Origin of the sequence: Rhodococcus spelaei (assembly GCF_006704125.1) — a bacterium.
Classification (GTDB): domain Bacteria; phylum Actinomycetota; class Actinomycetes; order Mycobacteriales; family Mycobacteriaceae; genus Rhodococcus_G; species Rhodococcus_G spelaei.
The window spans coordinates 172,539-230,209 of the sequence record NZ_VIGH01000009.1 but is presented as its reverse complement, the minus strand read 5'-3'; the positions used below and the strand labels follow the sequence as shown (position 1 = coordinate 230,209).

Genomic DNA, 57,671 nt, shown 5'->3' with positions numbered 1-57,671 from the left:
CAGGTTCGGTGCGCCGTCCATGCTGCGCAGCGTCTGGTACCGCCGGGTCGGGTTGGCATGGTGGTCACTGTGCCGTTGCAGGTGGTACAGGAAGATGTTCGTGCAGATGTGGTCGGAGTTCCAGCTGTGCGCGGGAGTGCAACGCTCGTAGCGGCCGGTCGCCGTCTTCTGCCGCAGCAGACCGTAGTGCTCGAGGTAGTTCACGGTCTCGAGCAGCGAGAACCCGTACACGGCCTGAATCACCAGGAACGGCAACACCTGCCAGCCGAAGCCCGCTACCAGCGCCACCCACAGCGCGACCGACATCAGCCAGGCATTCAGGACGTCGTTGCGAATGTTCCACGGCCCCTTGCCGAGTCGCTGCAGTCGTACCTTCTCCAGTTCCCACGAGGACTTCAGGCTGCCCCAGACACTGCGCGGCAGGAAGGTCCAGAAGCTCTCGCCGAAGCGTGCGCTCGCCGGATCCTCGGGGGTGGACACGCGGACGTGGTGGCCGCGGTTGTGCTCGATGTAGAAGTGCCCGTAGCAGGTCTGGGCGAGGGTGATCTTCGACAGCCACCGCTCGAGATCGTCCTTCTTGTGGCCGAGTTCGTGCGCGGTGTTGATGCCGATACCGCCCATCACGCCGATGCTCAGCGCCAGACCGACCTTCGACGCCAAGCCGAGCCCGCCGTCGATGCCGAGCCAGCTCAGGTTGTCCGACGTCCACAGGTAGCAGGCGAACACCAGGCTCGCGAGCTGGAACGGAATGTAGACGTACGTGCAGTAACGGTAGTACCTGTCGTTCTCGAGCTGCTCCATGACCTCCTCGGGCGGGTTCTGTCCGTCCGGGCCGAAGAAGACGTCCAGGATCGGGAGCAGGACGTAGACGAGGATCGGGCCGATCCACCACCACACCGGCGAGACCGCATTCCAGCCCAGTTCGTTGAATCCCCACACCAGACCCGCCGCGATGAAGACGGCGGTCGGCGGAATCAGTCCCAACAACCAGAGGTGGCGTTTCCTGTCACGCCACTGGCCGGGCGCCTGCTCCCCCGCTCCGATTCGCATGCTCACGACTGCCTCCCGTCCGACGGCCACCAACCTGTGAAGTGGACCACTAGGAACTAGACGATAGACCGCATTCTGTCGCCCGTCTATACAAATATCGCCTTTTGTAAACCAACCCGGGCGCAGTCGGATCCAAAGCGCGGGTAACCAAGGTGAGGATTACCAAAATGAATGGGTGAAGTGTGTGCCGCGGCGGGGTGCAGCATCTCGACGGACGACGAGGACTCAGCCTCGTTCCCGTTCGGAACCGGACTTACCGCCCCAGGTGCGTCGGCTCGTCCGGTCCACCCAGATGGTCGAGCGCCTCGGCTGCGAGACCGGGCGGCGGCCGCATCCGCTTGCCCACCAGCGAGTGCCGGTAGCCGTAGCCGAAGTACACGACGATGCCGATCGCCATCCAGACCACGAACCGGATCCAGGTCTCCACGGACAGGTTCAGCATCAGCCACCCGCAGGCCAGCACCGCCAGGACCGGGACCAGCGGCACCCACGGCACCCGGAACCCCCGGGGCAGGTCGGGGCGGGTGCGCCGCAGGACGATCACGCCGAGGCACACGAGCACGAAGGCGAACAGCGTGCCGATGTTCACCATCTCCTCCAGGGTGCCCATCGGGAAGAATCCGGCGAGCACGGCGGAGACGAGGCCGACGATCACGGTGATCCGCACCGGGGTGCCGTGGCGTCCGGTGTGCGCGAGCTGTCGCGGCATCAGCCCGTCCCGCGACATCGCGAACAGCACCCGGGTCTGGCCGAGGAGCATCACCATCACGACCGTCGTCAGGCCGGCCAGTGCGCCGAGGTTGATCACCCACTGCGCCCACGTGATGCCGTGGTACTCGAACGCCGTTGCAAGCGTCGAGTTCTCGGTCGCGAGCGTGGTGTACTTGACCATCCCGGTCAGCACCAGGGTGACCGCGACGTACAGCACCGTGACGATCGCGAGCGAGCCGAGAATGCCGCGCGGCAGCGCCTTCTGCGGGTTCTTCGTCTCCTCGGCGGTGGTCGCGACGACGTCGAATCCGATGAACGCGAAGAACACCAGGGACGCTGCTGCGAGCAGTCCGTACCAGCCGTACGTGCTGCCTCCCGCCCCGGTGAGGAACGAGAACAGGGACTGGTGGATGCCCTCACCGGTGCTCTTCGGCGCTGACGGCGGAATGTACGGCGAGTAGTTGTCCTTGCTGATGTAGAACGCGCCGACCACGATCACCAGGAGCACGACCGCGACCTTGATTCCCGTGACCACCTGGGACACCCGCGAGGACAACTTGGTCCCGGTCGCCAGGATCACGGTGAGCACGGCAATCAGGAGCACCGAGCCCCAGTCGAAGTCCACGCCACCGAGGGAGACGACCGTCGAACCCTCCGCCCCGATCACGTTGCCCAGGTACAGCGACCATCCCTTGGCGACCACCGAGGAGGCGAGCGCGAACTCGAGGGTCAGGTCCCAGCCGATGATCCAGGCGACGAATTCGCCGAACGTCGCATACGAGAAGGTGTACGCGCTGCCGGCGACCGGGACCGTCGACGCGAACTCTGCGTAGCACAGCGCGGCGAGTCCGCAGGCGATCGCGGCGAGGACGAAGGCGAGCGAGACGGACGGGCCGGCGACGTTGCCCGCGGTGCGCGCGGTGAGGGTGAAGATGCCGGCGCCGACGACCACGGCGACACCGAACACCGTCAGGTCCCACGCGGTGAGGTCCTTGCGCAGTTTGCTCTCGGGCTCGTCGGTGTCGGCGATGGACTGCTCCACCGATTTCGTCCGGAAGATTCCGGTGCGTGCCATCGCTGCCTCCTCATGCGGGGTCTTCCGTCGAGCCTATTGCGCCGTCACGGTGTGGGCACCCGGTACAGATCGGGTTCGAGGTAGATGATCCGCGCTGCGGGCACGGCAGCCCGAACCCGAACCTCGGCCTCGTCGATCGCGGCGGCGATGGCCGCGATGTCGGAGCCGGGCGCCACCGCGACCTTGGCGGCCACCAGCAGTTCCTCCGGACCCAGGTACTGGGTCTTGCAGTGGATGACGCGGTCGATTGCCACACCGTCGACCAGCGCCTGGAGAATCCGCTCCTCCTCGTCCTCTGTCGCGCCCTCGCCGATGAGCAGACTCTTCATCTCGACGATGAGGATGACGGCGATGATGCCGAGCAGGACGCCGATGCACAGCGTTCCGATGCCGTCCCACACGGGGTTACCGGTAATCGTGGTCAGGCCGACGCCGCACAGCGCCAGCACGAGGCCGACCAGAGCCCCGGTGTCCTCGAGCAGCACCACCGGCAGTTCGGGACTGCGCGAGGTACGGATGAACCGCCACCAACTCGCGTCGCCCTTCAAGGGGCGGGACTCCTTCGCCGCCGTCAGGAAGCTGTAGCCCTCCAGGCCGATCGCGATCACCAGGATCACCACGGCCACCATCGGCGAGGAGAGGTCCTCGGGGTGCTGGATCTTGTGGATGCCCTCGTAGATGGCAAACATCGAGCCGAGGGTGAACAGGACGAGCGCAACGACGAACGAGTAGAAGTAGCGGTTGCGGCCGTACCCGAACGGATGCAAGCGGGTGGCCTTGCGGTTCGCCCTGGCCTGACCGAACAGGAGCAGACCCTGATTCGAGGTGTCGGCGACCGAGTGCACCGACTCGGCGAGCATCGACGACGACCCGGTGATCAGGAAGCCCGCGAACTTCGCGACCGCGATCCCGGCGTTCGCGGTCAACGCCGCGACGATCGCCTTCTTGCCCCCATTGGCTGACACTGCTGTTCTCCTCGTCGTCTCGGGTTGTCCGTGTCGCTCAGCCGACCGCGGCGCTGAACAGTTGCGCGGTCGCCGAGCGGGCCGCCGCCGTCACCGCGGGGTCCGCGGCGGCGATCCAGGCCGCGTCGCCGCGTTCGAGTGCCAGGGTGGCGTCGCCGCTGCGAAGTGTGACAGATCCGGCAGTGCACAGCAGGATCCGTGGTCCAGCGAGTTCGAAATCGACGCTCACCGGGTGCGACTGCCCGCCGTCGGACAGGTCGATCCGGGACAACGAGAACTCCGGTGCGGGAGTGTCGTAGACGAGTACCGGCGACCCGGACAGTGCGGCGGGCATCCGGACGGGCCCGGTCAGCGGTTCGAAGTCCAGTACCCGCAACAGTTCCGGGACGTCGACGTGCTTGGGTGTCAGGCCGCCGCGCAGCACGTTGTCGGAGTTGGCCATCACCTCGACCGCGAGGCCGTGCAAGTAGGCGTGCAGGTTTCCGGCGGCCAGGTACAGGCCCTCGCCCGGTTCCAGGGTCACCCGGTTGAGCAGCAGCGAGGCCAGCACCCCGGCGTCACCCGGGTAGGACTCGCCGAGGCCCAGCACGGTCTGGACCTCGCGGGCGTACCTGCGCTCGGTGGCCGGGCCCGACAGGTAACGCACGCACCCCTCGAGGATCTGCGGCAGCAACGCACTCAGCGCGGGCGGCGGCAGCGTGATCCAGGTGGTGAACAGCGCCCGCAGCCCGGACGAATCGGCTTGCCCGGCAAGCAGTCCGATGTAGTTGTCCAAGGCAGGGACGTCAAGTGCCCGAAGCAGTTCGACCGTACGGTGCGGATCGCGGAAGCCGGCCAGCACCTCGAACCTGGTGAGCGCCACGACCAGTTCGGGCTTGTGGCTGTCGTCGCGGTAGTTGCGCACCGGCGAGTCCAGCGGGATCCCGGCGGCCTCCTCCCGTGCGAAGCCCTCCTTCGCCTGCTCGGCGCTCGGATGCGCCTGCAGCGAGAGCGCCTCCTCCGCCGCGAGCAGCTTGAGCAGGAACGGCAACCGGTCACCGAATCCGGCCCGCGCCCGCTCACCGAGCTGGCCCGCCGGGTCCGCGGTGATCGCATCCAACAGCGACACCGACCGGTCGCCGATCAGAAGCCTCGCCGGGTCTGCCGGGTGGGCGCCGAGCCACAGTTCGGCTTCGGGGTGGTTCGACGGCACGGGACGACCGCACAGTTCGGCGATCGCCGTGCGGGAACCCCAGGCATAGGTGCGCAGCGCGCCCTGCAGCAGCTGCACTAGCTGCCACCGATCAGGTGCAGGTACGCGGCCGCCATCTCCAGGCGCACCGCCGTCACCGCCAACTGCTCGACCTCGGTGCGCTCCCTGCTCTGCGGGCCCCTCATCTCGCCGTCCCCCATCTCGATCGAATCCTCGTCCCCCATCGTCACCAGGTCCGCGTCCGGCAACACCGCGATGCGGCGCGCCGTCAGCTGCCGGGACGCCGCGGTCGCCAGCACGAGGACCCGCACCGGCGCGCTCGGCGCGGGACCGTCGAGTTCCTCGTCGTGGAAGATCGGGTCGTAGTCCCCGCCGGACGCGCCACCGCCGCGGGCGATCCGATCGCTCGCGGCCACCACCTCACCCAGGTCGGCTGCCGCGGCCACCACACCCGCGGTGCGCAACAGAACCTCCGCGCCGTGCCGGGCGAGCGCCGTCGTGGACGGCCCGTCGCCGGCCAGCACCACGCGACGCCCGCGCATCCGCACGGCGAGCGACTTGGCCGGATTGTGGAACACCTCGTTGTCGGGACGGTCGCGCACCGCCTCGGCGTCGAGTTCGTCCGCGAGCTCCGCCAGATCCGGGAAAAGACCTGCGGTCCGGCCCGATTCGAGCGTCGCGACGACCGCGAGCCCCGCCGCGAGATAACGCAGGAAGCCGTTCCGGTCGGGCACCCGAACGCGCGGCGGCAGCGCCATCGCGCGGCCCGCGCCGACCGCGCGCAACGGTCCCTCGTCGGGCGCCACCAGGACGACCTCCGCGCCCCGGCGCATCGCGGAGTCCGCGGCGTCGAGCAGTCGGTTGTCGCCGGCGTCGTCACCAGCGACGACCACCACGTCCAGCGGACCGACCCACGGCGGCACCGCAGGCAGGTGCAGGATCGGGATCCCCACCTTCGGCCCGGCCGTCGCGATGAGCACGGTCGCGGCGCGACCGGCCCTGCCGCCGCCGGTCACCATGACCACACTGCGCGGCCGCATGTCCTTGATCCGGTCGAGCGCGCCCTCGGTGACGGCCGCTGCAGTGGCCCGGACCTGCGCCCCGCCCAGCGCTGCCGAGCGCATCACGCCCTCGGAATCGGCGGCGGCGACGCTCGCGGCGTCATCGAGATCCAGAAGGGGTGACGGAGCCGTCATGGCAACCTTCCTTTCACTCGATTCCTCAACACTGTGCGCCCCCTCAGGCGCGCACCACTGCCAGTATCTCAGCAACGAGCCCATCGACCTCGTCGGTGGTCCGGGCCTCCACGTTCAGTCGCAGCAGCGGCTCGGTGTTCGACGCCCGCAGGTTGAACCAGGCGCCGTCGGCCAGGTTCACGGTCACGCCGTCGAGCCGGTCCACCGACTGCGACCGGTCCGCGAACGCATCCAGTACGGCCGCCGTCCGCTCGGCGGCGTCGGCGACGGTCGAGTTGATCTCGCCGGACGCCGCGTACCGGTCGTACTTGCTCATCAGCTCCGAGAGCGGACGGTCCTGCTCGCCCAGCGCGGCCAGCACGTGCAGTGCCGCCAGCATCCCCGAGTCGGCGCCCCAGAAGTCACGGAAGTAGTAGTGCGCCGAGTGCTCGCCGCCGAAAACGGCGCCGGTCTCGGCCATCTGCTGCTTGATGAACGAGTGCCCGACACGGGTGCGCACCGGGACGCCACCGAGTTCGGTCACGAGTTCGGGGACCGCACGGGAGGTGATCAAGTTGTGGATGATCGTCGCCCCCGGCTCCTTGGCCAGTTCACGTTCGGCGACCAGCGCAGTCACGGCCGACGGCGAGACCGGCTGACCGAGCTCGTCCACCACGAAGCAGCGGTCCGCGTCGCCGTCGAACGCCAGCCCGATGTCCGCACCCGTGCTGCGCACGTACGCCTGCAGGTCCACCAGGTTCTTCGGGTCGAGCGGGTTGGCCTCGTGATTGGGGAACGAGCCGTCGAGCTCGAAGTACAGCGGCAGGGTCGTCAGCGGCAGCGGGCCGAGCACGGCGGGCACCGTGTGGCCGCCCATCCCGTTGCCCGCGTCGGCGGCCACGGTCAGCGGCCGCATCGCGGACAGATCGACCAGACCGCGCAGGAAGGAGGCGTACTCGTCGAGCACGTCACGCTCGGTGACCGAGCCGCGCTCGCGGTCGCTCGCGGGCACGCCCTCGATCAGCTCGGCCGCGACGGTCGCCAGACCGGTGTCCTGGCCGACCGGCTTGGCACCGGCGCGGCACAGCTTGATCCCGTTGTAGCGGGCGGGATTGTGGCTGGCGGTGAACATGGCGCCCGGGCAGTCGAGCAGGCCGGACGCGAAGTACAGCTCGTCGGTGGAGGCCAGCCCGATCAGGACCACGTCCAGCCCCTGCGAGGTGACTCCGTCAGCGAAGGCAGCGGCCAACTCCGGAGACGAGGCACGCATGTCGTGCCCGATCACGACACGAGCCGCGGGCCGGGCCTGATCGTCGCGGACGAGTCGGGCGAACGCACCTGCGACGTCCCGGACGAAGTCGACGTCCAACTGCTCACCGACGACGCCGCGAATGTCGTATGCCTTGACGACGGCATGGACGGATTCGGCGGTACGGGCCACTGCATTACTCCTGCGTTCGGGGACGGTCTTGATCGCGCGCTGTATCGGACAGCCTAGTGCCCCGCACGGCCGGACAGCGCCCGGCGCGACTAGCTGGTCGGGTCGGGAAGTACCCGCAGATGACCTCGGCGGCCGGTCCTGGTGTTGACCTGGCTCAGCGCGTCCTCCGACCGACCTTCCGACGTTCCGCGCTCGCCGCGGCCCGCCTCCCGGACCGCCTCGGCCAACGCCGTCAGGTCGTCCTCGTCGGGCGTGGGGCTGGCGAATCCGCCCTCGTAGCGCACCAGCTCCCACCCCTTGGGGGCGGTGATCCGGGACGCGTGGGAATCGCACAGGTCCCAGGAATGCGGTTCGTCGACGGTCGCCAGCGGACCGACCACGGCGGTCGAGTCCGAGTAGACATACGTCAGCGTCGCAACGGCGGGGTTCTTACACCCAGGCCGGCAGCATCGACGCAGTGCTCTCACGTCTGTGAGGGTAGCCCTCCACCTCTGCGACGCCTACTCGGACACACCGGAAGGGTTTGGGTGTCGGTAGGATTGACCCTCATGCGCAGAGCCCGACACGGACGTCCACTGAGTTCCCGTTCGGTGGCTCGGCGAGGCCGGGGCATCCGTGGACCGGTCTTTCCGGAGCACGTGCCCGCCTGGCGCAGCCGCGCGGAGAAGTTCGACATGCTGGTGCTCGAGGCGTTCGCACCGATCGACGCACGTTGGCACGACCGCATCACCAAACTCGACATCGCCGTCGACGAAGTGCCGAAAATCCGTGCGCTGGACCCGGATTCCGTGACCTGGCCGCCGGAGGTCGTGGCGGAGGGACCCGTGCCGCTGTCGCGACTGGTCCCGGCCGGCGTCGATCGACACGGCACCGCAACGCGGGCGCGCCTGGTGCTGTTCCGCAGGCCGCTCGAACTGCGCGCCAAACGCCAGGACGACCTGGTCGATCTGCTCAACGAGGTCCTGGTGCGTCAGGTCGCGACCTACCTCGGGGTGGATCCCGAAGTGATCGATCCCGACCTCACCGACGACCCTGACGAATGAAAAACCGTTGGTGCGATTGAGCACCAACGGTTTTCAGTCGTTCAGACGATGCCGCGCTTGAGGCGCCGGCGCTCGCGCTCGGAGAGGCCACCCCAGATCCCGAATCGTTCGTCGTTCGCCAGCGCATACTCGAGGCACTCGTCGCGAACCTCGCAGCCGAGGCAGATGCGCTTGGCCTCCCGCGTCGAGCCACCCTTCTCAGGGAAGAACGCCTCGGGATCGGTCTGCGCGCACAGCGCGCGCTCCTGCCACTGATCCTCGATCGACTCGAACATGTCGTCGAATCCGTTGACGATCAGGCTGAGTTGTGGACGATCACTGATCGCGTCGCCCTGAATTCGGCGGCCATCCCCCGATGCGCCCGCCCTGGAATCGGTCTGCGGTTCGTTGCCAAGCTCGCTGAGATGAGTAAAAGACTCCTCGTGCAGAGTGGACATCCGTTCCGCCTCCTCACCTTTGATAGCGCAGAATCTCCTGAATGATTGAATCCCCGGATATGCCATTCCCGTGGGAACGAGCGTTCGAATCAAGGCCCACCGCAAACCATCTCGGGTGACGACCTCGGAATGACATACCTGTGATTAGACACGGACTGCAGTGGCGGGTCAAGCCGTCGGGAGAATTCCCCTACCACCACGGAGACCGATTCCATGCCGTCGCCGCATTCGTGCGCGTCATCCGCGTGTCGCATCGGCCACGCCGGTGGGCACGGTGCCGCTCCACCGAGTAACGACAGGCCGCCTAGGCTGTTGGCCTGTGAGAGTCACTGTATTGGTCGGCGGAGTCGGCGGGGCGCGTTTTCTGCAGGGTGTGCGAAGCCTGCTCACGGAATCGGACGAGATCACCGCGATCGTCAACGTCGGCGACGACGTGTGGATGCACGGTCTTCGCATCTGTCCGGACCTCGACACCTGCATGTACACCCTCGGTGGGGGCATCGATCCCGAGCGCGGCTGGGGTCACGTCGGCGAAACCTGGAACGCCAAGGAGGAACTCGCGGCCTACGGCGCGAAGCCCGACTGGTTCGGCCTCGGCGACCGCGACATCGCGACCCACCTGATCCGCTCGCAGATGCTCCGCACCGGGTATCCGCTGTCCGCGGTGACCGAGGCGCTGTGCAACCGCTGGCAGCCGGGGGTCAGGCTGATCCCGGTGACCGACGATCGCAGCGAAACCCACGTCGTCATCACCGATCCCACCGACGACGAGCAACGTGCCATCCATTTCCAGGAGTGGTGGGTGCGCTACCGCGCCCAGGTACCGACGCACAGCTTTGCCCACGTCGGCGCCGACAAGGCCACCCCCGCCCCCGGCGTGCTCGAGGCTCTCGAGAACGCGGACGCGGTCCTGCTCGCCCCGTCGAACCCGGTGGTGAGCGTCGGCGCGATCCTGGCGGTTCCGGGGATCCGCGGCGCCCTGCGGACCGGCCGGGCGAAGGTGGTCGGACTGTCTCCAGTGATCGACGGTAAACCGTTGCGCGGCATGGCCGACGAATGCCTCGAGGTGATCGGCGTGCAGACGTCCGCCGAGGCGATCGGCCGCTACTACGGATCCCGGTCCGAGACCGGGATCCTCGACGGCTGGCTCGTTCACGAGACCGACACCGCGGACGTGCCCGGGGTCGCCGTCGAGTCGGTCCCGTTGCTGATGACCGATCCCGAGACCACCGCCGAGATGGCTCGCGCCGCGCTGCGGCTGGCCGGGGTGAGTGTGTGAGCGCCGTCGCCGACCACGGCGCCGGCGGCGCCGTGGAGATCCTGCCCGTCCCCGGACTGCCGGAGTTCCGGCCCGGCGACGACCTCGCCGCCGCGATCGCCGCGGCCGCGCCGTGGCTCGCCGACGGCGACGTACTGGTCGTGACCAGCAAGATCGTCTCCAAGGTCGAGGGCCGGATCGTTCAGTCCCCGACCGACCCCGACGAAAGGGACGCCGCCCGAAGGGTTCTCGTCGACCAGGAGGCAGTACGGGTGGTCGCCCGCAAGGGCCGCACCCTGATCACCGAGAATCGCCTCGGCATCGTCCAGGCCGCCTCGGGGATCGACGGTTCGAACGTCCACCCCGCCGAACTGGCCCTGCTGCCGGAGGATCCCGACGCCAGCGCGCGGGCCCTGCGAGAGCGGATCACGCAGCTGCTCGGAGTCACCGTGGCAGTCGTGGTCACCGACACGATGGGCCGGGCCTGGCGGCACGGCCAGACCGACGCCGCGATCGGCTCCGCGGGCCTGCCGGTGCTGCACGGTTACGCCGGCTCGGTGGATGCGCAAGGCAACGAACTGTTCGTCACCTCCGTGGCGATTGCGGACGAGCTGGCCGCGGCCGGCGACCTCGTCAAGGGCAAGGTCGGCAGCCTCCCCGTCGCGGTGGTGCGCGGAATATCGCTCGAGGACGACGGATCCGGGGCGAAAGACCTGCTCCGACGCGGCGAGGAAGACCTGTTCTGGCTCGGCACCAACGAGGCGCTCGCCCAGGGCCGCGGCGAGGCGCTCCTGCTGCGCCGGTCGATCCGCGAGTTCTCCTCCGAATCCGTCGACCCACATGCGGTGCGGGACGCGATCGCGGAAGCGTTGACCGCACCCGCGCCGCACCACACCCGCCCGGTGCGGTTCGTCTGGATCAGGACTGCCGCCACCCGGCTCCGACTGCTCAATGCGATGCGCGAGCAGTGGCGGGCGGACCTCACCGCCGACGGACTGAGCGAGGCCGCGATCGCCAAACGGCTCGACCGCGGCAACATCCTCTTCGAGTCGCCCGAGCTGGTGATCCCCTTCTGCGTGCCCGACGGGGCGCACTCGTACCCGGACGACGGTCGCACCCGCGCCGAGCAGACCATGTTCACCGTCGCCGCGGGTGCCGCGGTGCAGGGTCTGCTGGTGTCGTTGGCCACCAAGGGAATCGGCAGTTGCTGGATCGGGTCCACGATCTTCGCCGCGGACCTGGTGCGGGACGAACTCGGACTGCGGGCCGACTGGCAGGCGCTCGGCGCGATCGCGATCGGCAACCCTGTCGAGCCGCCCACGCCGCGCCCGCCGGTGGCGCCGGGCGAGCTACTGGTGGAGATGTGAGCGCGCAGTCCCTCCATCGCTCCGCGCGAGAGGCGTTGGTGGACTGGCGGACTCCGGACGCCGCCGACGAGTCGCTGCGGCACACCATGCTCGCGTTCCTCGACTCGGCGCCGCTCGGGTGCCTGCGCGAGCACGCCCCCGGACACATCACCGCCTCGTCACTGGTGCTCAGCGAGGATCGGCGACAGGTGCTACTGACCCTGCATCCGCGGGTCGGGCGGTGGATCCAGCTCGGCGGACACTGCGAGCCGGGCGACGCGACGGTCGTCGACGCGGCGCTGCGCGAGGCCACCGAGGAGTCCGGTGTCGAGGGTCTGCGGATCGATCCGGCGTTGTTGTCCGCGCACACCCACCCGATCACCTGCTCTCTCGGGCAGCCCACCCGGCATCTGGATCTGCGGTTCCTGGTGTGGGCGCCGACCGACGCGCCGATCGTGCGATCCGACGAGTCCACCGACCTGAGGTGGTGGCCGGTCGACGCGCTGCCGGACACCGCGGAGCGCGAGACCATCGATCACCTCGTCACCCTGGCCCGCCTGCGCACCGACGGAATCCAGACGGCCGACTGATCGACCCGTCGGCGGCTACTGTCGGGCGCATGACGCCGCCGATGAGACTGCTGCGCCTGTTCGCACTCAGCGCGGCGGTCGCGCTCGTCGTCAGCATCATCGCCGCCGGCCCACTGGTGTCGCTGTTCCGGGACGGACTTCACCTCGGGTGCACGTCGACCCGAATCGACGGCATGACGGGGTGGATCTGTCCCGACGGAATCGCTTACGCCATACCGGGATTGATGTTCGCTGCCACCGTCGGCGCCGTCACGCTCGTCATCGGCATCCGCTCGGCCTGTCGCGACGCCGACCCCGATGTCCGCCTCGCCTCTGCACGGCGCCTGGCGACGGCGGCAGCGGCCGCGCTCGTGCTGCAGGCGATCGCCTCGGTGCCCGCCGGGCTCAGCGGCGCCTACGGCGCGAGCGCGGCGTGGGGCGGCGGCGCGCTGGCCTGCGCGGGCGCGCTGGTTCTGGTCGCCCGCTCACGCAGCCGCCGGCTTCTTGCGGTCGCCTGCGTCGTCGCCGCCCTCGCGTCGGTGGCGGCAACGTGGGGAGCCTTGCTCGCCGCGCCGCTCCTGATCGCCCTGGCGGCTCTGCTCCTCGGCGCAGTCGCGCTCCTCACAGACCAACACGAGGCATCGACGGCAAGCCCTGACTGAACCCAGTGCGCTGACCGCGCCACTCACAGGACACCGCCCGACGCGACTCAGCTCGGCGCAGCTCAGAAAACACCAACTTGCATCAAATCCAATCTGTACAGATTGGGGCGATCTGTACAGATTGGATTTGTGACGCATTGTGTGTTTCTCGCGGCCGGGCGACGCGGCCAGTCAGTCCTGGACCGAGATCGGGCCCAGCTCTGGCCTTCTCGCGGTGACGGTGTCGCCCGACGACCTGCCGGTGAGGCGTCGACCGATCCACGGGCCGAGGAAGTCCTTGGTCCAGGTGTAGTTCACCCGGCGCCGCTCCGCCGTGGTCTGGACCGGGACCGGCCCGAGATCGGGCGCGTCCAGCTCGTGCGGCACGCCGAGCGCGTCGAGCACCTCGACCGCCATCCGCTCGTGCCCCGGGGTCGCCATGTGCAGGCGGTCCCAGTCCCACATCCGCTCGTCGTCGTAGCCGTCGAACCGCCAGAAGTCGACCAGGGTCGCGCCGTGCCGCTCGACCACCTCGCGGACGAGCTCGTTGTAGACGGCGGTGCGGCCGCGCATCGCCTTGAAGATCGCGTTCCAGCCGGCGTCGTACGCGGTCCACACCGCGACTCTCGCACCGGTCGCGGTGAGCTTGCCGATCGCGGCGTCGTAGCGCTCGACCAGGCCGTCGATGTCCACCGACGGCCGCATCATGTCGTTGCCGCCCGCGTACACCGTGACCAGATCCGGCTCGAGCGCGACGGCCGCATCCAACTGATCGTCGAGAACCTGGTCGAGGAGCTTTCCGCGCACAGCCAGATTGGCGTACCCGAACTCGTCGGTGCGGGTGGCGAGCTGCTCTGCGACCCGGTCGGCCCAGCCCCGGAGCCCGTTCGGCCGCGACGGCGCAGGGTCCCCGAGTCCCTCGGTGAACGAGTCCCCGAGCGCGACGTAGCGATGAAAAACAGGTTCCGGCGAGTTCACCCGATCGATCTTGCCAGCGTGCGCCCGGTCACACCGAGCTGGGGGTTGCAGTCGGCAACAGAACTCACACGTCGGTGGAGAACCGCACCCCGCCGTCGGGCAGCGCGACACCCGGCCACACCCGAGCGCCGCGAAGCAGCTCGCAGCGCGCTCCGATGTCGGCACCGTCCCCGATCACCGCGTCGCGCACCAGTGCGCGCGGGCCGATCCGGGCACCGAAACCGACGATGGAACGCTCCACCGTCGCGCCCGCCTCGACTACTGCGCCGTCGAACAGGATCGCCCCGTCCAGGCGCGCACCCGCGCCGACCTCGGCGCCGCGGCCGACCACGGTGCCACCGATCAGCACCGCACCCGGCGCGATGCCCGCGCCGGGATGCACCAGCGACTCCCCGCGCTGTCCGTCCAGGGCGGGCGACTGCGCGACACCGCGAACGAGGTCGGCGGAACCGTGCACGAAATCCTCGGGGGTCCCCATGTCGCGCCAGTACGAGTTGTCCACGAACCCGAACACCCGGCGCCCGTCGGCGAGCAGGCTGGGGAACACCTCACGCTCCACCGACACCGGACGCCCGGCCGGGATCTTCTCGATGATCTCGCGCTTGAAGACGTAGCAGCCGGCATTGATCTGGTCGGTCGGCGGATCCTGGGTCTTCTCCAGGAAGTCGGCGACCCGGCCGTCGCCGTCGGTGGTCACACAGCCGAACGCGCGCGGATCGCCGACCCGCACCAGGTGCAGCGTCACGTCCGCTTCGTGCTCGGTATGGCTGGCCAGCACGTCGCGCAGGTCCATCCCGCCGAGCACGTCGCCGTTGAAGACGATGACGTTGTCGGCGCGCAGTTTCGGCAGCACGTTGCGGATACCGCCACCGGTGCCGAGCGGCTCGGTCTCGGTGACGTACTCGATCTCGAGGCCCAGGTCGGACCCGTCGCCGAAGTACTCCTCGAAGACCTCGGCCTTGAAGGAGGTGCCGAGCACCACGTGCGTGATCCCGGCCGCCTTGATCCGCGCCAGCAGGTGCGTCAGGAACGGCACCCCGGCCGTCGGCAACATCGGCTTCGGTGCGGAGAGGGTCAGCGGCCGCAGCCGGGTGCCCTTCCCGCCGACCAGCACCACCGCGTCCACGGGCGTGTCACTTGCCATCGTCGGTCATCCCCTCGTTTTTCGCCCTGCTCCGTACGGCCGCCGCAACGGCCACCTTCGATCGCACCGCGAGCCCCCCCTTGAGTGCCCAGCGCAACGGCGCTTGCCACCAGTGCGGATGCCGATCCGCCTGGAATCGGTACGCGCTCTGGTGATGTGCGGGCAGCATCAGTTCCGGATGCCGTCCCGCCGCGTGCCCCTTCGCGTGCGTGACCTCCGCGGTCGGTACGAACACGTTGTGCCAGCCGGCCCGGCCGAGCCGGTCGCCGAGGTCCACGTCCTCCATGTACATGAAGTACCGCGAGTCGAACCCGTTGATCGAGTCGAACGCGGCCCGCCGCACCAGAAGGCAGGATCCGGACAGCCACCCGACCGACCGCTCGGAGATCTGCTCGTCCTCCTGGCGGTACCGCTTGGTCCACGGGTTCGACGGCCACACCGTGCCGAGCACTGCGTGCCCGGCACCGGAGACCAGTCCCGGTACGTGCCGAGCCGACGGATACACGCTGCCGTCCGGCTCGAGAACCAGCGGTCCCAACGCACCCGCCCGCGGCCACCGCGCCGCGGCGTCGAGCAACGCGTCGATCGAACCGGCGCCCCAGCGGATGTCGGGGTTGGCGATCATCACGAACTCGCACGCGGGGTCCAGCTCGGCGACCGCGCGGTTGATCGCACCGCCGTAGCCGATGTTCCCGCCGGTCCGCAGCAGTCGCACGTTCGAATTCGTCTCGGCGGCGGCTTCCGGCGCTCCGTCGGTGGACCCGTTGTCGGCCATCACGACATGCGTCGACAACCGGGTTGCGTCCTCGAGACTGTCCAGGAATTCCTGGAGATGTCTGCCGGGCGAATACGTCACCGTCACCACGGCCAGCTGCGAACTCACGCGGGCAAGACTAGTCGCTGGCGGGGGACGCCATCGCCAAGGCCGCCTCCAGCGCCTCGGGCCAGGGCCGCAGCGGGGTCAGCCCGGCGGCCGCCCAGGACGCCGGGGACAGCACCGAATACGCAGGCCGGGGCGCCGGGCGCGGGAACTGCGCACTGCTGCACGGGTGCACTCGGGCCGGGTCGGCACCCACCCCGGAGAAGACGGCCCGGGCGAGCTCGAACCAACTGGCCTGCCCGGAATTCGTGGCGTGCAGCACCCCACCCGCGACGTCCTCACGGCCGGCCAGTTCGAGCAGTCCCGCCGCGAGGTCGCCGGCGTATGTCGGCGACCCGACCTGATCGTCCACGACGTCGACGGTCTCGCGGTCGCGTTGCAGCCGCAGCATGGTCGCGACGAAGTCCGTTCCGACCCCGCTGTACACCCACGCCGTGCGCACCACCACCGCGCCCGGATCGGCCTCGAGGACCGCCCGCTCGCCCGCGAGTTTGGTGCGCCCGTAGACGGTTCGCGGGCCTGTCGGCGCATCCGGCTCGTAGGGAACGCCCGCGTCGCCGGCGAACACGTAGTCGGTGGACACGTGGACCAACTGCGCTCCGACCCGTGCGCACGCCCGTGCGAGGTTGCGCGCCCCGTCGACGTTGACCCGCTGCGCGTCCGCCTCGTCGGTCTCGGCGGCGTCGACGGCGGTGTATGCGGCGCAGTTGAGCACCACCGAGCCGGGTTCGACGGCGTCACGCACCGCACCCGCGTCAGCGATGTCGAGCTCGCCCGACGACAGCCCGACCATGTCCAGCCGGGCCTCGGCACCGCGTCGCAGCAGCGCTGTCCCGAGCTGTCCGCGGGCACCGGTCACAAGGATCCTTCTCACAGCGCAGAGTCTGGCACGCCGGAACGAGGTCACCGGGATGCTGGCTGTTCGCCAGTAGCCTGGAACGCGGGTCGGACCACAGCACATCGACGGAGGGGCAGCGTTTGCCGGACAAGAAGGTGCCGGACCGGACAGCATCGGGCAGGACCGGGTCGGGAGGCGGGAGGCCACGCGACGACGGGTCGGTGGCCGCGTCGGGAACTCGACGGCTCACCGCACGGCCCGTCCAACTCGCGATCGCCACTCTCTCCGTCCTGGTACTGGTGATCACCGGCTTCGCCTGGCGCAGCGTGGACTCCCTCGAGTCGAACCTCGCCACCACCCGACTGGGTCTCGGCGGCGTCAAGGACGGCGCCGTCGACATCCTGATGGTCGGCACCGACAGTCGCACCGACGCGCACGGAAACCCGCTCTCGCGTGAGGAACTCGCCTCCCTGCACGCCGGTGACGCGGAGGCCGACAACACCGACACCATCGTCCTCGTGCGGATCCCGAGCAACGGCGACTCCGCGACCGCGATCTCCATCCCCCGCGACTCCTACGTCAAGGTGCCCGGGATCGGGATGTCGAAGATCAACGCCGCGTTCGGGGCCACCAAGGCGACCGAGAAACAGAAGTTGCTCAACGAGGGCACGCCGGAGGCCGACGCCGACCGGCAGGCCACCCAGGCCGGTCGCGAGGCGTTGATCAAGTCGGTCGCGGACCTGACCGGCATCACCGTCGATCACTACGCCGAGATCGGCCTGCTCGGCTTCGTGCTGCTCACCGACGCGGTCGGCGGCGTCGACGTGTGTCTGAACAATGCGGTCGACGAGCCGATGTCCGGGGCGAAGTTCCCAGCCGGCGAGCAGACCCTCACCGGGTCCAACGCCCTCTCGTTCGTCCGGCAGCGGCACGACCTGCAGCGCGGCGACCTCGACCGGATCGTGCGCCAGCAGGTGTTCATGGCCTCGCTGGTGCATCAGGTACTCAGCGCGAAGACCTTGAGCAACCCCGGCAAGCTCAACCAACTCAGCGCGGCGGTCCAACGGTCCGTGGTCCTCGACGAGGACTGGGACATCATCGGATTCGCCCGGCAACTGCAGAACGTCGCCGGCGGTCAGGTCAAGTTCGAGACCATCCCGGTCATCGACATCAACGCCACGACCGACTACGGCGAGTCCATCGTCCAGGTCGACCCGAAGGCGGTCCACAAGTACGTCGCGTCCCTTGCAGGCGAGGAACCGGACACCGGTTCGTCGACTCCGACCGTCGACCCGTCGACCGTCACCGTCGACGTCTCCAACGACAGCGGGATCGGTGGCCTGGCCGCCCGGGTGTCGGAGACACTGTCCGCCGAGGGCTACGGGCACGGAGTGGTCGGCAACAACACCGGCACCTCGGTCAGCACCAGTCGCGTCCTGGCCGCCGACGCCGACTCGGCCGCCGCCAAGTCCGTGGCCGCGGCGCTCGGCGGCGTGCAGGTGGTCGGCGACAGTTCGCTGCCCTCGGGCACGGTCCGGGTCGTCATCGCCGCCGACTACACCGGCCCCGGGTCGGGGTCGGCGAGCACGTCCGCCGACCCCACGTCTGGCATCCTCGACCCGGGCACCAGCCCGACCCCGGCGCCACCAGGCCCGGCGATCGACGCGAGCAGCAAGGGCGCCAAGTGCGTCAACTAGAGAACGGCGACAACGTGGCAGACCAGAACAGCTCGACCGGCAACCTCACCGGCGACCTGCTCGACCCGATCCTGCGGCAGGATCCGGCGACCCCGCGCATCACCTACTACGACGACGCAACCGGTGCACGCATCGAGTTGTCCGCGTTGACGCTCGCGAACTGGGCGGCCAAGACCGCGAACCTGGTGCGTGACGAGTTCGGCCTCGCCCCCGGCGCGCGCGTGTCCGTGCTGCTGCCTGCGCACTGGCAGTCGGCGGCGGTGTTGCTCGGTTGCTGGTGGGCGGGTCTGGAAGTCGTGCTCGCCGCGGACCTCGACGCCGATCTCGCACTGGTGACCGCGGACCGACTCGACGACGTGGCCGACGTCGCCGAGGTGGCGGCGCTGTCCCTGGACGCGTTCGGCCGGCCCGTGGAGAACCTGCCGGTCGGGGTCACCGACTACGCCACGTCCGTGCGCGTGCACGGCGACCAGTTCCGGCCGGACCGGGCGGATCCGTCCGCGGCCGCACTGGACGGACAGTCGGTCGGGCACGTCCTGCAGGCGGCCCGCGATTCCGCTGCCGCGCAAGGGTTTTCCGGAACCGACAGGGTGCTGTCCACCTCGCAGTGGTCGAACGCCCGGGACTTGACCGACGGCCTGCTCGCCGTGCTGTCGGTCGGAGCGTCCCTGGTTCAGGTGGACAACCTGGACGAGACGCGAATCGAACGGCGGATCGAGAGCGAGAAGGTCACCGCCCGGCGGGCCTAGCTCATACTGCCGAGCCCACCCAGCGCGCCGAGCGGGCTGGTGCCGCCGCCACCCTTCCCCGTCCCGCCACCCTGGCCGTTCTGCATGCCCGCCATCAGGTCCATGACAAGTTTCATCAGGTCCTGGACGACGTCCATCGTGATCGAACCCATAGGTCTTCACTCCTCCGGTTGCCAGAGCCGTTCGACTACTGGCAACCATTGAACGCCTGCTCCCCGCCGCGCACGGCGGGATCGCGCGGACGCGACACCGAGTGCACAAACGCGACGGGCGACGAGTGCCCGGAGTCTTCTCACACTCCGTGACCCGGATACGCGAAAACCGCCGCAGGTACCACGGAATGTGCGCCCACTCCGGGTTGTCCACAGGTCCTGATTTCATCCACAGGCCACGACGTTTCCCCAGGACGACTCGAGATGTCATCCGCCCCGCCGCGCGATGGTCTCGGCATGAATCCATTCGGAGTACGTACCCGCGACGAACTACTCGCGTCGGGTGTCAGCAGCAGCACCATCCACGACCGATGCCGCAGCGGCAGGTACACGCGCCTGCTTCCGGGCATCTACTGCATTGTCGAGCCCACCCCGCACGCACACTGCTCGGCCGCCGTCCTCTGGCAACCCGACGCCGTGCTCAGTCACCGGACCGCCGCCTGGCTGTGGAACATGCTGCCTGCCCCGACGATGATCGAAGCCTCCGTCCCCGCCGGCACCAGCGTCCGGCCACCGAGTTGGCTCAAGCTGTACCGGCGTGAGATCTCCGCCGAGAACGTCACCTCGGCATGGGGTTTGCCGACCGCCGATCCCGAACGCGCCATGCTGGATTCGGTCGCCGTCCTGCCGCGGCACGAGGCGGACGCCATGGTCGACGACCACATCCGGACGAAGGTGAACGCCAGGAAGCTGCATCTGATGTGCGAGTTGGACGCCGGCCGGGTCGGCGTCCGCGAACAACGCAGGCAGCTGTATGCCGCGGCCGGCTGGGCAGCGTCGGAACCCGAGCGAATCTTCGGTCGTGCGTTGGCCGCCCGGCGCTGCAAGCTCGAACCGAACCATCCTGTGGGAACGTACTTCTGCGACTTCGTCGACGAGCGCTCCCGAACGATCGTGGAGATCGACGGCCGCGAGTTCCACAGCGAACCCGAGGTGTTCCGCAAGGACCGTCGGCGTCAGAACTGGCTTCTGCTCGACGGTTGGCTGATCCTGCGATACGCGGCGTACGACGTGTACCAACACCTGGACGAGATCGCGGACGAGGCAGTGCGGGTGGTGCGAAAGAGGAGGAGAACGAGGAGGTGATCCACCGGAGTCTTCTCACATTCTGCGACCCGGATGCGCGAAAACCGCCGCCGATACCACGGAATGTGTGCCCACTCCGGTCTAGCCGCCGAGCAGATCCTCCGGCTGCACCAGTCCGGTCTGATAGGCGAACACCACCGCCTGCACGCGGTCGCGGGATCCGGTCTTCGAGAGCACCCGCCCCACGTGAGTTTTCACTGTGGCCTCGGAGACGAAGAACTTCTGCGCGATCTCGGCGTTCGACAAGCCGTGTGCCATCGCCTCGAGCACCTCCGATTCCCTCGGCGTCAGATCGTCCGGCAACTGCGGTCTGACGACGGCCGACGAACCGGTCAGCAGCGGTCCCACATGCTGGAGCAGCCGCCGGGTCGAACGGGCGGCGATCACCGCGTCGCCGCGGTACACGGTGCGCAACGCGCCGAGCAGTTCCTCCGGCTGGGCGTCCTTGAGCAGGAAACCACTGGCGCCGGCGGAGATCGCGCCGACCACGTACTCGTCGTTGTCGAAGGTGGTGAGCACCACCACCTTCGGAGCGGATTCCAGCGCGGTCAGCCGACGCGTCGCCTCGATGCCGTCCATGTTCGGCATCTGCACGTCCATCAGCACCACGTCGACCGGGGTGCGCGCGAGCTCCCGCAGCGCCTGCTCGCCGTCCGAGGCCTCGACCGCCACCTGTAGGTCCGACTGCGAGTCGATCACCATCCGGAACCCGGCCCGCACCAGTTGCTGGTCGTCGACCAGAGCAATCCGGATCGGGCCTTCCGCCCCGGCCGTCCCACGCTCCCCGAACGTCTCGGACACCCGTCATTCCCCTCTCTCGTAAGGCAACTCGGCGTGCACGCGGAATCCGCCGCCGACCGCCGGTGCCGCACTGAAGCGCCCGCCGTACAGTTCGACGCGTTCGCGCATCCCGATCACGCCCTGACCGCCCGCACTCGGTTCGACCAGGGCGCCGTACGCCCCGCCGCCGTCGTCCTCGATCGTCAACTCCAGCGCACTGTCGGTCCAGTGCTCGCGGACCTGGACGCGGGCGGCGCGGCCTGCGTGCTTGAGCACGTTCGTCAACGATTCCTGCGCGATCCGGTAGGCCGTCAACTCGGCGCCCGTCGACAAGGCCCGACGCTCCCCCACCGACGTGTGCTCGACTGCCAGGCCCCCGGCGCGGATCTCCTCGATCAGTGCATCCATGTCGGAAACCCCTGGGGTGGACGCGTAGTCGCGGGGCCGGTCCTCCCGCAGCACCGACAGCAGTGCGCGCATGTCCGTCAGCGCCTGCCGACCGGTGTCCGAGATCGTGGTCAGTGCCGCGATCGCCGCCTCGGGGTCGGCCTTCGCGCTGTACCGGCCGCCGTCCGCCTGGGCGATCACCACGGTCAACGAGTGGGCCACGATGTCGTGCATCTCGCGGGCGATCCGGGTGCGCTCGTTGACGGCGGCGAGTTCTGCCTCCTGCGCGCGCTCGAGTTCGAGCAGTCGAGCCCGTTCCGTCAGGCCCGCGAGTTCCTGGTTGCGGACCCGGCGCAGGTCGCCGAACGCCCACACCGAGACGACGAACAGGACCAGGAAGGCCGTCGCGAAGACCTGCTCCTGCCAGGAGATCCCCTCGCCCCGGAAGTAGCGAGCGCCGGCGGCGACCGCACCGAGAATCGCAATGCCGAGGCCCCATCCACTGGCCCTGCGTGGCCCGTAGGCGGCGAGCGCGTACAGCGCGATCGGGACCGCAATCGCGGAGGCGAGCAACTGGTCCGGAATGACCACGACATGCACGGCGGCGAAGGCCGCGATGGTGAAACCCGATGCCGCGACCCGCGTTCGACGCCACGCCAGCGGGACGGTCATTCCGAGCGAGACGACCGTCCCGACGATCCCGGCGTCCGAGGCCAGTGCCGCGACCGCGCACAGCACGGACAGCACCGATGCGATCACCCGGTCGATCCCCGCGACGTGCTCACCGCTCCAGCGGTACCAGCGCTCACTCAGCGGGAATCGGGACATGGACCCAGCGTAGACACCCGAACCCGACAGACACCGGTGGCCGGTGAGCGAACTCACCGGCCACCAGTCGTCGGGCGTCAGCTCACTTGAGCAGTGCGCGCGACATCACGACGCGCTGAATCTGGTTGGTGCCCTCGTAGATCTGGGTGATCTTGGCGTCGCGCATCATCCGCTCGACCGGGAAGTCGGTGGTGTAGCCGGCGCCGCCGAACAGCTGCACGGCGTCGGTGGTGACCTCCATCGCGACGTCCGAGGCGAAGCACTTGGCGGCGGCGGAGATGAAACCGAGGTTCTTCTCGCCACGTTCGGCGCGGGCGGCGGAGGTGTAGACCATCAGACGCGCGGCTTCGATCTTCATCGCCATGTCCGCGAGCATGAACTGCACGGCCTGATTGTCCGCGATCGCCTTACCGAACTGCTTGCGGTCCTTGGTGTACGCCAGCGCGGCATCGAACGCACCCTGGGCCAGGCCGACGGCCTGTGCGCCGATGGTCGGGCGGGTGTGGTCGAGGGTCTGCAGTGCGGTCTTGAAGCCGGTGCCGGGCTCACCGATGATGCGGTCGCCGGGGATGCGGCAGTTCTCGAACGCGAGCTCGGCGGTGGGCGAACCCTTGATGCCGAGCTTGTGCTCGTAGCCGGTGACCGAGAAGCCCGGGTCGTCCTTGTGGACGATGAACGAGCTGATGCCGTTGGCGCCCTTGTCGGGGTCGGTCACGGCCATGACGGTGTACCAGGTGGACTTGCCGCCGTTGGTGATCCAGCACTTGCCGCCGTTGAGGATCCAGTCGTCGCCGTCCTGCTTGGCGCGGGTGCGCATGGAGGCGGCGTCGGATCCCGCCTCGCGCTCGGACAGCGCGTAGGACGCCATCGCCTCGCCGGACGCGAGCGTCGGCAGCACCTGCTGCTTGAGCTCCTCGGAGCCGTTGAGGATCAGGCCCATGGTGCCGAGCTTGTTGACGGCGGGGATCAGCGACGAGGAACCACAGACGCGGGCGACCTCCTCGATCACGATGCAGGTGGCGACGGAGTCGGCGCCCTGGCCGTCGTAGGCCTCGGGCACGTGGATGGCGTTGAAGCCCGAGTTCACCAGCGCGGTCAGCGCCTCCTCGGGGAACCGGGAGTTCCCGTCGACATCCTTGGCGTAGGGCGCGATCTCCTTCTCGGAGAGCGCGCGGATCGCCGAGCGCAGTTCGTTGTGCTCGTCGGCGAGCTTGAACAGGTCGAAGTCGGGATTTCCAGCCATCTGGTTGCTCCTCGTGCAGAGTCGTGGGGCGCGGCACTCAGTGCCATTCTTGGGTCATCATACCCCACCTGCTGAGACGTGGCCGGGTACGACGTGCCACCACAGCGGCACCGAGTGCCAACTTGCTCAGAGGCCGCCGAGTTCCAGCCGTCGCTGCAGCAGGTCCGCCACCTGCCGCGGCGCGGTACCGCGCGGAAACACCGCGACCACCATGTCGTCGCCGGCCCCGTCGCGCCCGCCCCGACGGTCGATGTCCCGGCGCAAGGCCGCCAGCGCTGACCGCAGTTCGGTCGAGGTCGTCGCGGCTCCGTCACGGACCATCCGCCGCAGCAGGTAGTTGTGCGTCGCGGTGACCGCGGCCGCGAACTGGACCATCGTCAGATCCTGTTCGTCCGGCAGCCTTGCGCGCAGGTAGTCGACGAACAGGCGCTCGTACCGGAAGCCGGTGACGATCTCGCGGTCGCGCAACGCGGGCACCTCGTGCACCACCGCGTACCGGCGGCTTGCCACGTCACGCCAGTGCGAGAACCGCTCGAAGACGATCATCGCGGCCTCGCACACCGCCGCCCACGGGTCCTCGTGTTCGGCGTCCAGGAATGCCGCCGCCTGCTCGAGCAGGATCTCGTGGTCCGCGAAGACCACGTCCTCCTTCGCCCGGAACTGACGGAAGAACGTGCGCCGCGAGATGCCCGCGGCCTCGGCGATCTCGTCGACGGTGGTCGCCTCGTAGCCCTTCTCCGCGAACAGTCGCAGGGCCTCCGACACCACCTGGAGCCTGAACCTGTCTGTGTCATCGGGCATGGCGCCAGCGTAGGCGCTGCGCGCCGCCTACTGCGCGACCGAGGACCAGTCCGCGAAGCCGGTCGGGTCGTGCCTGCCGAGGCTCGCATGCTCGAACATCCCGGCGCCCGGCGCCCCGTTGCAGGTGGCGCTGGCGGAGAAGTCGCTGACGCCGAAGGGAATTCGGCCCGCGATCGCCGGATCGGTGAGGTCGTAGACGGAGCGCGAGACCCAGTTCCGCCCCTTCCACTGCCCGTGCGTCCACTCCGGGTCACCGCCGTAGCCGCCGCCGACGTGCAGCGCGATGCCGGTGCGGGGGGTCACCTCGATCGTGACGGGACTGCCGTCTGCGGCCGTCAGGTGCAGCGTCGCAGCGAAGGCCCGGCGGGTGCCGGGGTGGTATTTCAACTCGACCCGCGGCCAGCCCAACTGCTCGACCCGACCGTCGTTCCACACCCGGGTGGCGTCGTTGAGCGTGCGGAACCCGTCCGGGCTCTCCTGGATGATCACGATCACCGAGAACTCCGCGAACCGCAGCGGGACGTACAGCCACCAGAACCCCTCGGACGGCTGCTCGACGAGCCGGCCCGCCGGGTCCGGATCGCCGACCGGACGGATGCCCCAGGACCGGTCCCTGGTGCCCATCCACCGGTCCGGCTCGACCACCAGGTCCTCGCCGTCGACCGACAGCACCCCCGACCACACGCCGGTCTGGGCGAACCTGCTCGACTCCAACTGCGGCCGCAGGCCGTTCGTCAGCAGGTGCGGCTGCTCCTGCACCGCGGGACAGGTCCCTTCCCACGTGAGGTCGAAACCGAGGCCGCCGGCGTCGTCGCCCTCGCAGACCACCCGCAGCTTGCGCAGCGGCTCGAGCACCTCGATCCGGTAGCCGCCCACCGCCAGGTCCAGTGAACGCTCCTCCAACGCGTCGGAGAACCGGACCGCCCACTGCCGATCGCCCTTACGGACCGTCGCGAACGCGTCGGTGACGCCGAGATTCGGGTAGACCCCGAAACCGGTGACGAGGAAGAGATCACCCTCGGTGTCGAGCGCGTTGAAATAGGAGCGGTCGTAGAAGTTCTTGTCCGAGGAGACAACCCGCGACATCGGCAGCGGGGTCTGGTGGATCGGGTACTCGTCGAGCGGTGCAGGCATGAAGCACTCCCGGGTTCAATTCGTGGCAACGATGAACGTAAATCCGACGTCGCCGAATCTAACCCGCACGGGGCCGCCCCGGACCCGAAACGACCAATCAGCCCAACAACTTCGCGCGCAGCGCCGCGTCCTTCTCCAGCACCATCGACTCGAGCCCGGCCTGGAACCGTTCCATCGCCTCGCGCAGCGCGGGATCGGACGCGCCGAGGATCCTGGCCGCCAGCAGTCCCGCGTTGCGCGCCCCGCCGATCGACACCGTCGCGACCGGCACACCCGCCGGCATCTGCACGATCGAGAGCAGCGAGTCCATCCCGTCGAGGTACTTCAGCGGCACCGGAACTCCGATCACCGGCAGTGCCGTCGCGGAGGCCACCATGCCGGGCAGGTGGGCGGCACCGCCCGCACCGGCGATGATCACCTTCAGTCCGCGACCGGCCGCCTCGCGGGCGTAGTCCAGCATCCGCTGCGGCGTGCGATGCGCGGAGACCACGCCGACCTCGAAGCGGATCCCGAACTCGGCCAGCGCCTCGGCGGCAGCCTCCATCGTCGGCCAGTCCGAGTCGCTGCCCATGATCAGGCCGACCAGCGGCCCGTTCGTCGAATCACTCACCGTGTACATCCCATCCGTCGGTCCACTCCCCGTGCGAGAGCCAGTGCGCGGCCCGCTCGGCGCGCTCGCGCACGGCCGCCACGTAGGCCGGGTCGCTCAGCGATCCGTCGTACCCGCCGACCACGTTGACGTGGCCGATCTTGCGGTCCTTGCGCTCACCCTTGCCGTACATGTGCACCTTCGCGTCGGGCATCCGGGCGAACAGGTGGTGCAGTCGCTCGTCCATGCTCATCGCCGGCGCGGTCGGCGCGCCGAGCACGTTGGCCATCACCGTCACCGGGGCGACCGGCGACGGGTCGCCGAGCGGGTAGTCGAGCACGGCCCGCAGGTGCTGCTCGAACTGCGAGGTCCGTGCGCCGTCCTGGGTCCAGTGCCCGGAGTTGTGCGGCCGCATCGCGAGTTCGTTCACGACCAGCGTGCCGTCGGTGGTCTCGAACAGTTCGACGGCCATCGCCCCGACGGCGCCGAGCTCGGCGGAGATCCGCAGCGCCAGCTGCTCGGCCTGTGCGGCGAGGTGGTCCGACAGCTCAGGGGCGGGCGCGACGACGACCGCGCACTGTCCCTCGCGCTGGACGGTCTCGACGACCGGCCAGGTCGCGCCCTGACCGAACGGCGAGCGGGCCACCATCGCGGACAGCTCGCGGCGCATCGCGACCTTCTGCTCGACCATCAGCCGCACGCCCATGTCGAGCTGCTCGGTGACGATCTCCTCCGCCTCCTCGGCGTCGGTGGGCATCCACACGCCGCGACCGTCGTAGCCGCCGCGGACCGCCTTGAGCACGATCTGCCAGTCGTGCTCGTTGCCGAACCGCTCCACGTCACCGGCCCAGGTGACCTCCGCGAACGCGGGCACAGGCACACCGAGCTCGGACAGTCGGCGACGCATCGCCAGCTTGTCCTGCGCGAAGATCAGGGCGTGCGGCGGTGGCTGCACGTTGACGCCCTCGGCGACCAGCACCTCGAGGTGCTCGGTCGGGACGTGCTCGTGGTCGAAGGTCAGCGCGTCGGAACCGACCGCGACCTCGCGCAGCGCGTCGAGGTCTGTGTGACTGCCGAGGACGACGTTCGCGCTGACCTGGGCCGCGGGCTCGTCCGGACCGCCGGAGAGCACCCGGAGGCACTGACCGAGTTCGATCGCGGCCTGGTGGGTCATCCGGGCCAACTGCCCGCCGCCGATCATCGCTACCACCGGCAGGCCGGCATTCGGGTCGCGCGGGCTGCTGGGGCGGTGCTGGGATCCGGGATCGACGCTCACGGCTCACCATGGTGTCACGTCGGCGTCGACACGAGAAAGCCGAGGCCCGCACCTGAGAGCAACCTGTGATCCGGGGTGTCAGTTAACAGAGTCGGGCGAGACTTTCGTAGAGTCAACCGTTGTGTCTTTTGTCGATCGGACGTTGAGCCGCGTTCCCACGCCGTTACGGGACGTCGTGCTGCGTCATCACGAACTCGTCAAGTTCGCGATCGTCGGCGGCACGACCATGATTTTCGACCTCGCCATCTTCTACTCGTTGATCTTCACGGTCCTGGACGAGAAGCCGACCGTCGCCAAGATCATCTCCGGCGTGATGGCGACCATCCTCAGCTACATCCTCAACCGCGAATGGTCCTTCAAGAACCGTGGCGGACGCGAGCGGCACCACGAGGCCCTGCTGTTCTTCACCATCAGTGCCGTCGGTGTCGTGCTCGCCGCCGCACCGATGTGGATCGCGAACAACATGTTCGAGATCCGAGCCGACCAGGGCAACGTGTCCAAGGTCGTGATCATCGACTTCGTCCTGAACTACATCATCGGCAACCTGCTGCAGATGGTCTTCCGATTCTGGGCGCTGCGGCGATTCGCGTTCCCGGAGGAGAACGCGCGGGCCGCCTCGCCCGACTTCGACCCGACGCCGGAGGAGCTGGCCGAGGAAGAGTTGGGGCACAGCTGACGAGCATGCGAGTCGGCCCTCGAGACAGCTGAGCTAACGAGGTTCGACCGGCAGCGTCGGCTCCCCGTTCGGCTCGGTCGGCAGGAACACCGCGAAGATCGCGGGGCGTCGGCGCTGCAGGTCCAATCGGCCGCCGTCGGCCTCGACCAGCGCCCGCGCCAGCGCGAGCCCGACCCCGGTGGACCCGGCACCGGAGAATCCACGGTCGAAGATGTGCGGCGCCAACTTGTCGCTGATGCCCACCCCCTGATCGGCGACCTCGACGCGCACCATCGCCTCGTGCCGCGGGGACGCACCGGGCACCATGCGCACCGACACCGTGCAGGTCCCGCCGCCGTGAATGAGCGCGTTGTCCACGAGCACCGACACGGCCTCGCGCAACCGGGACGGGGTGGCCGACGACCGCACGGCCCGCTCGCCGCGCAGCACCAGGGAGCGTCCGACCTGCTGGTACTGACGCTGCCACTCCGAGACCACGGTGGCCAGCTCACCGACCACGGACACCGACTCCTGAGGGCGGCCCGCATCGCGGGACGAGCGGACCAGTTCGTCGATAGCCAGAGTGAGCCGGTCGACCTGGGCCATCGCCTCGTTGGCCTCGTCGACGACCGCCGGATCCGGGTGCACGGACAGCTCGTCCAGGCGCAGCCGCACCGCGGTGAGCCGGCTGCGCAGCTGATGCGACACGTCACCGACCAGGGCGCGCTCGCTCTGGAGCCGGCTCGCGATGTCGACGGTGACCGCGTCCAGGACGTCGGACACCCGGTCGAGTTCGGCGATCCCGTACCGCCGTGAGTCCTTGCGGAAGTCGCCCTTCGCGAGCCGCGCAGCACGGTCCGCGACGTCCTGCAGCGGGTCGGCCAGCCTCCTCGCGGTTACGCTCGCGACCGCCGTGCCCGCGGCGAGCGAGGCCAGCACCACCAGGGCCACCGCCCCGACCGCCTGGCGTTGCAGGGTGCGCATCGACTCCGACGGCGCCTCGAGCCGCAGCGAACCCGACCTGCCCATGGAGATCGATTCGATCAGCGGTGACTCGACGGTCGCCGCGCCGATGTCGATCCGCGCGCTGGGGTCCGTCGGGGTGGGGTACGTCACGGACAGCTTGCCGCCCTCGGGCACGGCCAACCGGAGCGAACCCACGTCCAGTTCGCCGACGACCAGTCCGGTCTGTCCCTCCTGGGAGATGATCTCGGACGACAGCCGGTTCAGCCGGGCCTGCAGGTCGCTACGGCTGAAGTCCTCCACCCACAGCCAGGCCGTGTACATCAGCGGCAGTCCGAGCAGCAGTCCGGTCACCAGGACGACGGCGAGGATGGATTGCAGGATGCGGCGGCGCATGTCGGTCCGCGGCGGCTAGTCGTTGTTGAGGCGGAACCCGACCCCGCGCACGGTGGCGATGCGGCGCTCGGCGACCGGCCCCTCGTCGCCGATCTTCCGCCGCAGCCACGACATGTGCATGTCCAGGGTCTTGGATCCGCGCAGATCCGCGTCGCCCCACACTTCCTGCAGGATGACGTCCCGGGAGACCACCTCGCCGGCCCGGTCGAGCAGCACCTTGAGCAGCTCGTACTCCTTGTTGGCCAGGGCGATCTCGGCGCCGCCGACCATGACGCGGCGGGCCGCGGGCTCGAGCCGGATGTCGCCGACCTCGACCACCGAGTCGTCGCCGCCCCCGCGCCGACGCATCAGGGCCCGGACCCGGGCCATCAGCTCGGCGAGGCGGAACGGCTTGCCCACGTAGTCGTCTGCGCCCGCGTCGAGGCCCACCACGAAGTCGACCTCGTCGGTGCGCGCGGTGAGCATCAGGACGGCCAGGTCCGATCCGGCCCCCCGCAGCTGCCGGCACACCTCGAGCCCGTCCATGCCGGGCAGCCCGAGATCGAGGATCAGCAGGTCGAACGAACCCTTCAGGGCCAGTTCGAGTGTCTCGGGGCCGGTCTGTTCGACCGTCACGTCGTAGCCTTCGCGGCCGAGCGCGCGGGAGAGCGGCGCGGCGATCGCCTCATCGTCTTCGGCAAGAAGTACAGCAGTCACGACACCACAGTACGGAGCGCGGTGCGGATTTCACCTCATTGCCGCGGTTCAGCGCCGCCAGCCGCGCCGCGCCCGCCGACTTCCGGTGTCGTCGATATCCGAATGGTCCGGATCCACCCCGCCGAAGTCGACCGCGCCGCGCTCGTCACGGTGCAGGTTCATGGCATCGAAGACCTGGTGGTAGAGCAGTGAGTGGACGCGCTGGACGTCCGGGATGTCGTCGAATTCGAGCGGATCGTCGGCCGCCGAGCCGATCACCAGGGTGCCGGTTCGCAGCATCCGGTCGACGAGGCCGTGTCGGAACTGCACGTTGCTGATCCGGCCCATCGGAATGTCGATCCCGGTGTGTGTGAAGACCCCGTGCCGAATCAGCACCCGACGGTCGGTGACGATGAAATGGGTGGACTTCCAGCTGAGCAACGGCCCCAGGCAACGCCACCCGACGACCGCCAGCCAGGCCGCCAGGATCACCAGCAGGACCACGGTCCGCGCGGATCCGTCCAGCCGAGCCTGCGCGAGCCCGCCCGCGAAGCCGGCGACCGCCGTCGCCACGATGAAGGTGACGGCGGGTAGCAGCAGCATCTTCCAATGCGGATGCCGGTGCAGCAGTAGCTCTTCGTCCGCGGCGAGCGCGTCCTCCGGGTATCCCATTCGGGAAATTCTGCCACCTACCCGGACGTCGGCGATGCATCCTCCGCAGCGTCCTCGACCTCGGACTCGGCCTCCTCGTGCAGGGCAGCGGCCCGCTCTGCAGCCTCCTGCTCCGCGGTGGCGAGGTCCTCGGCGGTCGGCGGCGACCCGGATATCAACGCGTTCGCCCACCGGGTGGTCGGGTCGATGTCGAGCAGCAGGGCCTTGACCAACAACGTCATCGGTATGGCCAGCAACGCGCCGAGGGCTCCGAGCACCCAACCCCAGAACACGAGAGACAGAAAGGTGAGTGTCACCGACAGGCCCACCGCGTCACCGACGAACTTGGGTTGGATCACCGACTGGATGATCACGTTGATCACGCTGTAGACCACGATCACCCAGAGCATCAGCATCGGCCCACCCTGCAGGAGGGCGATCAGGGCGGGCGGGATCAGGCCCACCACGAAACCGATGTTCGGGATGTAGTTGGTGATGAACGAGAGCAGGCCCCACAGGATGGGCAGCGGAATCCCCATGGCCCACAACGCCCCCGCGTCGATGACGGCAACGATCAGCCCGAAGACCGTCGACACGATCAGGTAGCTGCGGGTACCGCTGGCGAACGAGGAGAAGGCGTAGGCCATGTCGGGGCGCGCGTAGGCAACCGCCCGCATCCGTTCGCCGAACGAACTCGCGTCGACTGCCATGAAGAGCAACAACGCAACGATGAAGAAGAGGTTGGAGAACACACCCAGCAGTCCGCGCAGGATGTCGTCGAGCAATCCCACGGCCTTGCCCAGATCGATGTTGGACAGTGCCGTGTTCACCTGGTCGGACCCGATGTTCAGCCCGCCGAGCCAGGACTGGACGTCGGCGACCAACTGGTCGGCCTTGTCCGCGTAGTCCGGGAGCAGGGTGGCGAGCTGGCCGATCGAGAGCACCAACGCCGCGACCAGGCCGAGGAGCACCAGATTGACCGTCGTCAGCGTCGCGACCACCGCGATAGATCTGGGTGCGCCCTTGCGCTGCAACCAGTTTCCCAACGGCTGCACAGCGACGGTGAGCATCAACGCCAGGAAGACCGGACCCACCACACCCGAGAATGCCCGGATCCCGGCCACCGCGACCACGGCGCCCGCCATTCCCAGCAGCACGATCAGTCCGCGCGGCAACACCGAGGGGGCCACGGGCGGGAACGGGGGCGCGGCGCGGGACTTCACTTCCACACCGCGGCTCGGTCACCCACTCCCGGCAGCATCCCGAGGATCGGCAGACCGATCGACAGGTGCACCAGGCTCGTCGCGATCCTGTCGCCGGTGCTCGCGTCGTACACGAACGGCAGCACCACCGCCGCGAGGGTCAGCAGGCCCACGATCCACCCGAAGAACGAGTCCCCACCCGGAGTGGTCGCCAGCAGCAGGTACAGCAGCGCGGCGGCGACGAGCGCGGCGATGAAGCCGAGGATCGCGAAGCGGACGGCAACGGTGGTGTCGAGCAGCCACGGCGGCGCGATCGGCATCAGGTCGAACGCCCTGACGATCAGGGTGACGACCAGTGCGGACAGCGCGGTGACCAGAGCCGCGGCGACCGCGCCGGCCCAGAACTTTCCGGCGGCGACTCCCCTCTCTCGCGCGATCGGTCCCCCCTGACCGGCGGCACCGCCCGGATAGCTCGTCATCGCGTCACCCCTTTCATGCCTGCTGCAGGCGTCGTACCGACAGTCGCAGCGGGCGTTCCCGGCTGCATCACCCGCGACGGATGACTCACGACCCCCGAATCCGCCGGACCGAAAAGTCACCCACCACGGATGAGGTGCGCACAGCTCGCAGACCGGACACTGCTGTCGAGCATGCTCGAGACATTCGACAGGAGAGGAACGGCCATGACGGATCACTCGGTCGCGAACCACAAGGACGACAGCGTCAAGCAGGGTTTTGCGGTAGGCACCTCCATCGCGGCGGCGGTACTGCTGCTGACCGTCGGCATCCTGCAGATCTTCCAGGGCATCTCGGCGGTCGCCAAGGACAACGTCCTGGTGTTCGGACCCGAGTACACCTACCAGTTCAACATCACGACCTGGGGCTGGATCCACATCGTCGTCGGCATCCTGATCGCACTGACCGGCTTCGGCCTGCTCAGCGGCGCGACGTGGGCACGGATCACGGCGATCTTCCTCGCCGCGCTCTCGATCATCGCCAACTTCCTGTGGCTGCCGTACTACCCGCTCTGGTCGATCCTGATCATCGCGCTCGACGTCGTGGTGATCTGGGCCGTCACGACCTGGGACACCGATCGCGTCTGATCCGCTCGGGCACGGGTGTGCGAACGGGGCGTGGACCGGATGGTCCACGCCCCGTTCGTGATTCGATCAGACCTGAGGCCGCAAGTGCGTGACGTCGCCGGCCGAGACGGCCACCGGCTCGCCGCCGCCGTCCGGCCGCACCACGATCCGGCCCTGGTCGTCGACGTCCGACGCGAGCCCGAGCAGTTCCCGGTCGGCGGGCAGCTCGACCCGGACGCGCTGGCCCAGGGTGCCGCAACGCGCCCGGTAGTCCGCGGCCAGCGCGTCCGTGCGCCAGTCGTCGTCGCGCCAGGCCGACCACTGCGCGGCCAGCTCGCGCAGCACCGCCCGAGCGAGGGTGTCCCGGTCGGTGGTCGCGGCGTCCGCGAGCTGCAGCGAGGTCGCCGTCGGGACCGGCAACTCCTCCTCGGTGAGCGTGACGTTGAGCCCGACCCCGATCACCACCGACGGCACCGGCGCGGTCGCCGCGACCTCGGCGAGGATGCCCGCGACCTTCCTGCCGTCGATCTGCACGTCGTTGGGCCACTTGAGCACGGCATCGACCTCGGCGACCGAACGCAGCGCGTTGACCACGGCGACCCCGGTCAGCAGCGGCAGCCACCCCATCCGGTCCAGCGGCAGCCCCGGCATCCGGAGCAGCACCGACACCGAGATCGACGAGCGTGGCGGCGCCACGAAGCTGCGGGCGTGCCTGCCACGACCGTGGTCCTGGTACTCGGCGATCAGCACGGCGCGGTCGAGGGCGGAATCCGCGGCCCGGGCGAGCAGGTCGGCGTTCGTCGAGCCGGTCTCGGCGACCACGTCGAGACTCGAGTAGAAGCCACTCGAGTCGTCCGTGGTCACGAGCGCCCGGCGCAGTGCGACGGCGCCGAGAGGCGGCCGGTTCAGGTCGGTGTACATGCTCGAGAGCGTATGGCTCCGACAGCCGTCGTGGCGAGGCCGTCCCACCCCCCGCGACGGGGCGCGATCTGGATACCCGCCGGTAGCTTGAGTTGAATGATTGAACGCAAGCGGCCCTCGGTATACCGGCCCCGAAGGGCAGTCGATAAGCTCTGTCCCCATGACGAGTGTCCAGGAGCCCACTGCGCAAGAGGCGACGCACACCCCTGATATCCACACGACCGCAGGAAAGCTTGCTGACCTGCAGAGACGTCAGGACGAAGCCAAGTTCCCGAGCGGCGAAGCCGCAGTGGAGAAGGTGCACGCGAAGGGCAAGCTGACCGCCCGCGAGCGGATCACCGCACTGCTCGACGAGGGCTCCTTCGTCGAGCTCGACGCACTCGCCCGCCACCGCAGCGTCAACTTCGGTCTCGCCGAGAACCGTCCCGCGGGCGACGGCGTCGTCACCGGCTACGGCACCATCGACGGCCGCGACGTCTGCGTGTTCTCCCAGGACGCCACCGTCTTCGGCGGCAGCCTCGGCGAGATCTACGGCGAGAAGATCGTCAAGGTCATGGACCTCGCCCTCAAGACGGGCCGTCCGCTCGTCGGCATCAACGAGGGCGCCGGCGCCCGCATCCAGGAGGGTGTGGTCTCGCTCGGCCTGTACGGCGAGATCTTCCACCGCAACGTCCAGGCGTCCGGCGTGATCCCGCAGATCTCGCTGATCATGGGCCCGGCCGCCGGCGGCCACGTCTACTCCCCCGCGCTGACCGACTTCGTCGTGATGGTCGACCAGACCTCGCAGATGTTCGTCACCGGCCCCGACGTCATCAAGACCGTCACCGGCGAGGACGTCACCATGGAGGACCTGGGCGGCGCCCACACCCACATGGTCAAGTCCGGTGTCGCGCACTACGTCGCCTCCGGCGAGCAGGACGCCCTCGACTACGTCAAGGACCTGCTCTCGTACCTGCCGTCGAACAACCAGGCCGCCGCACCGCGCCTGGCGCCGTCCGACCCGATCGTCGGTTCGATCGAGGACTCGCTCACCGCCGAGGACCTCGAACTCGACACCCTGATCCCGGACTCGGCGAACCAGCCGTACGACATGCACGAGGTGATCCGTCGCCTGCTCGACGACGACGAGTTCCTCGAGGTCCAGGCCGAGCGCGCCGCGAACATCATCGTCGGCTTCGGCCGCGTGGACGGCCGCAGCGTCGGCATCGTCGCCAACCAGCCGATGCAGTTCGCCGGCTGCCTCGACATCGACGCCTCCGAGAAGGCCGCCCGCTTCGTGCGGACCTGCGACGCGTTCAACGTCCCGATCATCACCCTGGTCGACGTGCCGGGCTTCCTGCCCGGCACCGAGCAGGAGTACAACGGCATCATCCGGCGCGGCGCCAAGCTGCTCTACGCGTACGGCGAGGCCACCGTCGGCAAGATCACCGTCATCACCCGCAAGGCCTACGGCGGAGCGTACGACGTGATGGGCTCCAAGCACATGGGCGCCGACGTCAACCTGGCCTGGCCGACCGCCCAGATCGCCGTCATGGGCGCCTCGGGTGCCGTCGGGTTCGTCTACCGCAAGCAGCTCAAGGATGCCGCCGCTTCCGGCGCCGACGTCGACGCGCTGCGCCTCGAGCTGCAGAACGAGTACGAGGACACCCTCGTCAACCCGTACGTCGCCGCCGAGCGCGGTTACGTCGACGCGGTCATCCCGCCGAGCCACACCCGCGGACAGATCGTGGCCGCCCTGCGCCTGCTCGAGCGCAAGATGGTTACCCTTCCCCCCAAGAAGCATGGGAACATTCCGCTGTGACGGCTACGACTCGCGACACGACACTCGAGGACGTCGAGGTGCTCTCCGAAGCCGCCGCGACCGTCGACGCTGCCGCGGCGGCTTCAACCGAAGGTGCGCAATTGCCGGTCATCAAGGTGGTCAAGGGCTCGCCGACCGACGTCGAGGTGGCGGCCCTGGTCGCCGTGTTCGCCGCCGCCTCCTCCTCGGGTGAGGCTCCGGTCGACACCACGCCGGCCGAGCACTGGGGCGACCCGGTGAAGATGCACCGGGCGCGCGCACCGTTCTCCCCGTACTCGTTCCAGAACCGGGCGTGACCCGGCTCGTCCTCGCCTCGGCCTCGCCTGCGCGACGCACCGTGTTGCGCAAGGCGGGGATCGAGCCGCACGTACACGTCTCGGGCGTCGACGAGGACGCGATCCAAGACTCGCTCGGACCCCGGGCCACTCCTGCGCACGTCGTGACGGAGCTGGCCCGGGCCAAGGCGTCGGCGGTCCTACCGGACCTGCCCGCCGAGGTCCTTGCCGACGCCGTGGTCATCGGCTGCGACTCGATGCTGCTGATCGACGGCGAACTCCAGGGCAAACCGCACACCGCGGATGTCGCCCGAGCCCGCTGGCGCTCGATGGCCGGCCGTAGCGGCACCCTGCTGACCGGGCACTGCGTGCTCCGGGTGCGCGACGGCAGCGTCACCGGCGAGACCGCGGCGGACAGCGCGACCGTCGTCCACTTCGGCACGCCCTCCGGCGACGATCTCGAGGCCTACCTCGACTCCGGCGAACCGATGCAGGTCGCGGGCGCATTCACCCTCGACGGGCTCGGTGGGTGGTTCATCGATCGGATCGAGGGCGACCCGTCCAGCGTCATCGGCATCGGCCTGCCTCTGGTCCGCCGCCTGCTCGGCGAGGTCGGGGTCGGCATCTCCGAACTGTGGACGGTCAACCGCCCCGACTGACCCGCCGGCCCCGTCACCGAGGGACGCAGTCCTCGGTGACGGAACCGGCGCTCGCTCACTGCACGCTCGGCGCGGACAGGTGTTCACGCACGACTGGACCGACCACGGCCAGCGCGGACGGCGAGGTCATTCCCCAGTGCGTGTCCGCCACGCCGTGGTTGTGAACCGTGCCGCTGACGTGCCGCTGCCAACCCGTCGCCGCGCGCTCTCCGCTCGGGTCGTCCCCGACCGCGGTGAAGAACAGCACATCGCCGTCGAACACCCCGGGCCGGTACATCGCGGTGAGGCCCGAATTGTGCTCGGCGGCCGCGAGCAGGCGACCGACGACATCGGCGGCCTGCTCCGCGCCCTGCCCGGTGAGCTGGCTGAACACGGCCACGGCCTGCGCCTCTGTGACGTCCGAGACCAGCTGGTCGCCGACTCCGTCCATGCCCATGCCGCTGAGGACCTCGGCCATGGTGACCTCGCCGTTCGGCGTGGTCGGCAGGGTCTCCGCGGTGAAGCTGTCGAGCATCGCCAGTAGTTCCACCTCTTCGCCCTGCTCCTGCAGCTGCACCGCGATCGCATGGCTGATCGTGCCGCCGAGCGACCACCCGAGGAGGTGGTACGGGCCGGACGGCTGCACCCTACGGATCTCGCGGAGGTAGAGCTCCGCGACATCCTCGATCGAACCGGGCAGCTCACCGTCGCCCTGCGCCGCCGGCGTCTGCAGTCCGTAGATCGGCCTCGCCGGGTCGACGTACTGCGTCAATCCCGTGTAGCACCATGCCAACCCGATGATCGGGTGCACGCAGAACACCGGCGCAAGCCTCCCGCGCTCGCGGATCGGCAACAGCATGTCGAAGGCATGCTCGGTGACGTCGTCGGCGCCGTGTTCGACCTGTCGGGCCAGCGCCTCGGGCGTGGGGTCGGAGAACAGCCACGGAAGCTGCACGACAGCATCGAGTTCGACCCGCAGCCGCCCGACCACCCGCATCCCGATCAGTGAGTTACCGCCGAGCTCGAAGAAGTTGTCGTCCAACCCGACTCGCTCCACGCCGAGCATGTCCGCGAACACCGCTGCGATCGTCTGTTCCACGTCGGTGACCGGAGCCCGGTACTCGCGCGCCGCCACCTCCGGCACCGGCAAGGCCCGACGCTCCAGCTTTCCGTTCGCGCTGAGCGGGAACTCGTCGAGCACCATGATCGTCTCCGGAACCATGTACGCAGGCAGAGTCGACGACATCCCCCGGCGAAGCTCGGCGGTGTCGATCTCGACGTCACCCTCGGGGACGACGTAGCCGATCAGCTGCTGCCCGGCGGATCCCGTATGCACGAGCACCACGGCCGCCCGGACCGCCGCGTCGGCCGCCAAGGCGGTCTCGATCTCGCCGAGTTCGATGCGCAGACCGCGCAGCTTCACCTGGAAGTCGGTGCGGCCCAAGAACTCCAGCTCGCCGTTCGAGTTCCAGCGGACCAGGTCGCCGGTGCGGTACAACCGCTCGCCGGGACCGCCGAACGGATCCGCGACGAACCGCTCCGCGGTCAGGTCCGGGCGATCGTGGTACCCGCGGGCCAGCTGCAGGCCCGCCAGGTAGAGCTCGCCCGGCACACCCACCGGCATCTCGTTCAGGCGCGCGTCGAGCACGTGCGCCCGGGTGTTCCAGACGCCGCCACCGATCGGCACCACCCCGTCCACGTCCGGTCCGATCCGGTGTGCGGTCGACGTGACGGTGACCTCGGTGGGGCCGTAGGTGTTGTCGAGGACTGCGGTGGACCGGGCCGCGAAACGCCGCGCCAGGTCCGCCGGGAGTTCCTCACCGCCGGCGAGGACGTACCGCAGCGACGACGGCAGCTGCAGCTGCGGATCCGCGAGGAAGACGTCGAGCATGGACGGCACGAACTCCAGGATCGTCACCGACCACTTGTCCGAGACTGCCACCAGGTACTCGGGATCTCGGTGGCCGCCCGGCTTCGCGACGACCATGCGCGCGCCGACCTGCAAGGGCAGGAACAACTCCCACACCGACACGTCGAAGGTGATCGGCGCCTTCTGCAGCACGGTGTCGGCAGGGCCCAGCGGGTACTGGCCCTGCATCCACGCGATCTGGTTGACCACCGAGCCGTGCGCGACAGTCACACCCTTCGGCCGTCCGGTGGACCCCGACGTGAAGATGGAGTACGCGACGTTCGCCGGCCGCAGAGGCCGCACCCGGTCGGCGTCCGTCAGCGTCGTGTCGGCGAAGCCGGACAGGTCGAGCCCGTCCACCTCCACCGCGGTGACCGACGCCGGCAGGTCGAGCGCATCCCCCGAACGCGACAGCACCACAACGGGTTCGGCGGTCGACACGACGTACTCGGTGCGCTCGTCCGGATGTTCCGGGTCGAGCGGCAGGTAACCGCCACCGGCCTTGAGGACGGCGTAGACGGCCACCAGCAGGTCCACCGAGCGGTACATCCCGATTCCGACGAGGCTCTCGGGTCCAACCCCGATCGAGACGAGGTAGCGGGCCAGTCGGTTCACCCTGCGGTCGAACTCCCGGTAGGTCAGCACCATGTCGTCGAAGACCAGCGCGGTGGCGTCCGGGGTCCGCGCGACCTGGGCGTCGAAGGCATCGACCAGGGTCGTCCCCGGCACCACGACGTCGGTGTCGTTCCATGCGACCACCGCGGATCGTTCGGCGTCGCTGCGCAATTCGATGGCACCGACAGCGAGCCGGGCATTGCCGGTGACGGCCTCGAGGATCGCGGTGAACTTGTCCGCGAAGCCGACGACGGTTGCCTCGTCGAAGAGGTCGGTGGCGTAGGTGAACGTCCCGTGGATCCCGGCGCGGCGCAGGTCCTGTCCGTACTCCTCCGACAGCGTCAACTGCAGGTCCAGCTTCGCGCCGGCGCCCTCCGGTTCGACCGGTGCGACGGTCAGTCCGGGCAGCGCCAGTTCCGACCGGGCGAAGTTCTGCACCACCAGCAGCACCTGGAACAGTGCCGAGTAGGCCGTCGACCTGGTCGGGTTCAGCGCGTCGATCAACTGCTCGATCTGGGTGTCGGAGTGCGCGAAACCCTCGAGGTCTGTTGCCCGCACCCGGGACAGCAGATCGGCGAACTCGGCCGCGGGCTCGACGCTGTTGCGCATCACCAGGGTGTTGCCGAACATGCCGATCAGGTCGTCGAGCGCCTCCTCACCGCGGCCGGCGACCTGTACCCCGATCACGATGTCGTCGGTGCCGGCGAGCCGGGACAGCAGGACCGCCAGCGCGGTGTGCGCCACCATGAAGAATGTCGAGTTGTGGTCCCGCGCTAGTTGATCGACGCGGTCGGCGAGATCCGCGGGCAGGGTGAAGTTCACATTCGCGCCCCGGTTCGTCGCGACTGCCGGTCGCGGCCGGTCGGTCGGGAGCTCCAACAGTTCGGGAACCCCGGCGAGGGCCTGCTTCCAGTAGCCGAGTTGCTTGGCGGACAGGCTTTCCGGGTCGTCCGGGTCGCCGAGCAGCGTTCGCTGCCACAGTGCGTAGTCCGCATACTGCACGGCCAGCGGCGCCCATCCGGGCTCGAGTCCCGTCCGCCGCGCCTCGTATGCGACCAGGATGTCTCGGGACATCGGGGCCATCGAGCCACCGTCCGCGGAGATGTGGTGCAGGACGAGCGCGAGCACGTACTCGTCGTCGCCGAGCTGGAACAGGCCCGCCCGCAACGGGACCGCCTCGGCGACGTCGAATCCGCCGCCCACGATCCCGAGCACCCGCGCCCACATCGTGTCCTCGTCGACCCGTTCCGGCTCGAGCGCCGGCACGACATCCGCTGCGGGCAGGATCACCTGCTGCGGTCCGTCCACCGAGTCCGGGAACACCGTGCGCAGAGCCTCGTGACGCTGCACCACGTCGGCCACCGCCGCGCGCAGCGCATCGGTGTCCAGCGAGCCGGTCAGGCGCACCACGAACGGGATGTTGAATGCGGCGGAACCGGTGTCGAACTGGTTGAAGAACCACATCCGCTGCTGCGCGTGCGAGAGCGGAATCCGCTCCGGCCGCGGACCTGCCACCAGGGCGGGTCGCCCGCCCTCACCCACGTGACGTTCCACGGCGACGGCGAGACCACCGACGGTCGACGCCTCGAACAGCACCCGCACCGGCACCTGCGCGTCCAGCGCCGCGCCGAGGCGGGAGATCACCTGGGTGGCGATCAGCGAGTTGCCGCCGAGCTCGAAGAAGTCGTCGTCGACACCGACCCGTTCGACGCCGAGCACCTCGGCGAACACCCCGGCCACGATCTCCTCGATCGGCGTCGACGGTGCCCGGTAGGCCCGTGCCTCGAATGCGGGCACGGGCAGTGCCTTCACGTCCAGCTTCCCGTTCACGGTCAACGGCAGTGCGTCGAGCACGACGATCTGCGCGGGCACCATGTACGCCGGCAACCCGCCGGTCAGCTCGCTGCGCAGCTCCTGCGGGTCGGGTGCGGACTGCGGGTCACCGACCACGTAGCCCAGCAGCCGTTCCCCGGTGTGCGGGTCCCGGTGCACCGTCACCACGGCCTGCGACACCCCGTTGCAGCCGATCAGCGCAGCCTCGATCTCACCGAGCTCGATCCGCAGACCACGCAGCTTCACCTGCGAGTCGGCGCGTCCGACGAAGTCGAACTCACCCTCGCCCGTCCAGCGCACCAGGTCGCCGGTCGCGTACATCCGGTCGCCCGCCTCACCGAACGGGTTGGCGACGAACTTGCTCGCGGTCAACGCCGCACGGTCGTGGTACCCGCGAGCCAGTCCGGCGCCCGACACGTACAGCTCACCCACGACACCGAGCGGCACCGGCCGCAGCCGCGTATCGAGGACCACCGCGCCCACGCCCGGAAGGGGCGAGCCGATGGTGATCCGGCCACCGGCGGCCAGCGCGCTCGTCAAGGTGACGACGATCGTGGTCTCGGTGGGGCCGTAGCCGTTGAAGAACAGTCGGCCGGGTGCCAGCCGCGCCACCAGTTCCGGCGGGCAGACGTCGCCGCCCACACCGATCATCCGGAGGTCGGGCAGGTCCTCGCCGCGCAGGGCGCCGAGCGCCGCGGGTGCGCTCATCAGATGGCTCACCCGCTCCTCCCGCAGCAGTGCCGCCAACTCGTCGCCGCCGACGACCTCGGGCGGCGCGACCACCATCGTGGCGCCCGCGCTGAAGGAGGTCAGCATCTCGAACAGTGACGCGTCGAAGCTGGCGGAGGACATCCGCAGCACCCGCGCCGAGGCGGTGATGTCCATCTCCTGGTGGGCGTCCGCGCTGAAGGCGACCAGTCCGGTGTGGGTGACCAGCACGCCCTTCGGCATGCCCGTCGAACCAGACGTGTAGATCATGTACGCCGCATTGCCCGGGGACAGCGCCGCGGTCCGGTCCCGGTCGGTGACCGGGGCATCGGAGAGGGCCTCGTCCGTGTCCGACAGTCCCGTGGCGACGGCGCCGTCGAGCTCGATCCACTCACTCGTCCCCGGCAGCAGATCGCGCACCCGCGCCACCGTCAAGCCCAGTGCCGCACCGGAATCGGTGAGGATGTGCTCGATCCGAGCAGCCGGCAACGCCGGGTCCACCGGCACGAACGCCGCACCCGTCTTCGCGACCGCCCACATCGCGACCACCGACTCGACCGACCGCGGGAACGCCAACGCCACGAAGGACTCCGGACCGGCGCCATGCGAGATGAGAAGCCGCGCAAGCCGGTTCGACGCCGCATCGAGCTCGGCGTACGACATCTCGACACCCTGCGCGGTCAACGCGACCGCGTTCGGATTCTTGGCCGCACCGGTGGTCAGCATGTCCGGCAGCAGCCGCACCGGCACTGCCGACACGAGCGCCCTTTCGACGATCGTCGTCCGCTCCGCGCCGTCGAGCAGGTCGAGTTCGCCGACCGGGACGGTCGGGGCGGTCGCGACGGCGTCGAGCAGTCGGACGAGACGTTCGGTGATGCCGTGCGCGCTCGACTCGTCGAACAGGTCCGCCGCGTACGTCAGTGCGCCCATGATCCCGTCGACGGAATCGCGGAAGGTGAACTCGAGATCGAGCTTCGCGACGACGAGGTCCGCGTCGAGAGCCGACACCTCGATGCCCGGCAGCTCGAACGACGCGGTTCCCAGGTTCTGCAGTGACAGGGCCACCTGGAACAGCGGCGAATGCGCCTGCGACCGAGGCGGATTCACCACCTCGACCACCCGCTCGAACGGCACGTCGGCATTGCCGAATGCAGCCAGGTCCACCGCGCGGGCCGACGCGAGCAACTCCACGAAGCCCCGGTCGGGATCCACCTCGGTGCGCAGGGACAGCGTGTTGACGAACATACCGACCAGGTCGTCGAGCTCGGCCTCACCGCGACCGGCGATCGGGCTGCCGACGGTGATGTCCGTGGAGCCGCTCAGGCGCGACAGGGTCGCGGCCAGTGCGGCGTGCAGCACCATGAAGAGGGTGGACTGCGTCGTCAGCGCCAGCTCCCGCAGTCGTCCCGCGAGTTCGGCGTCGACGACGAATTCGGTGCGGGCGCCGCGCATCGACGCCACCGGCGGCCGCGGACGGTCCGTCGGCAACTCCAGCAACGCCGGAGCCCCCGCCAATTGCTCGGCCCAGTACCCGAGCTGCACCGACGCCAACGACTCCGGATCGTCCTCCGACCCGAGCACCTCCCGCTGCCAGAGCGCGAAGTCCGCGTACTGCACCGGCAGCGGCGCCCACGCCGGCGCCTCGCCACCGGTCCGCGCCAGGTACGCCACCATCACATCGCGTGCCAGCGGTCCGACGGAGAAGCCGTCCGCGGAGATGTGGTGCACGACGACGGCGAGGACGTGCTCGCGCGCGCCCGTCCGGAACAGGCTGGCGCGCAGCGGGATCTCGGTGGAGACGTCGAATCCGCGGCCGACGTACTCGACCAGCGCGGCGGCCAGTGCGTCCTCGGCCACCTCGACCTCCTGGAGGTCCGAGTCGATCTCGCCGACACCGACGACCACCTGCGACGGGCCGTCCGCCGAGTTGGGGAACACGGTGCGCAGCGACTCGTGCCGGTCGAGCACGTCGCCGACCGCCGCGCGCAACGCCGCGACGTCGAGGTCTCCGGTCAGTCGGATCGCCAGCGGAATGTTGTATGCCGGTGACGCCGTGTCGAACTGGTTGATGAACCACATGCGGGACTGCGCCAGCGAGAGCGGGATGCGCTCCGGTCGCGGACCGGCGACCAGGGCCACGCGCCCGCCCTCGCCCACGTGACGTTCCACGGCGACGGCGAGACCACTGACGGTCGACGCCTCGAACAGCACCCGCACCGGCACCTGGGAGTCCAGCGCGGCGCCGAGGCGGGAGATCACCTGGGTGGCGATCAGCGAGTTGCCGCCGAGCGCGAAGAAGTCGTCGTCCGCACCGACGCGTTCGACGCCGAGCACGTCGGCGAACACCCCGGCCACGATCTCCTCGATCGGGGTCGAGGGTGCCCGGAACGCGACCGCCTCGAACTCCGGCACCGGCAGTGCCTTGCGGTCGAGCTTGCCGTTGACCATCATCGGCAGCGCGTCGAGCACGACGATCTGCGCGGGCACCATGTACACCGGCAGCGACGCCGACAGCTCACTGCGCAGTTCCTGCGGGTCGAGCGCGACATCCAGGTCACCGACGACGTACCCGAGCAGGCGCTGTCCGGTGTGCGCGCTCTCGTGCACCGTCACCACGGACTGCGACACTCCGGCGCAGGCGAGGAGTGCGGACTCGATCTCGCCGAGCTCGATCCGCAGACCACGCAGCTTCACCTGCGAGTCGGCGCGTCCGACGAAGTCGAACTCACCCTCGCCGGTCCAGCGCACCAGGTCGCCGGTGGCGTACATCCGCTCCCCCGCCTCACCGAACGGGTTGGCGACGAACTTGCTCGCGGTCAACGCCGCACGGTCGTGGTACCCGCGGGCCAGTCCGGCGCCCGACAGGTACAGCTCACCCACGACACCGAGCGGCACCGGCCGCAGGCGCGTGTCGAGGACCACCGCGCCGACACCGGCGATCGGTGCGCCGATGGTGATCGGGTCACCGGCGGCCAGCGATCCGGTCCGGGTGACGACGATGGTGGTCTCGGTGGGGCCGTAACCGTTGAAGAACAGTCGGCCTGGCGCGAGCCTGGCCACCAGTTCCGGCGGGCAGACGTCGCCGCCCACACCGATCATCCGGAGGTCGGGCAGGTTCTCGCCGCGCATGGTCCCCATCGCTGCGGGTGCGCTCATCAGGTGGCTCACCCGCTCGTCGCGGACCAGGCCGGCGAGCTCGTCGCCGCCGACGACCTCGGGCGGCGCGACCACCATCGTGGCGCCGGCGCTGAAGGAGGTCAGCATCTCGAACATCGACGCGTCGAAGCTCGCCGACGCCAGTCGCAGCACCCGTGACTGCGCGGTGACGCCGAGTTCCCGGTGCGAGTCCACGGTGAACGCGGCCAGCCCGGTGTGGGTGACCACCACGCCCTTCGGCATGCCCGTGGAACCCGACGTGTAGATCATGTAGGCGACGTTGGTCGCGGACAGTGCCGCGGTCCGGTCCCGGTCGGTGACCGGCGCATCCGACAGGCCCGGCGCCAGTTCGCCGTCGAGCTCGATCCACTCACTCGTACCCGGCAGCAGATCCCGCACCCGCGCCACCGTCAAGCCCAGTGCCGCACCGGAATCGGTGAGGATGTGCTCGATCCGAGCAGCCGGCAACGCCGGGTCCACCGGCACGAACGCCGCACCCGCCTTCGCGACCGCCCACATCGCGACCACCGACTCGACCGACCGCGGGAACGCCAACGCCACGAAGGACTCCGGACCCGCACCCCGCGAGATGAGAAGCCGCGCAAGCCGGTTCGACGCCGCATCGAGCTCGGCGTACGACATCTCGACACCCTCCGCGGTCAATGCCACCGCGTTCGGGTCCAGCGCGGCGCCCGCGCCGAGAATCTCGGGCAGCAGCAGCGCAGGCAACGGCGTCGCGCTCGCGCGGGCACCGATCGTGGCCCGCTCCGCGTCGTCGAGGAGGTCGAGCTCGCCGACCACCACCGCGGGGTTGTCCACCAGGGCTTCCAACAGGCGGACGAGCCGCTCGGTGAACTCGTGGGCGGTGAACTCGTCGAACAGGTCCGCCGCGTACACGAGCGAACCGGCGAGACCGTCCTCGCTGTCCCGGAACGTCAGCTCGAGGTCCATCTTCGCGACGGCGGCGTCCGCTTCCAGTACGGAGACCTCGATGCCGGGCAGCTCGAAGGTCGCCAACCCCTGATTCTGCAGTGAGAGGGCCACCTGCGCCAGCGGTGAATGTGCCTGCGACCGAGGCGGATTCACCACCTCGACCACCCGCTCGAACGGCACGTCGGCGTTGCCGAACGCTGCCAGGTCCACCGCGCGGGTCTGCGCCAAGAACTCGGCGAAGGTCTGCGTCGGGTCCACCTCGGTGCGCAGCACCAGGGTGTTGACGAACATGCCGACGATGTCGTCGAGTGCTGCCTCGCCGCGACCGGCGATCGGGCTGCCGACGGTGATGTCGGTGGACCCGCTCAGCCGGGCCAGCTGCACCGCGAGCGCAGCGTGCAGAACCATGAACAACGTGGCCTGACGCTCCCGCGCCAGACCGGTCAGCTTCTCCACCAGGTCCGCGTCGAGGGTGAAGTCGGTTCGCGCACCACGCACCGACGCGACTTGCGGGCGCGGCCGGTCCGTGGGCAGTTCCAGCAGCGCCGGCGCACCGGACAGCTGCTCGACCCAGTAGCCGAGCTGCACCGAGGCCAGCGAGTCCGGGTCGTCCTCCGACCCGAGGACCTCCCGTTGCCACAGCGCGTAGTCCGCGTACTGCACCGGCAGCGGAGCCCACGCGGGCGCATGGCCCTCGGTCCGGGCCAAGTACGCCACCATCAGGTCCCGTGCCAGCGGCCCCGCCGAGAATCCGTCCGACGAGATGTGGTGGACGACGAACGCGAAGACATGATCGTGCTCGGAAGCGCGGAACAGGCTTGCCCGCAACGGGATCTGCGTCGACACGTCGAAACCCCGCAGCGCGAAGGCGGTGAACGCCGCCATCAGTCCGTCCGACGCCACCTCCACCTCGTCAAGGTCCACCCGGGCGTCGTCGATGCCGACGACCACCTGCGACGGGCCGTCCGCAGAGTTGGGGAACACCGTTCGCAGCGACTCGTGCCGTCCGAGGACGTCACCGACAGCCGCCCGCAGGGCCACGGCGTCGAGTTCGCCCGACAACCGGACCGCAACCGGAATGTTGTAGGCCGGTGAGGCGGTGTCGAATTGGTTGATGAACCACATCCGGGACTGCGCCGGGGAGAGTGGAATTCGCTCGGGTCGCGGACCCGCAACCAACGCCACACGTCGCTCCGCGGAACCGGCGGAGTCGAGCCTGGCCGCCAACGCCGCAACGGTCGGCGCCTCGAACAGGTCCCGCACGCTGGCCCGCATCCCAACCTGTGATTCCACCCGCGCAAGCAATCGCGTGGCCAGCAGGGAATTGCCGCCGAGGTCGAAGAAGCTGTCGGCCCGTCCCACCTGCGGCGCATCCAACAGCTCCGCGAAGACCGCTGCCACCACGACTTCGGTTGCCGTTGCCGGCGCTTCGTACTCGGCGGCCTCGAACTCCGGGTCCGGCAGCGCCTTTCGGTCCAGCTTGCCGTTCGCACTCAGCGGCATCGCATCGACCACGACGAGCGCAGCAGGAACCATGTACTGCGGTACCGCACGCCCCACGGACTCCAGCAGTGCCGATCGATCGATCGCGGTGCCCGGCGACGGAACTACGTAGCCGGCGAGGTACTCACCACCACCGGTGCCTCGCAACAGAACAACTGCCTGGCTCACGGAGTCGTCCCGCATCAGTGCGGCCTCGATCTCGCCGAGCTCGATCCGCAGTCCTCGCAGCTTCACCTGGAAGTCGGTGCGGCCGAGGTACTCCAGCTCGCCGTCCGCGTTCCACTTCGCCAGGTCACCGGTTCGGTACATCCGCGAGCCCGCGCTGCCATAGGGGTCCGCCACGAAGCGATCCGCCGTCAGGTCGGGGCGCCCCACGTATCCACGTGCCAATTGGACACCCGCGAGATAGAGCTCTCCCGCGACACCGACCGGTAGCGGACGCAGCCGCGCATCGAGCACGTAGGTCTGGGTGTTCCACACCGGTGCACCGATCGGAACCACCGTTTCGCCACGCCGCGTCTCGTGGAACGTGACATCGACGGATGCTTCGGTCGGGCCGTACAGGTTGTGCAGGCGGGCCCGGCTGCCGCGGTGGAAATCGGACACCGCACTCGGCGACAGCGCCTCCCCGCTCGCGAACACGTGCCGGAGGGACTCGCACGCAGAGATGTCTGCATCACCGAGGAACAACTCGAGCATCGACGGCACGAAGTGCAGCGCTGTGATCCGCTCGTCCCGGATGATCCGCTCGAGGTACGCCGGGTCACGATGCCCGTCCGGCTCGGCAATCACCAAGCGCGCACCGGTCTGCAACGGCCAGAACAGTTCCCACACCGACACGTCGAACGTCACCGGGGTCTTCTGCAGCACCGAATCCTCGGCACCGAGTCGGTACGTGTCCTGCATCCACAGCAGTCGGTTCACGATGCCCCGGTGCGGGACACCGACGCCCTTCGGCCGGCCCGTCGAGCCCGACGTGTAGATCACGTATGCCAGATCGTCGTCGTGCAGGGGGCGCGCGCGTTCGGCCACGGTGATCGGCGCGCCCGACAACGCGGACAACTCGAGAGTGTCGATGTCGACCCGAGCGGTTCCGGCCTCCAGCGCCAGCTGCTCGCCGGACGTACTGAGCACGCACACCGGCGCGGCGGCGGCCAGCACGTAGGCCGTCCGGTCGGCCGGGTGGTCCGGGTCCAGCGGCACGTACGCGCCACCGGCCTTGACGATCGCGTAGACGGCCACCATCAGCTCGAACGAACGCCGGATGCCGACGCCGACCAACGCGGCGGGACCCACGCCGAGGGAGATCAGGTGCCGGGCCAGGCGATTCGCTTCGGCGTCGAATTCGGCGTACGAGAGCGTGCGATCGCCGAACACCAGCGCACTCGCGTCGGGGGTCGTCGCCACCTGCCGGTCGAACAGGTCGACCAGGGTCGCCGACTCGATCGGACTGTCCGTCGAGTTCCATTGCGTCAGAACCCGCTCCAGCTCCTCCCGGGCGAGGATCTGCACGTCCCCGACCGGCCGGGTCGGGTGCGTGGTGATCTCGTCGAGGATCCGCGTGAACCGATCCACCATGCCGCGGACCGACTGCTCGTCGAACAGGCTGTCCGCATAGGTGAAGACCGCGGACATCGGCGCGTCGCCGGAACCCGATTCCGCGGTGGGATAGACGACCAGGTGCAGGTCGAACTGCGTGACCTGGAGGTCCCAGTCCACCGGCGCAACCTGCAGGCCCGCCAGCTCGAACTCGCCGTGCTGCAGGTTCTGGAACGAGAATCCCACCTGGAAGATCGGGTGGTGCGCGGTCGTCCGGGTCGGGTTGACTGCCTCGACAACCCGTTCGAACGGCACGTCCGCGTGACCGAACGCCGCAACGTCGCGGGTCCGGGCCTGCTCGACGAGATCGCCGAATCCGGCAGCGCCGTCGACCTGCAGCCGGAGGGCGAGGGTGTTGACGAACATGCCGACCACGTCGTCCACCGCAGCCTCGCCACGACCGGCGATCGGCGTACCGACCGCGATGTCCTCGCGGCCGCTCAGTCGCGCCAGCAACACGGAGAAGGCCGCGTGCATCGCCATGAACAGGGTCGCACCCTGCTCCTGGGCGATGGCCGCCAGACGAGCGACGACAGTGCTCTCGATCTCGAACTTGACCTCGCCGCCCACCTGGGAGGCCACGGCAGGGCGCGGCCGGTCCGTCGGCAGTTCCAGCAGATCCGGCAGTCCGGCCAACGCGTCCGTCCAGTAGGCCAGCTGACGGGAGAGCACCGACGTCGGGTCGGCGTCAGCGCCCAACACCTCGCGCTGCCACAGCGCGAAGTCCGCGTACTGCACCGCCAGCGGCTCCCAGTCCGGCGCTCGGCCCTCGGCCCGCGCCGCGTAGGCCACCATCACGTCACGCCCCAACGGACCCATGGAGAATCCGTCTGCCGCGATGTGGTGCACGACCACGACGAAGACATGCTCGACGTCCGAGAGTTCGAACAGCCTCGCCCTCAAGGGAACACCGGTGGAGACGTCGAATCCGCGTGACACGAAGTCGGCGATTGCGGGCATCAGAGCGTCCGGCGACATCCGCTGGTGATCGAGCTCGAGTCCGGTCTCGTCCACGTCCAGGATCTCCTGGTACGGGCCGTCGTCGGAGTTGGGGAAGACGGTCCGCAGCGACTCGTGCCGCGCGAGCACGTCCAGGACCGCTGCCTGCAGCGCCGAGCCGTCCAACTGCCCCGACAGTCGCAAGGCGATCGGGACGTTGTACGCCGCCGAGCCCGGATCGAACTGGTTGAGGAACCACATCCGCTGCTGCGCCAGCGACAACGGAATCCGTTCGGGGCGAGGACCGGCCACCAACGCGCGGCGCCCACCCGAACCCGCGTGCCGTTCCACCGCGACCGCGAGGGCACCCACGGTCGGCGCCTCGAACAGCACTCGCACCGACAGCTGCGCGTCGAGCGCAACCCCCAGACGCGAGACCACCTGCGTCGCGATCAGCGAGTTGCCCCCGAGCGCGAAGAAGTCGTCGTCGACACCGACGCGCGGGGCACCGAGCACTTCGGCAAAGACACCGGCGACGATCTCCTCGATCGGCGTCGACGGCGCCCGGAACTCTCGCACCTCGAACACCGGGGTCGGCAACGCCTTCCGGTCCACCTTGCCGTTGGCGCTGAGCGGCATCCGCTCGAGGACCGTCACCGACGACGGCACCATGTACGCGGGCAACCGCTGCGCCAGCGCCGACCTCAGCTCGTCCACCGAGACGGTCGTCCCCGGCACCGCCACCACGTAGCCGACCAGCCGGTCACCGGTGTGCGGGTCACTGTGGAGGACGACGACGGACTGCCCAACCGAACCCTGCTCGAGCAGCGCAGCCTCGATCTCACCGAGCTCGATCCGCTGCCCGCGCAGCTTGACCTGGAAGTCGGACCGCCCGATGTACTCCAGATTCCCGTCGCCGTTCCACCGAACCAGGTCGCCGGTGCGGTACATGCGCTCGCCGGGGCCACCGAGCGGGTTCGCCACGAAGCGGTCCGCGGTCAGGTCGAACCGTCCCCCGTAGCCCCTGCCGACGCCGACACCGCCGACGTAGAGCTCACCCTCCACGCCGGGCGGAACCAGCCGCATCCGACGATCGAGCACGTACAGGTCGATGTTGGTGATCGGACGGCCGATCGGAACTCCCGTCACGTCCGCGACCTTCGCGTCCAGGAAGGAGACCACGTCCGACGCCTCCGTCGGCCCGTAGCTGTTCACCACGCGCAGACCGGCTTTCATCAACGCAGTCAGCTTGCCCACCTTGATCGGCTCACCGCCGAGGAACACCACCTCGAGCCCGGAGAGCGCACCGTCGGTATCACCGTCGACGACCGCCTCGAACGCGCTCGGCGACATGTTCGCCACAGTCACGCCGCCGCACCCGACGACCCGCAGGATGTCCCGCGGATCGAACCCCTCGGGCGCCAGGTGAATCGCGCGACCCTCGCTCAGCGCCGCCCAGGCGTTCTTCTGGGTCAGGTCGAAACTCGGCGACGACGCGATCAGCACTCCCCCGTCCGCAGGCAGTTCGCGGCGGTACCAGGCGAGGGTGTTCTCGATGCCCGCCATCGGCACCAGAGTCGGCTTCGGCTTGCCCGTCGACCCCGACGTCGAAATCACGTAGCCGACACGCTGACCCGCACCCGGCTCCCGCCAACGATCGACGGGGCGCGCGACATCGCCTTCCGGTGCTGCGAACTCATCCAACGCGACGACCGGGACCGCCAGCGGCCTCGCCGACCCGCTCACCGCGCACCGCGCACCGGTGTTCTCGAGAATCGACTCGATCCGCTCGTCCGGGTAGGTCGGATCGATCGGTGCGTAGGCCGCGCCGGCCTTCCAGGCCGCCAACATCGCGACAACCCACTCCACCGACCTCGGCAGCAGGAGCGCCACCACGTCGTCCGCCCGGACACCGACGCGCATCAATTCGAGCGACAGAGCCGTCGACCGCTCGTCGAGCTCGGCGTAGGTCATCGCCGCGTCGCCAGCCACCACGGCGGGCGCATGGGGATGTCGGTCCGCGTGGGCCCCGAACAGCGACACCGGCGACGAGTCGTCGGCGGACACCCGCCGGCCCCGGGACCACTCGAGCACCCGGACACGCTCGGCCTCGTCGACGACATCGACATCGCCCACCGCCACCGACTGATCCGTGACCATCGCGCACAGCAACCGCCGCAACCGCCCAGTGAACGAGACAACCGTCGCCTCGTCGAACAGATCCGTCGCGTAGATCAGTGAGGCGGACATGCCCTCGTCGCTCTCGCGGAAGGTCAGTTCCAGATCGAACTTCGCGACGTCGATGCCCGGATCGAGCATCGACACCTGCACGTCGGGCAGTTCGAGAGTTCCGACGCCCTGGCTCTGCAGCGAGAGCGACACCTGGAACAGCGGCGAGTATGCCTGTGACCGAGGCGGATTCGCGACCTCGACGACGCGCTCGAACGGCACATCGGAGTGCGAGTACGCGGCGAGGTCGGTCGCGCGGGTGCGGGCCAGCAGTTCACCGAAGGTGACAGCCGGGTCCACTTCGGTGCGCAGCACCAGGGTGTTGACGAACATACCGACCACGTCGTCCAACGCGGCCTCGCCGCGGCCGGCGATCGGGCTGCCGACCGAGATGTCCGTGGACCCGGACAGTCGGGACAGCGTCGCCGCCAATGCCGCGTGCAGCACCATGAACAGGGTTGCGCCCTGGTCGAGGGCGACCGCGCGCAGGCCGGCGGTCAGGTCCGCGTCGAGCGAGAAGTCCACGCGGGCGCCCCGGTACGAGGCCACCGCCGGACGGGGACGGTCCGCAGGCAGGTCGAGCACTCCCGGCGCACCGGCCAGCCGGTCGGCCCAGTACGCGAGCTGGACCGATGCCTGTGAGGCGGAGTCGTCTTCCGACCCGAGCACCTCGCGCTGCCAGAGCGCGTAGTCCGCGTACTGCACGGCCAACGGCGCCCAGTCCGGGCTCGCCCCGCCCGTCCGGGCGGTGTAGGCGGTCAGCAGGTCCCGGGCCAGCGGCAGCGTCGAGAACCCGTCGGCACTGATGTGATGGACCACCAGCACCAGGACGTGGTCGTCGGTATCGAGCCGGAAGATGCCGCCGCGCAGCGGAACCGCGGTGGTGACGTCGAACCCGACAGACACCAGTTCGCCGATCGCGACCTGCAGGGCATCCTCACCCTCGACGTCCACCGGGACCAGGGGGATCGTCACCTCGGCTGCGGACAGGATCTCCTGCCGCGGACCGTGCTCCGAGTCCGGGAACAGCGTGCGCAGGGACTCGTGCCGGGCGATCACGTCGTGCACCGCGGCCGCGAGGGCCGCCGTGTCGAGCGCGCCGGTCAGTCGCACCGCGAGCGGGATGTTGTACACCGCGGCGGCGGGGTCGTAGCGGTTGAGGAACCACATCCGCTGCTGCGCCAGGGACAGCGGAATCGCCTCGGGCCGCGGCCGCGCCGACAGCGCGATCCGGTCCGATCCCTCGTGCGCGTCGACCAGCACCGCGAGATCCGCCACGGTCGAGCTGCCGAAGATCTCCCGGACGCGAAGACCCGTGCCCGCGGTCGCGTTGAGCCGGGCAACTACCTGGGTGGCGCTGAGCGAGTTGCCGCCCAGCGCGAAGAAGTCGTCGTCCGCGCCGACCCGGTCGGTCCCGAGCACCTCGGCGTAGACGTCCGCGACCAGCTGCTCGGACGCCGTGCGCGGCGGCTGGTACTCCCGGACCGCGAACACGGGCGCCGGGAGGGCACGGCGGTCCACCTTGCCGCCGGGCGTCAACGGCACCTCGGCGAGCACCGTCACCGACGCCGGCACCATGTACTCCGGCAGTCGCTCGCGCACGGACGCCACCAGCGCGGCGACATCGAAGTCGGCCACGTCGAGGTCGATTCCCGTGCGCGGCAACACGTACGAGACCAGTGACCGCACCCCACCGGGACCGTCGAATCCGACCGTCACGGCGAAGTCGACGTCCGGGTGTGCCGACAGCACTGCGTCGATCTCGCCCAGTTCGATCCGGTGACCCCGAATCTTCACCTGCGCGTCCGTCCGGCCGAGGTACTCGAGAGTCCGCTGCTTCGTCCACCGCACCAGGTCACCGGTCCGGTACAGGCGTGACCCCACGCCACCGAACGGGTTCGCCACGAAACGCTCCGCGGTCAGCGGCAGCCGGGCGTGGTAGCCGCGCGCCAGGCCGACGCCCGACAGGTACAGCTCACCCGCGACACCGACCGGAACCGGATGCAGGCGGGCGTCGAGGACCACGACCTCGGTACCGACAACCGGGCCGCCGAGTGCGACCGGGCGACCGGCGACCATCGCATCCGAGTGCACCGCGACAACGGTCGACTCGGTCGGTCCGTACGCGTTGAACATCCGGCGGCCCGGCGCCCAGCGCTCGACCAGCGAGGCCTCGCAGGCGTCACCACCGACGACGACCACCTCGAGGTGCTCCAGACCGGACGGATCGACCGTCGCGAGGGCCGCGGGGGTCACGAACGCGTGCGTCACCCGCTGCTCGCGCAGCAGGTCGGCCAGGGCTTCGCCGCCGTACACGTGCGTCGGCGCCACCACCATCGTGGCCGCGCCGCCCACAGCGAGCATCAGCTCCAGAACGGATGCGTCGAAGCTCGGCGACGCGAAATGCAGTGTGCGGGAATCGGTCCGGACACCGTACCGGGCGCGCTGATCGTCCGCGAAGGCACGCAGTCCGCCGTGGCTGACCACGACGCCCTTCGGCACGCCGGTGGACCCCGACGTGTAGATCATGTATGCCGGGTTCTCCGGCCGCAGCACACCGAGTCGCTCACCGGCCTCGATCGGCGACGCCGTCCTGGCCGCCACGCGCGAGGCCGCGGCGTCGTCGTCGAGCACCAACCAGGCCGCGGAGCCGCCTAACGCGGGCAGATTCCGCGCGACGGTGACGCCGGCCGCCGCACCCGAATCGGAGAGCATGTGCTCGATCCGCTCCGCCGGATAGGTCGGATCCACCGGCAGGAACGCGGCGCCGGTCTTGGCCACCGCCCACACCGCGGTGACGGACTCGATCGACCGCTCGAGGGCCACCGCCACGCACGACTCGGGACCGACACCCATGTCGATCAGCTCGCGCGCAACACGATTCGAGTGTGCATCCAGCTCGGCGTAGGACAGAGCTGTCCCCTCGAACACCAGCGCGTGCCCGTCCGGGTTGGCCGCGACCGCGTCGGCCAGCAGCGACTCCAGGGTCGACGCGACCGCCTCGGGCCCCGACAGCGCGGTGCCCAGCGCCCGCAACGACGACCGCTCGGCCGCGTCGAGGATCTCGATGTCGCCCACCGGAGCCGCGGACGCGCCCACCGCGGCGGTGAGGATCCGCAGGAACCGGGTGGCGAACGCCACCACGGTGTCCTCTTCGAACAGATCTGCGGCATAGACGAACTCGGCTGCGGCACCCTCGGCGTCCAGCAACTCACTGACCGTCAGCTGCAGGTCGAACTTGGCGACCTCGACGTCGATCGGCTCGCGCCCGATCTGCAGTCCGGGCAGGGCGAACCCGTCGACCGGCAGGTCCTCGAAGGCCAGCACCACCTGGAACAGCGGGTGATGCGCGGTGGAGCGCGCCGGCGCGACGACGTCGACCAGACGCTCGAATGCCACGTCCGCGTGGCCGAACGCCGCGAGGTCCACCGCACGGACGTCGCGGACCAACTCGTCGAACGAGCGCGCACCGTCGATCTCGGTGCGCAGCACCAACGTGTTGACGAACATGCCCACCACATCGTCGAGCGCGGACTCGCCGCGGCCGGCGACCGGGGTGCCGATCGCGATGTCGGCCGACTCGCTCAACCGGGCGAGCAGCACCGCCAGCGCCGCGTGCAACACCATGAACGGGGTGGCGCCGGCGCGCCGCGCGATCTCACGGACCCCGCGGTAGACGTCCGCGTCGATCGTGAAGGGCACCGCGGCGCCGCGATAGCTCGGTGTGGGCGGGCGACGGTGGTCGTGCGGCAGCGCGAGCAGGTCCGGCAGACCCGCCAGTCGCTGAGACCAGTACCCGAGCTGTCGGGCCAGGAGCGACTGCGGGTCCGATTCCGATCCGAGGACCTCCTGGCTCCACAGCGCGTAGTCGGCGTACTGGACTTCCAGCGGCTCCCAGCTCGGCTCCACCCCGTGCGCACGCGCCCCGAAGGCGACCATCACGTCGCGGGCCAGCGCCTGCATCGACCACGCGTCGATGCTGATGTGGTGCACGACCATCGACAGCACGTGCTCGTCGGGGGAAACCCTGAACAGGCGCAGCCGAACCGGCGGCGCGGTCGTGACGTCGAACCCGCCGGCCATCTCCCCGCGGAGCACCTCCGTCAGGCGATCCGCCTCCACCGCCTCGATCGGAAGACCGACGACGGCGTCGCGCGCGGTGAGAATCACCTGGCTGGGGCCGTCCACCGAATCCGGGTAGCGGGTGCGCAGCGACTCGTGCCGGACCACCACGTCCGCGACCGCGTCCCGCAATGCGTCGACGTCGAGGGTGCCGCTCAGTCGCAGCGCGACCGCCACGTTGTAGGCGCCCGAGCCGGTGTCGAACTGGTTGAGGAACCACATCCGGGACTGCGCCGGCGACAACGGGATTCGCGCGGGACGGTCGGCGCGGACCAGTGGTCGCCGGGTGCCCGTTCCGGCGGCGGCGTCGAGCGTCGCGGCCAGTGCCCCCACCGTCGGCGACTCGAACAGTTCCCGTACGCCGATCCGGACGCCGAGTTCCGCGTCGAGGCGTGCGAGCAGCCGAGTCGCGAGCAGCGAGTTGCCGCCGAGGTCGAAGAAGTTGTCGGACAGCCCGATCCGCGGCTTCCCGAGCAGCTCCGCACCGATCCGTGCGACCACGACTTCGGTCGCCGTGACGGGTGGGGCGAACTCGGCACCCACGAACTCCGGTTCCGGCAGTGCCTTCCGGTCCAGCTTGCCGTTCGCGTTCAACGGGATCTCGTCGAGCACAACGAGAACCGACGGCACCATATAGGCCGGCAGTTCACGCCGGACGGCCTCGAGCAGGCCCGCTCGGTCGATCTCCGTCCCCGGCTCGGGCACCACGTATCCGGCGAGGTAGTCCCCGCCCACGCCGCCGCGCAAGAGCACTGCGGCCTGCCCGACCGCGTCGGCACGGGTGAGCGCCGACTCGATCTCACCGAGTTCGATGCGCTGACCGCGCAACTTCACCTGGAAGTCCGACCGCCCGATGTACTCGAGATCGCCGTTGCCGTTCCACCACACCAGGTCGCCGGTCCGATACATCCGCGCACCGGACTCCGAGAACGGGTTCGCGACGAAACGGTCCGCCGTCAGTCCGAAGCGTCCCCCATAGCCGCGGCCCACACCGACACCGCCGATGTAGAGCTCGCCGCCCACGCCGGGCGGGACGAGCCGCAGCCGGTCGTCGAGCACGAACAGGTCGACGCCGCCGACGGGAGATCCGATCGGCACACCCGCCACGTCGGAGACAGCCGCCACGTGTGACGACACCACGTCCGACGCCTCCGTCGGCCCGTAGCTGTTGACCACCCGCAGGTCCGAGTTCATCAGCGCCGCGATCTTGCCGATCCGGACCGCCTCGCCGCCGAGGACCACCAGGTCCAGGCCGGCCAGCACACCGTCGGCGTCGGCGTCGACGACCGCGTCGAACGCGCTCGGCGACAGGTTCGCCACCGTCACGTTGCCTGCGCCGAC

40 protein-coding genes (2 of these 40 cut by a window edge) are annotated in these 57,671 nt (G+C 69.4%); 13 read left to right on the top strand and 27 right to left on the bottom strand.

The features are described from left to right. The 7 genes from FK531_RS19530 to FK531_RS19500 form a co-directional block, all read right to left on the bottom strand. Positions 1-1,050, bottom strand: partial view of an alkane 1-monooxygenase gene (locus FK531_RS19530; protein ID WP_142102510.1) — the 5' portion only. The gene continues 162 nt to the left of window position 1, outside the view; the window shows 1,050 of its 1,212 coding nt (coding positions 1-1,050); it begins with the start codon at positions 1,048-1,050; the stop codon falls past the left edge of the window. 253 nt (positions 1,051-1,303) lie between these two features. Next, positions 1,304-2,836, bottom strand: coding sequence for an amino acid permease (locus tag FK531_RS19525; RefSeq protein ID WP_142102326.1), 1,533 nt, complete (start codon positions 2,834-2,836; stop codon positions 1,304-1,306). Positions 2,837-2,880: 44 nt separating this feature from the next. Next, positions 2,881-3,801 carry a cation diffusion facilitator family transporter gene (locus FK531_RS19520; RefSeq protein ID WP_142102324.1) on the bottom strand — a complete coding sequence of 307 codons (921 nt, stop codon included), beginning with the start codon at positions 3,799-3,801 and terminating at the stop codon, positions 2,881-2,883. A gap of 37 nt (positions 3,802-3,838) precedes the next feature. Continuing rightward, positions 3,839-5,071: a mannose-6-phosphate isomerase, class I gene (manA, locus tag FK531_RS19515; RefSeq protein ID WP_142102322.1), complete on the bottom strand. Its 1,233-nt coding sequence runs from the start codon at positions 5,069-5,071 to the stop codon at positions 3,839-3,841. Further along, positions 5,071-6,189, bottom strand: a complete 1,119-nt coding sequence (locus FK531_RS19510; RefSeq protein WP_142102320.1) for a tobH protein — start codon at positions 6,187-6,189, stop codon at positions 5,071-5,073. Before FK531_RS19510 ends, manA begins: the two co-directional genes overlap by 1 nt. A 43-nt stretch (positions 6,190-6,232) precedes the next feature. Next, on the bottom strand, positions 6,233-7,609 hold the full coding sequence (locus tag FK531_RS19505; RefSeq protein ID WP_142102318.1) for a phosphomannomutase/phosphoglucomutase: 1,377 nt from the start codon (positions 7,607-7,609) through the stop codon (positions 6,233-6,235). 89 nt (positions 7,610-7,698) lie between these two features. After that, complete coding sequence (locus tag FK531_RS19500; RefSeq protein ID WP_142102316.1) at positions 7,699-8,076, bottom strand: DUF3499 domain-containing protein; 378 nt, start codon at positions 8,074-8,076, stop codon at positions 7,699-7,701. An 81-nt stretch (positions 8,077-8,157) separates the two neighbouring features. On the opposite strand from FK531_RS19500, the gene FK531_RS19495 reads away from it, so the two are divergent. After that, positions 8,158-8,652 carry a metallopeptidase family protein gene (locus FK531_RS19495; RefSeq protein ID WP_142102314.1) on the top strand — a complete coding sequence of 165 codons (495 nt, stop codon included), beginning with the start codon at positions 8,158-8,160 and terminating at the stop codon, positions 8,650-8,652. A 41-nt stretch (positions 8,653-8,693) separates the two neighbouring features. Here the strand turns inward: FK531_RS19495 and FK531_RS19490 are convergent, their stop codons facing one another. Beyond that, positions 8,694-8,927, bottom strand: coding sequence for a WhiB family transcriptional regulator (locus tag FK531_RS19490; RefSeq protein WP_181763043.1), 234 nt, complete (start codon positions 8,925-8,927; stop codon positions 8,694-8,696). A 481-nt stretch (positions 8,928-9,408) separates the two neighbouring features. On the opposite strand from FK531_RS19490, the gene cofD reads away from it, so the two are divergent. Genes cofD through FK531_RS19470 form a run of 4 tightly spaced genes read left to right on the top strand, consistent with a single transcriptional unit; the run spans position 9,409 to position 12,924 of the window. Beyond that, positions 9,409-10,368 carry a 2-phospho-L-lactate transferase gene (gene cofD, locus FK531_RS19485; RefSeq protein WP_142102312.1) on the top strand — a complete coding sequence of 320 codons (960 nt, stop codon included), beginning with the start codon at positions 9,409-9,411 and terminating at the stop codon, positions 10,366-10,368. Further along, positions 10,365-11,714 carry a coenzyme F420-0:L-glutamate ligase gene (locus tag FK531_RS19480; RefSeq protein WP_142102310.1) on the top strand — a complete coding sequence of 450 codons (1,350 nt, stop codon included), beginning with the start codon at positions 10,365-10,367 and terminating at the stop codon, positions 11,712-11,714. Before cofD ends, FK531_RS19480 begins: the two co-directional genes overlap by 4 nt. Next, positions 11,711-12,283: an NUDIX hydrolase gene (locus FK531_RS19475; protein WP_142102308.1), complete on the top strand. Its 573-nt coding sequence runs from the start codon at positions 11,711-11,713 to the stop codon at positions 12,281-12,283. Before FK531_RS19480 ends, FK531_RS19475 begins: the two co-directional genes overlap by 4 nt. A 29-nt stretch (positions 12,284-12,312) precedes the next feature. Then, entirely contained in the window at positions 12,313-12,924 is a 612-nt protein-coding gene (locus FK531_RS19470) for a hypothetical protein (protein WP_142102306.1), read from the top strand. A 171-nt stretch (positions 12,925-13,095) separates the two neighbouring features. Here FK531_RS19470 and FK531_RS19465 read toward each other — a convergent pair whose 3' ends face one another. The 4 genes from FK531_RS19465 to rfbD all read right to left on the bottom strand — a co-directional run bounded on the left by FK531_RS19465 (position 13,096) and on the right by rfbD (position 16,779). Then, complete coding sequence (locus tag FK531_RS19465; RefSeq protein WP_142102304.1) at positions 13,096-13,881, bottom strand: SGNH/GDSL hydrolase family protein; 786 nt, start codon at positions 13,879-13,881, stop codon at positions 13,096-13,098. A gap of 64 nt (positions 13,882-13,945) precedes the next feature. Beyond that, positions 13,946-15,025: a mannose-1-phosphate guanylyltransferase gene (manB, locus tag FK531_RS19460; protein WP_142102302.1), complete on the bottom strand. Its 1,080-nt coding sequence runs from the start codon at positions 15,023-15,025 to the stop codon at positions 13,946-13,948. Then, on the bottom strand, positions 15,015-15,908 hold the full coding sequence (locus tag FK531_RS19455) for a glycosyltransferase family 2 protein (RefSeq protein WP_142102300.1): 894 nt from the start codon (positions 15,906-15,908) through the stop codon (positions 15,015-15,017). The genes manB and FK531_RS19455 overlap by 11 nt, the downstream gene beginning before the upstream one ends. Positions 15,909-15,918: 10 nt before the next feature. Then, on the bottom strand, positions 15,919-16,779 hold the full coding sequence (rfbD, locus tag FK531_RS19450) for a dTDP-4-dehydrorhamnose reductase (protein ID WP_246098272.1): 861 nt from the start codon (positions 16,777-16,779) through the stop codon (positions 15,919-15,921). A gap of 185 nt (positions 16,780-16,964) precedes the next feature. Between rfbD and FK531_RS19445 the strand changes: the two genes are divergently transcribed. Together FK531_RS19445 and FK531_RS19440 are read left to right on the top strand one after the other, a co-directional pair. After that, positions 16,965-18,440: an LCP family protein gene (locus tag FK531_RS19445; protein WP_435531074.1), complete on the top strand. Its 1,476-nt coding sequence runs from the start codon at positions 16,965-16,967 to the stop codon at positions 18,438-18,440. A gap of 14 nt (positions 18,441-18,454) precedes the next feature. After that, positions 18,455-19,189, top strand: coding sequence for a TIGR03089 family protein (locus FK531_RS19440; protein WP_181763037.1), 735 nt, complete (start codon positions 18,455-18,457; stop codon positions 19,187-19,189). Here FK531_RS19440 and FK531_RS22495 read toward each other — a convergent pair. Further along, entirely contained in the window at positions 19,186-19,341 is a 156-nt protein-coding gene (locus FK531_RS22495; protein ID WP_181763036.1) for a hypothetical protein, read from the bottom strand. The two genes, FK531_RS19440 and FK531_RS22495, sit on opposite strands and share 4 nt — an antisense overlap. Positions 19,342-19,638: 297 nt before the next feature. Between FK531_RS22495 and FK531_RS19435 the strand changes: the two genes are divergently transcribed. After that, positions 19,639-20,487, top strand: a complete 849-nt coding sequence (locus FK531_RS19435) for a type IV toxin-antitoxin system AbiEi family antitoxin domain-containing protein (protein ID WP_181763035.1) — start codon at positions 19,639-19,641, stop codon at positions 20,485-20,487. An 81-nt stretch (positions 20,488-20,568) separates the two neighbouring features. Here FK531_RS19435 and FK531_RS19430 read toward each other — a convergent pair whose 3' ends face one another. The 7 genes from FK531_RS19430 to FK531_RS19400 all read right to left on the bottom strand — a co-directional run bounded on the left by FK531_RS19430 (position 20,569) and on the right by FK531_RS19400 (position 27,525). Continuing rightward, complete coding sequence (locus FK531_RS19430; protein WP_142102295.1) at positions 20,569-21,288, bottom strand: response regulator; 720 nt, start codon at positions 21,286-21,288, stop codon at positions 20,569-20,571. A gap of 3 nt (positions 21,289-21,291) precedes the next feature. Then, positions 21,292-22,482, bottom strand: coding sequence for a sensor histidine kinase (locus FK531_RS19425; RefSeq protein WP_142102293.1), 1,191 nt, complete (start codon positions 22,480-22,482; stop codon positions 21,292-21,294). Between the two features lie 82 nt (positions 22,483-22,564). Continuing rightward, on the bottom strand, positions 22,565-23,725 hold the full coding sequence (locus FK531_RS19420; protein ID WP_142102291.1) for an acyl-CoA dehydrogenase: 1,161 nt from the start codon (positions 23,723-23,725) through the stop codon (positions 22,565-22,567). A gap of 126 nt (positions 23,726-23,851) precedes the next feature. After that, positions 23,852-24,526, bottom strand: a complete 675-nt coding sequence (locus FK531_RS19415) for a TetR family transcriptional regulator (RefSeq protein ID WP_142102289.1) — start codon at positions 24,524-24,526, stop codon at positions 23,852-23,854. Positions 24,527-24,553: 27 nt separating this feature from the next. After that, on the bottom strand, positions 24,554-25,660 hold the full coding sequence (locus FK531_RS19410) for an Rv3169 family protein (protein ID WP_142102287.1): 1,107 nt from the start codon (positions 25,658-25,660) through the stop codon (positions 24,554-24,556). 97 nt (positions 25,661-25,757) lie between these two features. Beyond that, positions 25,758-26,279, bottom strand: coding sequence for a 5-(carboxyamino)imidazole ribonucleotide mutase (gene purE / locus FK531_RS19405; RefSeq protein WP_142102285.1), 522 nt, complete (start codon positions 26,277-26,279; stop codon positions 25,758-25,760). Continuing rightward, complete coding sequence (locus FK531_RS19400; protein ID WP_435531073.1) at positions 26,263-27,525, bottom strand: 5-(carboxyamino)imidazole ribonucleotide synthase; 1,263 nt, start codon at positions 27,523-27,525, stop codon at positions 26,263-26,265. Before FK531_RS19400 ends, purE begins: the two co-directional genes overlap by 17 nt. Positions 27,526-27,646: 121 nt before the next feature. On the opposite strand from FK531_RS19400, the gene FK531_RS19395 reads away from it, so the two are divergent. Next, the gene (locus tag FK531_RS19395) at positions 27,647-28,201 is read left to right on the top strand and encodes a GtrA family protein (protein ID WP_181763034.1); all 555 of its coding nucleotides are present in this window, start codon (positions 27,647-27,649) and stop codon (positions 28,199-28,201) included. A 33-nt stretch (positions 28,202-28,234) separates the two neighbouring features. On the opposite strand, the gene FK531_RS19390 is transcribed toward FK531_RS19395, so the two are convergent. Genes FK531_RS19390 through FK531_RS19370 form a run of 5 tightly spaced genes read right to left on the bottom strand, consistent with a single transcriptional unit; the run spans position 28,235 to position 32,546 of the window. Beyond that, complete coding sequence (locus tag FK531_RS19390) at positions 28,235-29,539, bottom strand: sensor histidine kinase (protein ID WP_142102283.1); 1,305 nt, start codon at positions 29,537-29,539, stop codon at positions 28,235-28,237. 15 nt (positions 29,540-29,554) lie between these two features. Further along, entirely contained in the window at positions 29,555-30,235 is a 681-nt protein-coding gene (locus FK531_RS19385) for a response regulator transcription factor (RefSeq protein ID WP_142102281.1), read from the bottom strand. 48 nt (positions 30,236-30,283) lie between these two features. Then, complete coding sequence (locus FK531_RS19380) at positions 30,284-30,886, bottom strand: PH domain-containing protein (protein ID WP_142102279.1); 603 nt, start codon at positions 30,884-30,886, stop codon at positions 30,284-30,286. Positions 30,887-30,903: 17 nt separating this feature from the next. Then, entirely contained in the window at positions 30,904-32,088 is a 1,185-nt protein-coding gene (locus FK531_RS19375; RefSeq protein WP_435531072.1) for an AI-2E family transporter, read from the bottom strand. Beyond that, the gene (locus FK531_RS19370; protein ID WP_142102277.1) at positions 32,085-32,546 is read right to left on the bottom strand and encodes a DUF6069 family protein; all 462 of its coding nucleotides are present in this window, start codon (positions 32,544-32,546) and stop codon (positions 32,085-32,087) included. Before FK531_RS19370 ends, FK531_RS19375 begins: the two co-directional genes overlap by 4 nt. Before the next feature lie 204 nt (positions 32,547-32,750). Between FK531_RS19370 and FK531_RS19365 the strand changes: the two genes are divergently transcribed. Further along, positions 32,751-33,170 (top strand): DUF7144 family membrane protein, encoded by a 420-nt coding sequence (locus FK531_RS19365; protein ID WP_142102275.1) that lies wholly within the window; start codon positions 32,751-32,753, stop codon positions 33,168-33,170. Positions 33,171-33,236: 66 nt separating this feature from the next. On the opposite strand, the gene FK531_RS19360 is transcribed toward FK531_RS19365, so the two are convergent. Continuing rightward, entirely contained in the window at positions 33,237-34,070 is an 834-nt protein-coding gene (locus FK531_RS19360; protein WP_142102273.1) for a biotin--[acetyl-CoA-carboxylase] ligase, read from the bottom strand. A 160-nt stretch (positions 34,071-34,230) separates the two neighbouring features. Between FK531_RS19360 and FK531_RS19355 the strand changes: the two genes are divergently transcribed. From FK531_RS19355 to FK531_RS19345, 3 genes are read left to right on the top strand one after another with little or no spacing between them, the layout of a single operon-like run. Then, positions 34,231-35,871, top strand: coding sequence for an acyl-CoA carboxylase subunit beta (locus FK531_RS19355; RefSeq protein ID WP_142102272.1), 1,641 nt, complete (start codon positions 34,231-34,233; stop codon positions 35,869-35,871). After that, positions 35,868-36,167 carry an acyl-CoA carboxylase subunit epsilon gene (locus tag FK531_RS19350; protein ID WP_142102270.1) on the top strand — a complete coding sequence of 100 codons (300 nt, stop codon included), beginning with the start codon at positions 35,868-35,870 and terminating at the stop codon, positions 36,165-36,167. The genes FK531_RS19355 and FK531_RS19350 overlap by 4 nt, the downstream gene beginning before the upstream one ends. Next, positions 36,164-36,805: a Maf family protein gene (locus FK531_RS19345; RefSeq protein WP_142102268.1), complete on the top strand. Its 642-nt coding sequence runs from the start codon at positions 36,164-36,166 to the stop codon at positions 36,803-36,805. The genes FK531_RS19350 and FK531_RS19345 overlap by 4 nt, the downstream gene beginning before the upstream one ends. Positions 36,806-36,860: 55 nt before the next feature. Here the strand turns inward: FK531_RS19345 and FK531_RS19340 are convergent, their stop codons facing one another. Continuing rightward, positions 36,861-57,671: the 3' portion of a non-ribosomal peptide synthase/polyketide synthase gene (locus FK531_RS19340; protein WP_142102266.1), read on the bottom strand. Its footprint extends 6,738 nt past the window's final position; the window shows 20,811 of its 27,549 coding nt (coding positions 6,739-27,549); its start codon lies off the right edge, out of view — the gene reads right to left on this strand; the stop codon is at positions 36,861-36,863.

Bases quoted from the DNA above. Each gene is read 5' to 3' on its own strand.
- FK531_RS19390 (WP_142102283.1), bottom strand. From the start codon at position 29,539: ATGCGCCGCCGCATCCTGCAATCCATCCTCGCCGTCGTCCTGGTGACC.
- FK531_RS19470 (WP_142102306.1), top strand. From the start codon at position 12,313: ATGACGCCGCCGATGAGACTGCTGCGCCTGTTCGCACTCAGCGCGGCG.
- FK531_RS19360 (WP_142102273.1), bottom strand. From the start codon at position 34,070: ATGTACACCGACCTGAACCGGCCGCCTCTCGGCGCCGTCGCACTGCGC.
- FK531_RS19415 (WP_142102289.1), bottom strand. From the start codon at position 24,526: ATGCCCGATGACACAGACAGGTTCAGGCTCCAGGTGGTGTCGGAGGCC.
- FK531_RS19410 (WP_142102287.1), bottom strand. From the start codon at position 25,660: ATGCCTGCACCGCTCGACGAGTACCCGATCCACCAGACCCCGCTGCCG.
- FK531_RS19365 (WP_142102275.1), top strand. From the start codon at position 32,751: ATGACGGATCACTCGGTCGCGAACCACAAGGACGACAGCGTCAAGCAG.
- FK531_RS19495 (WP_142102314.1), top strand. From the start codon at position 8,158: ATGCGCAGAGCCCGACACGGACGTCCACTGAGTTCCCGTTCGGTGGCT.
- FK531_RS22495 (WP_181763036.1), bottom strand. From the start codon at position 19,341: ATGGGTTCGATCACGATGGACGTCGTCCAGGACCTGATGAAACTTGTC.
- FK531_RS19435 (WP_181763035.1), top strand. From the start codon at position 19,639: ATGAATCCATTCGGAGTACGTACCCGCGACGAACTACTCGCGTCGGGT.
- purE (WP_142102285.1), bottom strand. From the start codon at position 26,279: ATGTACACGGTGAGTGATTCGACGAACGGGCCGCTGGTCGGCCTGATC.
- FK531_RS19355 (WP_142102272.1), top strand. From the start codon at position 34,231: ATGACGAGTGTCCAGGAGCCCACTGCGCAAGAGGCGACGCACACCCCT.
- manB (WP_142102302.1), bottom strand. From the start codon at position 15,025: ATGGCAAGTGACACGCCCGTGGACGCGGTGGTGCTGGTCGGCGGGAAG.
- FK531_RS19420 (WP_142102291.1), bottom strand. From the start codon at position 23,725: ATGGCTGGAAATCCCGACTTCGACCTGTTCAAGCTCGCCGACGAGCAC.
- FK531_RS19370 (WP_142102277.1), bottom strand. From the start codon at position 32,546: ATGACGAGCTATCCGGGCGGTGCCGCCGGTCAGGGGGGACCGATCGCG.
- FK531_RS19525 (WP_142102326.1), bottom strand. From the start codon at position 2,836: ATGGCACGCACCGGAATCTTCCGGACGAAATCGGTGGAGCAGTCCATC.
- FK531_RS19380 (WP_142102279.1), bottom strand. From the start codon at position 30,886: ATGGGATACCCGGAGGACGCGCTCGCCGCGGACGAAGAGCTACTGCTG.
- FK531_RS19490 (WP_181763043.1), bottom strand. From the start codon at position 8,927: ATGTTCGAGTCGATCGAGGATCAGTGGCAGGAGCGCGCGCTGTGCGCG.
- FK531_RS19510 (WP_142102320.1), bottom strand. From the start codon at position 6,189: ATGACGGCTCCGTCACCCCTTCTGGATCTCGATGACGCCGCGAGCGTC.
- FK531_RS19425 (WP_142102293.1), bottom strand. From the start codon at position 22,482: ATGTCCCGATTCCCGCTGAGTGAGCGCTGGTACCGCTGGAGCGGTGAG.